The sequence below is a fragment of the Georgenia sp. AZ-5 genome (genome assembly GCF_043952095.1).
In the GTDB taxonomy this organism is placed as follows: Bacteria; Actinomycetota; Actinomycetes; order Actinomycetales; family Actinomycetaceae; genus Georgenia.
Window position 1 is genome coordinate 3676940 of the sequence record NZ_JBINOU010000001.1, and the last position, 56994, is coordinate 3733933.

Genomic DNA, 56994 nt, shown 5'->3' on the forward strand with positions numbered 1-56994 from the left:
CACGCCTCCGGGTGGCGGCCGACGGCGTCGCGGAACAGCTCGCCGTCGGGCAGCCGGGAGAGCCCGAGCTCGTCCTCGCCGAACAACGTCGTCGCCGAGGCGACCCAGTCCTCCGGAACGTTCCGATCGGTCGCCGGCACGCCGCGGAAGGCGGCTATTCGCCGGCCCCCTCGGTAGAAGCGGTCCGGCTGGTTGGCGTCCAGGACCTGCGGTCCCATGCGGTATTCCTCCGTGTGTGTCGGGGGCGCCGTCGACGACGGGCCCTCAGTCCCTATGTGCCGCCAAGGTGTCGCGCTCGTCGAGCGGAGACACGACCCCGGTCTCCACGCCGATGCGCACCCCGGTGCGCCACTCCTGCCCGGGTTCGAGCACCGGGGCCCCGGCGCCGGGCTGGTCCCGCTCCGGGCCGAACATCGGCGCGCTCGCCGGTTCTATCCCGAGCACCCATGCGCCACGTGCAGGCCAGTTCCAGGTGAACAGCCGCGGCAGGACGGCGGCGTCCCACTCCACGGCGAGCCGCCCGCTCCCTCCAGGCGCCGTGAGTACGGCACGGGCAGACGTCCCGCTGGTGCGCACCCGGTGCTCGGCCACCACAGCCGCTGCGCCGCGCTCGGGCGGCGGCACCACGAGCGGCTCACGCCCCGGGGGGCACGGTTCGCGCAGCAGCGGCTCATCGGCGTCGACCAGGAGCCGTGACCCAGGCCGGAGCATCGGCGCGCCGACGTTGATGTGGTAGAGCAGCGGCACGCCTCTCGGCTCGTCGCCCTCGTTGCGCACGATGTCGTTCACGACGACGGAGGGCCGGCCGGTCCCCGTGACGACCTCCCGCTCGACGACCAGACGCGTGCCGTAGAGCCGGGTGTGGCCGATCACGCCGCGCACGTGGACGTCGATGCCGTGCGCCGTCCGCTCGTGCCACCAGCGCACGTCGGCGGCAGGCGTCAGGTGATGGGTGCCGTGCTGGCCGGAGCCTTCTCGTGCCGGGCCGATGTTGTCCGGGCCGCACGTCGCCAGCAGGCCGCCGAGGAAGCGATCCTCCCAGCCACGGCCGGGCCCAGGATCGACGCGGTGCGGCGACCGCCAGGCGAGCGGCACGCCGGCCCACCATGCCGCGCCGAGGTCGAGCCCGCGGTCGAGGAGGACGTCGAGACTCAGCCCGCCGGCCAGCCGGAGCACGAGGACGCGGTCGCCGCTCGGTCGAACGGCCTCGTCGATGCTCGCCAGGGCCTCGGGGAGAGTGACCATGCCCTCGTCGAGCAAGCTCGTCCACTCCGCCTCGGCACTGAGACGCGGGTCCGCGGCACTCACGCCACTCCCCTTCCGGCACCTTGCCGCGTGCGGGCGAGAGCGGCGATGAACCCGCCGACGAAGGAGTCGCCCAGGCCGATGGTCGTCGGCGTGGGGGTCTCGAGGATCACGGCGGGCACGCAGCAGGCCTGACCCGGCAGCCGCCGTTCGAGCTGCCGCGCGAACGCGGCGCCGCCGCCATGACGCGGGAGGCGAGCGACCTGCTCGTAGTCCGCGATGGTGAAGGCGTCACCGTGGACGTAGCGGGTGCTGGCCATGACGATGCCTCTGTCGAGAGCGTCCCGGTAGGCCTCCGCGCCCTCGCCCAGGGCCAATGACCAGTACTTGGTGTGGACCACGACGGTCCTGGCGGGCACGACGTCGCGCAGCTGCGCCGAGGCGACCGCGACGGCATCGGCGTCGAGGAGGTCCACCCGGCGCCCGACGTACGCCTGTAGCTCGTCCTCGTTCATGCCGTACACGTCGACGAGGTCGAGCAGACGCTCCCGGACGAGGTCGCTCATCCCGGGCACGTGGAATCCCGCGTCCTCGTACACGACCTGCGCCCACGCGGGAAGGGAGCGCATGTGCTCACGAAGCTCGTCGAGCCGGGTCCGCAGCGTCCCGGCGTCCTGCATGGAGTTGAAGCCCGAGACGAGGAAGACCGCGGCCGACCTCAGCACGCTCCCCAGCTCCGGGCTGATGCCCAGCTCCCGGTTGGGCGGGTCGTTGACGTAGATGAGGCGGTTCGCGTGGGGCGCCTCGATGTCCACGTCTCCCGCCCGGACCCGCGAACCCGCCGGGAACTGCACGATGAGGTGCGGGTCGACCGTGTCGCGCGTGGCGCTGCACACATAGGAGACCTCGTCGGGCAGCATCTGCCGGACCTGGTCGTCGATGCTCACCAGGTGGAGCGTGCTGCGCACCCCGAGCCGGCTCATCGCCAGCGCCGCCCTGACGTTCGTCCCGCCCAGTGTGGTCCGCCGGGGGAACCGCGCGGCGAACGCCTCGACGATGTCGGAGGAGGCGACGGACCGCTCTCCTCCGACACCGTCGCGGACGAACCCCAGGACCGAGCGGACGAGGTCGCGTTCGCTGGACACCTCGAGCGACGTGCTGAGCTCAGCGGCGCTGATGCCGTACCGCTCGACGAGGTCTGCGAGCACGGCGGGGTCCCAGCTGATCTCGTAGTCGAGGCATCCGCCAAGACCCAGAACGATCTCCTCGTTCATCGTCGCGCCGCTCGTCTCGTCACATGGTGGCCAGCAGGCGCGGGCTCAGGTAGAGGTCCGCCTTCCCGGCCGCGTCGAAGAGGTCGATCTTCTGCGCGGCCGTGACCTTCATGGCCTCGACGCAGGCGGGCTGGATGGAGTTGGGCTCGCGGAGCCCCTCGTCCCGCAGCACCTCGCGCATCTTCTGGTGGTAGGCGACCTTGATGTCGCTGGAGATGTTGATCTTGTTGATCCCCAGCTTCACGGCCTGCCCGATCTCACGGTCCGGGTTGTTGGAGCCGCCGTGGAGCACGAGCGGCACCGCGACCTTGGCCTTGATCTGCTGCAGGAGGTCCAGTTTGAGCTCGGGCTTCATCCACGACGGGTAGATGCCGTGGGACGTGCCGATGGCGATGGCGAGGCTGTCCACACCGGTCTGCTCGACGAAGCGGACCGCGTCGTCGGGGTCGGTGTAGATGATCGAGGCGGTGCCCTCCTCGGCCTCGGAGTCCGTCTTGCCGATCGTGCCGAGCTCACCCTCCACGGACAGGCCGACGGCGTGCGCCGCGTCGACGGCCTGCTTGGTCAGGGCGACGTTCTGCTCGAACGGGAGCATCGAACCGTCGAGCATCACGGAGGTGAAGCCGGTCTGGATGGCGAGCAGCATCTGGTCGAAGCTCGCGCCGTGGTCGAAGTGGATCGCCACCGGCACGGTGGACCTGTGAGCCCGCTGGATGAGCCCGGGCATGAAGTCCACGCCCACGTGGCGCAGCTCGTCCGGGTGGATGGCGATGATGAGGGGCGCTCCCTTCTCCTCGCCGATCTCGAAGATCCCCTGGCTCATCGCCCAGTCGCTGATGTTGAAGGCGGGAATGGCGAAGTTGTGCTTGTCGGCGACCTGTAGCAGATCAGCGCCGTTCATCAACATGGGGTGGTTTCCCTTTCTTGGGTGACAAAAACAGCCGCGGTGGCGGTATGGGTGGTCAGAGCTTCACTGCGCCAGCGGTCATCCCGCCCATGAAGTAGCGCTGGAAGAAGAGGAAGAGGAGGAGGACGGGGATGCACCCCAGGACGCTCATTGCCATCATCTCGTTCCACTCGTAGGAGTGCTGGCCCATGAGGAGCTGGATGCCGATGGGGACGGTGCGCATGTCCTCGGTGCGCGTGAGGGTGAGCGCGAAGAGGTACTCGTTCCACGCGATCATGAACGTGTAGATCCCGACGGAGACGAGGCCCGGGACGGAGATGGGCACGAGGATCCGGAACAGCGCCGTCAGCGGACCGGCCCCGTCCACCTTCACGGCTTCGTCGAGCTCCCGCGGGAGGGTGTTGAAGTAGCCCGTCATCATGATGATGGCGTAAGGCAGGGTGAACACCATGTAGGTGAGGATCAGGCCCGCGTAGGTGTTGTAGAGGCCCAAGCCGACGACGAGCCCGAAGTAGGGGATCAGCAGCGTGATCGGCGGAACGGCCTGCACGCTCACGATGACCACGTTGAGCGGGCGCTTCAACGGGAACTCGTACCGGCTGAAGGCGTAGGCGGCGAGAACCGCCACGAACAGGGTCAACAGCGTCACCGAGAGCGACACGAAATAGCTGTTGCCGAAGAAGCGCAGCTTCACCGGGTCGGTGAGGATCGACGTGTACGCGTCGAAGGAGAAGTTCTCGGTGATCAGCCGCGGCGGGTACTCGAAGATCTCCGCGTTCGACTTGAACGAGCTGAGCGCCATCCACAGCACCGGTAGGCCGGAGAACATCGCTCCGAGGACCAGGGCGACGATGAGGCCGCCCCTCTGGAGGGCGCGACGCCTCTTCAGGGCGGCGCTCACGTTGCGCGGAGGCCCTGCGACCTGCAGGCCGGGCCGAGGCTGCACGATCGTGCTCATGATCAGTCCCTCGCCTTCTGGTGCTTGACGTAGAAGAACGCGAGCACCATGGACAGCGCCAGCACGACGACGGCGCTGGCGGACGCGACTGAGAAGTCGTACCCCGCGAAGGCGAGCTTGTAGGTGAACGTGCTGAGCATCTCCGTCGCGACGATCGGGCCGCCGCCCGTGGTCATCCAGATGAGCGCGAACTGCTGGGTGGTCCAGATGAGGTCCAGCAGCGCCATGCTGATGATGATGGGCCGCAGCTGCGGGATGGTGACGTGGAGGAACTGCTTGACCGCGCCCGCGCCGTCGACCTTCGCGGCCTCGTACAGCTCCTTCGGGATGCCCTGGAGGCCGGCCAGCAGGCTCACCATGAAGAACGGGTACCCGCACCAGACGTTGATGAAGGTGACGGCGTGCAGGGCGAGGTTGGGGTCGCTCAGCCACTCCACGCCGGATTCCCGGAGCCCCACCGTGGTGACGAGGTAGTTCACGATGCCGTTGGGGCTGAGCAGCATCCGCCAGAGCACCGCGACGATGGCGATGGTGAACAGCCACGGGACGATGTAGATCACGCGGAAGAGCGCCTTGGTCCGGGCGCCCAGCATGTCGGTGTTGAGCAGCATCGCGAAGCCGAGACCGAGCACGAAGTGCGCGACCACGCTCACCCCGGCGAAGTACGCCGTGTTCTTCACCGCGGTGTAGAAGACGGGGTCGGTGAGGACCTGCGCGTAGTTCTCGAAGCCGACGAACTGGGACTCCCGCGCCGTGATCACGCGGTCCAGCAACGAGTAACCGATGACCATGACGATCGGCGTCACCATGAGGATGACCAGGAGGATCACGGTCGGCGACAGGAAGCCATAGGGCGTCAAGCGCCGCCGGAAAAGCGCACGGTTCGAGCGCCGGCGGTCCTGCAGCACGTTCGCCGTCGAGACCGAACGTGGGAGGGCGGAGGTGGACACGGAGACTGTCTCCTCGGATCATGGCCGCGCCAGGCCTGGGCCTGGCGCGGCCGATCGGGTGGGTAGAGGCGGACTCGCTAGAACTCGCTCATCCATTTCTCCTGAGCGTTGCTCAGGGTCACGTCGACGGACTGGCCCTCCTCCAGCGTCCGCTGCAGCTCCTCGCTGAAGTCGCGCATGAGCTGCTCCGCCACCGGGAGACCGACGAACTCGTTGGCGGGGTAGCCCTCGTTCCAGACGTCGAACGCCGTCTGGAACAGCTCGTCCCCCTGGACGTAGTCAGGGACGGCGCTCGTGTTGCCGGGGAAGGCGTTGGCCGCGGTCGAGAGCTCGGCGTTGACGGACTCGCTGAGCAGGAACTCGACGAGCTTCCAGGCCTCCTCCTTGTTCTCACTGTTCTCGGCGACGCCGATGCCCCAGGACGCGTAGGGGATGCCCCGCTCGCCCTCGTAGCCGTCTTCGGCAGGAACAGCGGAGATGTTGAAGTTCAGGTCCGGGTTGCTCTCGCGGATCGTGTTGATGTGCGCGAGGGAGGAGATCATCATGCCGACGCGGCCGTTGGCGAACTCCTCCACCTTGTCCTGCTCCTTGAGCGTGGCGGCGCCGGGCGCGATGACTCCGGCGTCCGACAGCTCCTTGATGTACTCGACGCCGCTGGTGACCTCGGGGTTGGTCAGGTCTGGCTGGCCGTCCTCGAGCATGCTCCCACCGGAGGCCCACACCCAGGACATGACGTCGTTCTGGACGCCATTCGGGGTCTCCAGGGACAGCGGCAGCACCCAGCCGCTGGTGTTGCCGCCGAGCGCGGTGATGGCCTCGGCAGCTGCCTTGAACTCGCTGCGGTTGGTGGGCGGCGCCTCGACGCCGGCCTGCTGGAGCAGGTCGTCGTTGGTGAAGAGCATGTAGGCGAAGTTGACCACCGGGATCATGTAGGTGGAGCCCTCCACCTGGACCTGGCTGGCCAGCTGGCTCTCGTCGTACCCGGCGTCGCTCATGAGAGCCGAGAGGTCGCTGATGGCTCCCTGGTCGACGAAGTCGTGGACCCAGGCGCCGTCGAGTCCGACGACGTCCGACATCGTGCCCGACGCGGCGCCGGCGACGACCTGCTCCTTCGTGGAGGCGTACGGACCGGAGAGGAGCTCGACGGTGATGCCCGGGTTCTCCTCCTCGAACTGGTCCATGAGGCCGCGCAGCACCCCGTCCGGCAGCTCGGGCTCCCACCACTGGGCGAACTCCAGGGCCACGTCGCCGCCCTCGTCCCCACCGGTACCGGGCGCGTCCCCGCCTCCTCCGCATGCAGCAGCGGTGAGGGCGATCGCGGTGATGCCGGCGCCCGCTGTGAGGCTCCTTCTTCGAGCACCCTTGCTCATGACACTCCTCTCTGAGTCTCTGCCGCCTCTTGCGCTCCGATGCACGCTTCTGCGGTTTTGTGAACCGTAGTGCTGGGAGCGGTACTGCGTCAAGCATCCGAATCTGCACGACCTGGCGGCATGCCGCCGTGTTGCGGCGCGCGCTGCGCACGAAGGCGCACACTTCGGCATCTCGGCCCGCGTCGCCCCGCGGTCCGAGCCCGTCCTGAGGCCATACGTCGGGCTGCGGCGAGGCAAGGGCCAACGGGACCTTCGCACCTTCCGGCGATGTTCGTTCTCGTGCTAGAAATTGCGTGTGGTTGCTTCAGCGGGCGTAGAGACGTCAGGAAACCAGCGCAAGCTGCCGGCGGGCCGGAAGGCTGAGCTGGCCGCCGTCGTGTTCGACGTCGGCCAGGTGACGGTCGCCGAGCTGGCCGAGCGCTTCGACGTCTCGCTCGACACCATTCGTCGGGACCTCGACCAGCTCGATGCGGACGGCGTCCTCATCCGCACGCGCGGAGGTGCCATGAGCCCGTCCGCGCTCCCGCGTCCGGACACCGGCCTCGACGTGCGGCGCCGGGTCCAGACGTCAGCGAAGGAGGCGATCGGGACGCTCGCCGCCACGCTCGTGCAGGACGGGTCCTCGCTCATGATCAACGGCGGTACGACCGCCCTCGCCGTGGTCCGCAACCTGCGCGACCATCGCGACCTCACCATCGCGACGAACAACCTTCTCGTCCCGTCGGAGATCAACCCGTCCGCGGTGCGGGACCTGTACATCTTCGGAGGAACGGTACGGATCAGCGCGCAGGCCACGGTCGGCCCCGTGGTGTTCCGGAACGGCGTCAGCGGAGCCGAGGTGGACGTCCAGTGCGATCTGGCACTGATCGCGGTCGGCGCCGCATCGGTGTCGGGCGGCTACTCCACGAGCAACCTCGCCGAGGCGGCGATGATGTTCGAGATGATGGAGCGCGCGTCGCGCGTCGCCGTTCTGGTCGACTCGTCGAAGTTCAGCAAGCGGCTGTTCGCCCAGGTCGCTGATCTCAGCCGGGCCGACTACCTCGTCACCGACCAGGAACCCCCGACGGACCTGCTGGAGGCGCTGCGGCACCACGACGTCGAGCTTCTGGTTCCCGGCAGGGACTCGACCGCGGCACCCGTGCGGTCCCTCAAGGCGTAGGAGCCGGGCCCACGGTCAGCGTTGCCGGCGCTCGCACGTCAATGAGCTGGAGGATGTCCGCCGAGTTGTAGTCGCCGGCGGTGCTGGGACGCGGCCGGCGTGCGGTTCGACGGCCACGTTGCTCCACCGTCATTGCGGACGGGCGGTTACCGTGTGCGCTGTGCGGAACGCCGACCGCCCGGTGCCGCAGTACCCCATCGAGGGGGTCGATCGGGTCCTCCGGGCACTGACCCTCTTCAAGCACGAGCCCGAACTGCGGCTGGCGGACGTGCGCGAGCGCCTCGGCGTGGGCCAGTCAACGGCACACCGGCTGATGGCCATGCTGGTCTACCGCGGCTTCGCCTGCAGGACCCCGCCACGAAGGTCTACCGACCCGGACCGGAGCTGCTCGAGGTGGGCCTGACGGTGGCAAACCACTTCGACCTGCGCGCCGTCGCCCGCCCGGTGCTGGAGGAGCTCGCCACCAGCTGCGGCGAGACCGTGCATCTCGGCATGCTCGAGGACACCCACGTCCGCTACCTCGACTGCATCGAGAGCCCGGCGCTGCTCCGCGTGGGCGGCCGGGTCGGCCTGCGCACGCCCGCCTACGCCTCCAGCCTCGGCAAGGCCATGCTGGCCACGCTCAGCGACGACGCCGTCCGAGCGCTCTTCCCGGAGGAGGACCTGCCGGCCGTCACCGCCCGCACCGTGACGACCCGCTCCGCCCTTCTCGCGGAGCTGCGCCGGGTCCGCGAGCGCGGGTACGCCCAGAACCGCGAGGAGGTCGAGCCCGGCGTCGCGTCGGTGGCCATGGCGGTGCCGGCGTCCGCCCGGGGCGTCGTCGCCGCCATGAGCGTGGCCGCGCCCGTCAGCCGCTCCTCCGCGGATCGCGTGCGCGACCACGCCGACTTCCTCACCCGGGCGACGAGCCGCCTGGCCGACCTCCTCTGACACGGGCGTTCTGCTGAGCAGACGTCCAAGTCTGTACAGCGCAGCGGCTTCCCTCTACCGTTCCCGACAGGGCCGCTCACCGGCGAGCGGCCCCCACAAGGAAAATCCCGCCGGGCGCATCGCGGCGCCGGGAGAGGAGCGCCATGTCCCAGGTTTCCGGCAGCACCGTGGGCGCCCAGCAAGCCGAGCTCGCCGACGCCAATCGCATCCTCTTCGAGCAGGGGGTGCTCGACGCCTTCGGTCACGTCAGCGTCAGGTCCGAAGACGACCCCGAGACCTTCCTGCTCTCCCGCAACCTCGCCCCCGCGCTCGTCGGCCCGAAGGACGTCCAGCGCTTCACCCTCGATGCCGTCACCGACGACCCGCGCCCGCCCTACCTCGAGCGCTTCATCCACGCGGAGATCTACCGCGCCCGGCCGGACGTGATGGCCGTCGTGCACAGCCACTCCCCCGCCGTCGTCCCGTTCAGCGTCTCCGCCATCCCGCTGCGCCCGGTGCTGCACATGGCTGGCTTCCTCCCCCAGGCCACCCCCGTGTTCGAGATCCGCGAGGTGGCCGGAACCGGCACCGACCTGCTCGTCCGCACCGCCGAGCTGGGCGTGGCCCTGGCCGACGCGCTCGGCCGCGCGCCGGTGGCCCTCATGCGCGGCCACGGCTCGGTCGCCGTCGGCGGCACCCTGCCCGAGGCCGTCTACCGGGCCATCTACACCGAGGTCAACGCCCGCGCCCAGGCCCAGGCCCTCCAGCTCGGTGGGGCCACCTTCCTCACCGCCGAGGAGGGCGCCGCTGCCGCGGCCACCAACGCCTCGCAGATCGACCGCGCCTGGACCTTCTGGCGCGACCACGCCCGCCCCGCCCGCTGATCCCGGCGCTCGCCGGCCGTCCCGAAGGAGTGACATGTCGACTCGCAGAACGGCCCTCGCGGCCGCCGCCGCCACAGCCCTGACCCTCGCCGCCTGCGGAGGCGGCGGGGAGACCGGCGGGGGCGGCGGCGACCAGGCCGCCGAGGGCGAGCTCACCCAGGTCACCATCGGCACCCAGCCCATCGTCGACTCCGCCCCGCTCTACCTCGGCCAGGCGGAGGGCTTCTTCGAGGAGGAGGGCATCGAACTGACCATCGAGAGCGCTGCCGGCGGCGCCGCCGTCATCCCCAGCGTCGTCTCGGGTGACTTCCAGTTCGGCCGCGGCAACATCCTCTCCACCATGATCGCCGTCGACGAGGGCCTGCCGCTGCGCTGCGTCGCCAACGCCAACTCCACCACCGGCGACCCGGACTTCGGCGCCGTCGTCGTGCTGCCCGACTCCCCCATCCAGACCGTCGCGGACCTCCCGGGTAACACCGTCTCGGTCAACACCCTGGCCAACATCGGCGACACGACCATCCGCTCCGTCGTGGAGGAGGCGGGCGGCGACCCGAACGCCGTCGAGTTCACCGAGGTGCCCTTCCCCGACGCCCCCGCCGCGCTCTTCAGCGGGCAGGTCGACGCCGCCTGGATCCTCGACCCGTTCCTCACCCAGGCAGTCAACGACGGCGCCCGCGTCATCTCCTACAACTTCTACGAGTTCCACCCCGAGCTGGACATCTCCTGCGTGTTCACCAGCGAGCAGACCATCCAGCGCGACCCCGACCTGGTGGAGCGCTTCACCCGGGCGATGAACCGCTCGCTGGAGTTCTCCCAGGAGAACCCCGACGCCGTGCGGGACATCGTGGGCACCTACACCGAGATCGACCCGGCCATCCTCGACCAGATGGTGCTGCCGACCTTCCGGGTGGACTTCAGCCGCGAGGCCGCCGAGAAGCTGGGCCAGAAGGCCGTGGAGTACGGGTCGCTGTCGGAGGAGCCGGACCTCGACGCCCTGCTGCCCGCGCAATGACGGCGCTGCCGCTCTCCTTCGCCGCCGCCGGGTACGACCGGCTCCGCGCGCTGCAGGACGGCCGGGTCCGGCCGGAGGGCATCGACCTGAACATGCTGACGCTGCCGGTGGAGGAGACCTTCTACCGGCAGCTCAAGCACCGGGAGTTCGACGTCTCGGAGATGAGCCTGTCCTCCTACGTCCTCACCCTGGAGCAGGAGGACCCGCCGTTCGTCGCCATCCCGGCGTTCCCGTCGCGGTACTTCCGCCACCAGACCATGTTCGTCAACGCCCGGGCGGGCATCGCCTCGCCGGCGGACCTGCGCGGGCGCCGGGTCGGCGTGCCGGAGTACCAGATCACCGCCGGGGTCTGGCAGCGCGGGATGCTGCAGGACCGCTACGGCGTGCGCACCGAGGAGATGCGCTTCGTCAGCGGCGGCGTCGACGCGCCCGGCCGCAGCGAGAAGATCGGGCTGGACCTGCCGCCCGGGATCGTCGTCGAGCCCGCCCCGGCGGGCGCCACCTTGTCGCACATGCTGGCCGACGGCGAGCTGGACGCCCTGTTCACCGCGCACGTGCCGGCGAGCTTCCACACGAGCGAGCACGTAGTGCGCCTGTTCCCGGACTACAAGGCCGTGGAGCAGCAGTACTTCCGCGACACCGGCATCTTCCCGATCATGCACCTGGTGGTGGTCCGCCGGGCGGTGCACGAGCGGCACCCCTGGGTGGCCCGGTCGCTCATGAAGGCGCTCGACGCCGCCCGCGCCCTGGCGCGCGAGGACCTGCTGTACCGCAGCGCCCTGACCGTCATGCTGCCGTGGCTCGCCGACCACGTGGAGGAGACCGTCGCCGTCATGGGCGAGGACTACTGGACCTACGGGATCGAGGCCAACCGCACGGTGCTGGAGACGTTCCTGCGCTACTCCCACGAGCAGGGGCTGGCCAAGCGCCGCTGGGCGCCGGAGGAGATCTTCGCGCCCGGGGCCGAGGAGTCGTACGTCATCTGAGGCACTGGGACGACGCGTCACCTGAGGCACCGGGACGACGGCGGACGGCGTCGCCGGCGAGGACCGTCGCGCGCGGCGAGCGGCGTCCCGTGCGGTGACCGTCGCGCCCGGCGGGCCCCCCTGCCGCCCGCCGGACGCCGTCACCCGCTCCTCACCAGAAGAACGGCACCCGCCGCTCCCCGGCCCGGCCCAGGTGGCCGAGCGCCAGCAGCACGCCTGCCACGCCGTCCTCGAGACCCATGGACATCTCGGCGGCCGCGTCGGCCCGGGCGTCGGCGTGGACGGTGAGCGGCTCGAGGTACGGGCACACCCGCACGAAACGCTCCTCGGGCGTCTCCCACGGGTGCGAGCGCAGGTACTGCAGCGCCAGCACCGTGCCGGCCCGCCCGTGCGACAGGCCCGGGTGGGCCAGCAGCCAGCGCTCGGCGGCGGCGGTGAGCTCCTCGGCCGCCTCGGCCACCCACGGCGCGTCCAGGTGCTGCTGCGCCTGGCGCAGCACGATGGCGACGCCGATGCTGCCGTTCTCCAGCGAGCCCGGCCGCGTCCACAGCGGGAGCGCGGCGTGCCGGCCGAAGGACTTCCAGCCCAGCAGCGCGAGGTCGTGGCGCAGGCAGTCCTCGATGGGCCGCAGCAGCGCGGGGTCCTCGGTGAGGTCGTACATGTGCAGCAGGAACAGCGCGACGCCGGCGCCGCCGCGCGAGAGACCGAGGCGGTCCAGGCGCGGGCGCTCCGCCAGCCGCTCCACGAGTGCGCCGGCGATCTCATCGACCTTGGCGAGCAGGGCCTCCGCGTCGGGGATGGGCGCGCGCTCGAGCAGCGCGAGCCCGAGGCCGGCGAGCCCGTCGGCGAGGGTGACGCCGAGCTCGTCCAGCGGGGTCTCCTCCACGGCCCGCCACAGCCAGGCGGCGTCGGCGGAGCGGCCGAGGGCGTCCAGGGTCAGCGCCAGGCCCGCGTACCCGTCGGCAAGCCCGGCACCCGCGTGCGGCATGCGGTGCGTCGCATCGACGAGCCAGTCAGCGAGGGCGTCGGGCACGTGCGCGCCGGTCTCGCACAGCGCCCACAGCACGCCGGCCGTGCCGTGGGCGAAGCCGAGGGCCTCGGCCCCTCCCACGCCGGGCGCGCCGGGAAAGAGCGTCTCGGCGGACGCGGGCGTGGCGCTGGCGATGATGCCCCCGGCCAGCCGCTCCACGAGGCGCTTATAGCCCGCGGCGTCCGCCAGGTTGACCGGCGTCCCCGCTCGCTCGCGGGCGGCGAGGGCCCAGGGCAGCGTGGCGCCCTCGTCGGACGCGGTGGCGCCGCAGCTGACGCGGGCGCTCGAGCGGCGCGTCAGGCTGGCGACGGGTCCCCGGCGGGCCGCGTGGGCCGCGCCGGCGGCCACGGCCAGCAGGTGAGCGGACGGAATGGACATGCGTGATCCTTCGCTGTGCCCGCGGCTCCGCCCCAGCCCCGGGTGACTGTCACCGCAGGTGCTGCGGTGTCCGACGAATCAATCCTGTCCTGGGAATCGGCCCTCTTTCCACCAGAACTGGTGGCACGGACCTGCCATGTCCGGAAGTTGCCACGGTGTCGGGCTGGCTGCCGCGCGCCGCGGGTCAGCGCCTGGGCGCGGGCAGGCCGGCGCTGATCTGGTTGAACGCGTCCTGGATCAGCTCGGCGAGGCGGTTGCCGTCGCCGCCGGACCGGGCCCACAGGCGCATGGCCGACTTGATGCCGGCCACGGCACTGGCTGCCACGAGCCAGGGGTAGACCTCGGTGTCGACGTCGCTCCCCGTGCGGGTGGCGACGGCACCGCGCAGCTCCTCCTCGAGCTGGTCGTACTGGGCCGCCTGGAACGGCAGCAGCGACGGGTACTGCTGGACGAGCTCCATCTTCTGCACCATGAGCTTGAGCTGGTCCTTGGTGCGGGAGTTCGCGAACTCGCAGAGCACCTGGCACAGCGCCTTCAGCGGCGGGGAATGCTCGGCCGCTGCGGAAAACCGCTCGACCAGGACTCGTGGCTCCTGGGCGCCGGCGGTGACGACGGCCTCCTCCTTGCAGGAGAAGTAGTTGGAGAAGGTTCGCGGGGAGACGAACGCCTGGCGGGTGATCTCCTCGATGGTGACGTTGTCGAGCCCCTTGTCGGCCGTCAGCCGCAGCGCTGCGTCGGCCAGTGACTCCCGCGTCATCTGCTTCTTCAGCGCTCTCAGGCCCATCTCCGGGGCTTCATCCACCGCGATCTCCGCTGCACTCATGGGCACACCCTAACGAGACAAACTTGCATGTCCAGAAAACTTGCCGACACAGCAGTTATCGGCCACGGCGTCGTGGATGTGACTCCTTGGGGCGTGAAGACGCTCACACTGTACAGGCGTCGCGGTGTACCGCGGTGCAGTTCTGAGTCGCTCGGCGCGTGTGCGAAACGTTTTCATGAACGTCCGCACAGAGCTCACTTTTGCCGGTGAAACCGCATTCTTCCACCGAGGCCCGGCCGGACCCGAACGATGCAGCAGCGCCGCATGGACGCTTCATGAGCAATTTTGCTCTCCAACTAAAGATTCTCGCACCGAACCCTTGCGGAATCCGCAAGGTTTCTGCAGCATTGTGTCCGAAGGCCGGATCCGACCGGCACACGTCGCGGTCCGGGCCTCCCGGAGCGCCGAGCCCAAGGAAGATCACATGAACCGCGCAGCCGCTTACCTGCTCTCCACCCTCCACATCGTCCAGGGCCGCTTCGAGGACCGGAAGGACCGCGGCGCCACCGCCGTCGAGTACGGCCTCATGGTGGGCCTCATCGCCGTCGTCATCATCGCGATCGTCGCGACGCTCGGAGAGCAGCTCGCTGCTCTGTTCCAGGGTGTCAGCGACGAACTCCCCGATGCACCCGCCGAGGGCTGAGTTGCGATCGCAACCGCTCCCGGCGCAGCGAACCCCCTGACCGCTGCGCCGGGACCGGCCCGGCCGCCGAGAGGAAAAGCAACGGAGGAGGCTTAGTGAGCCGAAACCAGCGCGACCGCGGCGCGGCCGCCGTCGAGTTCGCCCTCGTCCTCCCCCTGCTGCTCCTTCTCGTCGCCGGCATCGCCGAGTTCGGCCGCGCCTATCACCTGCAGACGACCCTGTCCGGGGCCGCCCGGGAGGGGGTCCGCGTGATGGCGCTCCACAACGACGACGACGCGGCGCGCGCGACCGTGAAGGCCTCCGCCCCAAGCCTGGGGCTCACGAACTCGCAGATCCGCGTCACCCCGACGACCTGCATGACCAGCACAGCCACCCCGACGGCGACGGCCACGGTCACCGTCACCTACCCCATGGACTTCATCACCGATCTGTTCGGCGCCGACCTCACGCTCACCGGGAAGGGGACCATGCGATGCCACGGCTGAGGGACGAGCGCGGCGCCGTGAACGTCGTCGTGGCGCTGTTGATGATCCCCCTCGTCGGGTTCGCCGCCGTCTCCGTCGACGTCGCGGCCATGTGGGCCGAGCGCCAGCAGCTCCAGACGGCTGCCGACGCCGGCGCCCTCGCCGTCGCCCAGGACTGCGCCCACGGGAGCTGCGGCGCGCCGGCGACCACCGCCCAGACGCTCGCCACCCAGAACGTCAACGACGGCGAGGTACAGGCGGCGGTCACGACGCCGAACCTCACCCCCGCCACGGGCCGGGTGACGGTCCAGACCGAGGGCGTGCGCGAGCACTGGTTCGCCCCGCTCCTCGGTGTGGACCGGACCGGCATCACCGCCGCCGCCACCGCCGCCTGGGGCAACCCGACCGGCGGGACCGCCATGCTTCCCCTCGCGCTGCACCGGTGCGAGCTGCAGGCGCAGATCGAGCGGCAGGGCGGCTCCCTTACCTCCGCCAGCCCGGTGCTGCTGACGATCCTGCGCTCGAAGGACCTCAAGCACACCGACCTGCCCGCCGACTGGCCCTGCGACCGGACCAACTCCGGCAACCCGGTGCCCGGGGGCTTCGGCTGGCTCAAGACCGACCCCGGCACCTGCCGCAGCACCAGCGCCATCGCCGACCACGTCCAGGGCTCCGACCCCGGCAACTCCCTGCCGTCCGCGTGCGAGACGACCGACATCCAGAGCCTGCGCACCGCCACCGTGCTCCTCCCCGTCTACGACAACTGGGGCGGCCAGGGAAACAACGCGTGGTTCGACATCGTCGGCTACGCCGCCTTCACCCTGCGCGGGTACGAGTTCGTCGGGCACGGCGGGGACCGCTGGGGCACGCCGTGCCCCAAGAGCGTCAACACCTGCATCAGCGGCCAGTTCGTCGAGTTCGTCGACCTGTCCGACGCCTTCGACTACGGCACGGGCGCCCCCGACCTGGGCGCCTCCGTCGTGGCCCTCACCGATTGAGCGAGTAAGAGTGAAACGTCGTGTTCTCGCCGCCGTCGCGGCGATCGTGCTGGCCGTGCTCGGCGGCGCGCTGGTGCTGACCTACGTCGCGGCCGCCGACGAGCGCGCCATGGCGGGGATGGAGCCGGCCACCGTGCTCGTCGTCGCCCAGCCCGTCGCCCAGGGCACCCCGGCCGAGGACCTCGCGGACCTGGTGGCGCCCGAGGAGCTGCCCGCGGCCGCCGTCGTCCCCGGGGCAGTCGCCGACCTCGACGACCTCGCCGGCAAGGTCGCGACCACCGACCTGCAGGTGGGCGAGCAGCTCCTCGCCGCCCGGTTCGCCGAGCCCGGCGTCGTCGATACCGGCGCCGTGGAGATCCCCCCCGGGATGCACCAGGTCTCCGTGCTGCTCGAGCCGCGGCGCGTCGTCGGTGGGCACCTCGCCCCCGGCGACACGGTCGGCGCCTTCGTCTCCTTCGCCGAGCCCGCCCGCACCCGCCTCGCGTTCAACAAGGTGCTCGTCACCGATGTGCAGGGCGGCATCACCCCGCCGGCGCCGACCGACCAGGAGCAGGCCCCGGCCCCGGACGTGGCGCCCACTGAGAGCGTCATGGTCACCCTCGCCGTCAGCGCCCCCGACGCCGAGCGCCTCGTCTTCGCCGCCGAGCACGGCAGCCTCTGGCTCTCCCTCGAGCCAGACGACGCCACCACCGACGGCACCCGCATCGTCACCGAGGAGAACGTGTACCCGTGAACCACGTCATCCTGGCCACCACCTCCACCGAGCTGACCGCCAAGGTCGACGCCGCGACCGGCGGCCGGTTCGTCGCCATGCCGGCGATGCCGTCGGCGGCGGGGCAGGTGCTCGCCCTCGCCGGCGGCGTGCCCGAGGTCGTCGTCCTCGACTCCCGGCCCGCCGCCGAGCCGATGCTGCAGCTCACCGCCGACCTCACCGGGCTCTTCCCGGGCATCGGCGTCGTCCTGGTCAGCGACCAGCCCGCGGAGCTCGGCCTGGCCGCCATGCGCGCCGGGGTGCGCGACATCCTCGACCCCAGCGCCGCCGTGGACGACGTCCGCACCGTCCTCCAGCGCGCGGCCCAGCTCACGCGGCCGCAGACGCCCCCGCCGGGCATCCCGCTGCCCGAGGACCTCGGCGCCTCCGGCCGGATCATTTCCGTGGTCTCGCCCAAGGGCGGCGTCGGCAAGACCACCGTCGCGACCAACCTCGCCGTCGGCCTGGCCAGGGCGGTCCCGCACTCCACCGTGCTGGTCGACCTCGATCTGCAGTTCGGTGACGTCGCGAGTGCGCTCAACCTCGACCCCGAGTACTCCCTCGCCGACGCGGTCCACAACCCCGCGCGCCGGGACACCATGGTGCTCAAGACCTTCCTCACCCTCCACGAGACCGGCCTGTACGTGCTGTGCGCGCCCGAGTCGCCCGCCGCGGCCGACGGCATCGGCGGCGACGACGTCGGCCGGCTGCTGCAGAGCCTCGCCACTCAGTTCCGGTACGTCGTCGTGGACACCGCGCCGGGCCTGAACGAGCACACCCTCGCGGCGCTCGACCAGACCACCGACCCGGTGCTGCTGACGAGCATGGACGTGCCCGGGGTGCGGGGGCTGCGCAAGGAGCTCGACACCCTCACCGACCTCGGCATGTTCGCCGAGGGCCGGTTCATCCTGCTCAACTTCGAGGACGCGCGCAGCGGGCTCTCGATCGCAGACGTCGAGGCGACGATCGGCCGCGACGTCGACATGACCCTCCCCCGGTGCCCCGTCGTCCCCGCGTCCGTCAACCAGGGCGTCCCGCTCATGCAGCTCGGCGGCAAGGACCCCATGACCCGCCAGCTCGGCCGGCTCGTGGACCGCTTCGCCGACGTGCCGCTGCTCGCCGCCAAGCCGGGGCGGCGGCGCGGGCGCCACCGCGGCGTGCGGGTGGGTGCACGATGAACCTCGCGCAGCGCCTCCGGGCCGCCGGGTCGCACGCCGACGACAACAGGGCGGGCACGCCGTCGGACGCGGCCTTGCCGGGCACAGCCGTCGGCGGTGCAGAGCACCAGCACCCGTCGCGGCTGCCGTCCGAGCGGCGCGCCGCCGGCCACGGCGAGGCGCAGCCCGTGCCCTTCCCGGCGCAGGACGCCACGCCGCCGGTTCAGCCGCCCCCGCCGCGCGCCTCCGGGCCCAGCATCCCGACGTCGGCCCCGGCGCACTCCGCTCCCGGCTGGGCTCCGCCGTCTGCGGCCGCGGCCGGTGCGGCGTTCGCGGCACCGGCCGCCCCGCCGCCCACAGAACCCGCCGTCGCCGGAGCACCGACCCCGCCGGGCGGCGTGCTCTCCCCGCACGGGACCCCGGGCCCGGAGCGCGTCCCCGCGGAGCGGGCCACGCTGTCCGCCCGCCGGGTCGCCTCCGACCACGCGCCGGCCGCCGCTGCGCCGGGTGACGCCCTGGCCCGGCTCAAGGACCGCGCGGCCGCCGCGCTGTTCGAGCGCATGGGCGCCCGCCTCACCGACCCCTCCCTCACCGAGGACCAGCTCCACGCCCTCGTGCGCGCCGAGCTCAACCAGGTCGTCGAGGAGCAGAAGGTCCCGCTCTCCGGCGAGGAGCGCAAGCGGCTCATCCGCGAGGTGCAGGACGACGCGCTGGGCCTCGGTCCGCTGCAGCGCCTCCTCGGCGACCCGGAGATCACCGAGATCATGGTCAACGGGCACGACATGGTCTACGTCGAGCGGGCCGGCAAGCTCACCCGCAGCCCCGCGGCGTTCGCCTCCGAGGAGCACCTGCGCCGGATCATCGAGCGGATCGTCTCCCGGGTGGGCCGGCGCATCGACGAGTCTTCCCCGCTCGTCGACGCGCGCCTGGAGGACGGCTCCCGCGTCAACGCCGTCATCCCGCCGCTGGCCTTCAACGGCTCGTCGCTGACCATCCGGAAGTTCTCCAAGGACCCCTACAAGGTCGGCGACCTCATCCGGTTCGGCACCATGAGCCCGGAGATGGCCGAGCTGCTCCACGCCTGCGTGGCGGCGCGGCTGAACATCATCGTCTCCGGCGGCACCGGCACCGGTAAGACGACCCTGCTGAACGTGCTGTCCTCGTTCATCCCCGACGGCGAGCGGATCGTCACGATCGAGGACGCCGTCGAGCTGCAGCTGCAGCAGGAGCACGTCGTCCGGCTCGAGGCCCGCCCGCCCAACACCGAGGGCAAGGGCGAGATCACCATCCGGGACCTGGTCCGCAACTCGTTGCGCATGCGGCCCGACCGCATCGTCGTGGGCGAGGTCCGCGGCGGGGAGTCCCTGGACATGCTGCAGGCGATGAACACCGGCCACGACGGGTCGCTGTCCACCGTGCACGCCAACTCCCCCCGCGACGCCATCGCCCGCCTGGAGACCCTCGTGCTCATGGCCGGCATGGACCTGCCGCTGCGGGCCATCCGCGAGCAGATCGCCTCCGCCGTCGACGTCATCGTCCAGCTCACCCGGCTGCGCGACGGCACCCGCCGCGTCACCGCCGTCACCGAGGTGCAGGGCATGGAGGGGCAGACCGTCACGCTGCAGGACGCGTTCCTCTTCGACTACTCCGCCGGGGTGGACCCGGGCGGCCGGTTCCTCGGCACCACGGTGCCCACCGGCGTGCGGCCGAAGTTCACCGACAGGTTCGCCGAGATGGGCATCGCCGTCTCCCCGCGCGTCTTCGGCGTGCCGGACCACTGGGGGCCGCGGTGATCCAGCTCCAGATCGGCCTGGGCGCGCTCGTGGCGGGCCTGGCCGTCGCCGTCTACCTGCTGCTGGGCCCGCGGCGGGCGAAGCTTCCCCTCGCCCGGCGCCGCCTGGGCGCCGCGCCGGAGCCCGGCCTCCTCGCCGGGGCGGCGGCGTTCACCACCGACGCCGCCGCCCGCGCGCTGCGCCGGCGCGCGCCCGGCGCCGGCGTGGCGCTGCTGGAGCGGGCCGGGGTGAAGAGCCGCCCGCAGGACCTGCTCGTCCTGCTCGTGATCGGCGCGCTCGTCGCCGCCGCGGTCGGCACGGTGCTCGGCGGGCCGCTGCTGGGCCTGCTCCTGGCCGCCGCCGTCCCCGTGGGCGGCCGGGTCCGGCTGGGCATGCTGGTCCGCAAGCGGCAGGCCGCCTTCGCCGACCAGCTCGACGACTCCCTGCAGCTCATGGCCTCGAGCCTGCGCGCCGGGCACAGCCTCATGCAGGCGCTGGCCTCCGTCGCGCGCGAGTCCGAGCAGCCGACCTCGGAGGAGTTCGCGCGGGTCATCAACGAGACCCGCCTGGGCCGGCCGCTGGGCGACGCGCTGGCGGAGACCTCCGCGCGCATGGGCAGCGAGGACTTCGAGTGGGTGATCCAGGCGATCGCGATCAACCGGGAGGTCGGCGGGAACCTCGCCGAGGTGCTCGACGGCGTGGGCCGCACCATCCGCGAGCGCAACCAGATCCGCCGGCAGGTGAAGGCGCTCAGCGCCGAGGGCAAGCTCTCGGCCTACGTCCTCATGGCCCTGCCCTTCGGCATCGTCGCCTTCCTGCTCGTCGCCAACCCCGGTTACCTCGCCAAGTTCACCCAGAGCCTGCTCGGGTACGGGCTCATCGGCCTGGCGGTCGTGCTGCTCGTGGTCGGCGGGGTGTGGCTGGCCAAGACCGTCAAGATCAGGTTCTGAGAGGAGAGAGGACGTGGTTCCCGCAGTGGTGCTCGCCGCCGTCGCCGCCCTGAGCGCGTCGCTGGCCGTGCTGACGTGGTTGCTGCTCGCCGGGCCGGACACGGCGCGGCGGCGCACCGTGGCGAACCTGCAGCGCGGGCTGCAGCGCGCCGACCCGGCCGCCGCGGAGCTGGCCGCCGCCGGTCTCGGCGTGCAGCCGGGCGGGGGGCTCACCGCTCTCGCGCGGCGCCTGACCCCGGCCGGCTCCGTCCGGGTGCTCGAGAGGCTGCTCACCCGCGCCGGGCGCCCGGCGGCGTGGCCGCTGGAGCGGCTGCTGGCGGCCAAGCTGCTCCTGGGCCTGGTGGCCGCCGCGCTCGTCGTCCTGTACGCCTCGGCCTCGCCGGGACCCCTCACCGTGGTCATCGGGCTCGTGGTGGTGGCGGTCTGCTACTTCCTCCCCGAGCTGCTGCTGCACAGCCGCGCCCAGGAGCGCAGCGAGCGGATCCAGCTCGAGCTCGCGGACACGCTGGACCAGATGACCATCGCCGTCGAGGCCGGTCTCGGCTTCGACTCGGCGATGGCCCGGGCCGGCCGGAACGGCAAGGGCCCGCTCGCCGGGGAGCTCGTCCGCACCCTGCAGGACATCCAGGTGGGGCAGTCGCGCCGGCAGGCGTACGAGGCGCTGGGCCTGCGGACCGACGTGCCCGACCTGCGGCGCTTCATCCGCGCCGTGGTCCAGGCCGACTCCTACGGCATCGCCATCGGCGACGTGCTGCGCACGCAGGCCGCGGAGATGCGGCTGAAGCGGCGGCAGCGGGCGGAGGAGAAGGCGATGCAGATCCCGGTGAAGGTGATCTTCCCGCTCATCCTGTGCATCCTGCCGGTGCTGTTCATCGTGCTGATGGGGCCGGCCGCGATGGACATCATGGAGGCGTTCAGCTGAGGGTCCGGCCGCGAGTGCGTCGTGGTGCACTGCGTGGACGGTGGCGCCTGAGCAGCCGCCGACCGCCGTACATCAGCAGGCTTCCCCCGGCCAGCAGACGGGCGACGGCGTAGAGGAGCTGCATCGTGACGCCGTCCGTGGCGCGCCAGACACCGATCCCTAGGCCCGCGATCACGAAGCCGGCGCCGCCGACCAGCATGAGCCAGCCCAGCGCCGCCCAGCCGCGGTGTCCCACGCCGGGCTCAGGCCCCGAAGCCGACCTTGTGGCCGCGCTTGGCGCGCAACCGGGCGCCCTTCTCCTGCGCGACCTGCCGCAGGCCCTCCTGGTAGGTGACCATCTGCTCGCGGATGCGGGCGGCGTCGTCGTCGGTGCCCGAGGCGAGGATGCGGGCGGCGAGTAGGCCGGCGTTCTTCGCGCCGGCGATGGAGACCGTGGCCACCGGGACCCCGGCGGGCATCTGCACGATGGAGAGCAGCGAGTCCATGCCGTCCAGCCGCGCCAACGGCACCGGGACGCCGATCACCGGCAGCGGCGTCACCGCCGCGAGCATGCCGGGCAGGTGGGCCGCGCCGCCGGCGCCGGCGATGATCACGCGCAGGCCGCGCTCGGCGGCGGTGCGTCCGTACTCGAGCATCTCGGTGGGCATGCGGTGGGCGGAGACGACGTCGACCTCCGCCTCGATGCCGAAGTCCTCAAGGACGTCGGCGGCCTCCTCCATCACCGGCCAGTCCGAGTCCGACCCCATGACGATCCCTACAGCTGCGCCCATCACACGTCTCCTCGCTCCCCCGGCGCCGCGGCCGGGCCTGGCAACCATGTCCCGGCGCCGCCGGGCTTGGCGCCCAGTCTGGCACCGGCCGTGTCGCCGACGCGGTGGCGTTCACGCTGGGCACAGGCGTCACACCCGTCCCACGTTCGCGCACGCCGTCGGCGCGTCGGGCGCGAAGGGGCCGCGAACGCCTTCACGCCCGGGGCCGGCGGGTGACACGATCGCTCCCTCATCAACGATGATCGAGGAGCCCCCGTGTCCATCGCCGCCCAGTGCACCGCCGTCGTGCTCATGGAGTTCCAGAACGAGTTCGCCTCGCCGGGCGGTGCGATGCATGACGCCGTCGCTCCGGTCATGGAGTCCAACGACATGCTGGAGAAGACGGTGGCGCTCGTGGACCACGCTCGGGAGGCCGGCGCGACGATCCTGCACGTGCCGATCGCGTTCGCGCCCGGCTACGGCGAGGTGGGCGACCAGCCCTACGGCATTCTCGCGCGCGTCATCGGCACGGGCTCGTTCATCAAGGGCACCTGGGGCGCGGAGATCGTCGAGGACCTCGCTCCCGAGAACGGCGACATCCTGGTGGAGGGCAAGCGCGGGCTGGACGCCTTCATGTCGACCAACCTGGACTTCATCCTGCGCTCGAAGGGGCTGAGCACCGTGGTGCTCACCGGATTCCTCACCAACTGTTGCGTGGAGTCCACCATGCGCACCGCGTACGAGAAGGGCTACGACGTCTACACCGTCGTCGACTGCGTGGCCGCGACCAGCCGTGCCGGGCACGACAACGCCATCGCGCACGACTTCCCGCTGTTCTCCAAGACCGTCACCGCCGCCGAGCTGACCGCCTCCCTCGCGGGGTTCGGGGACCTTGGCGCGCGGCGCGCCTGCTGAACCCGCCGAGCCAGCGGTGGCCCCGCCGAGGAGGACACGACCATGGACCGATCACTGCTCGCCCCCGCGGTGGCCTTCGCCGCCGTCACCGCCTACGGCTCCGCCGTCGCGCTTCGGCACGACCTCCCGAGCGAGCCGCTGGGTCACCGGTTCCCGCCGCTTCCAGTGCCACTGAGCCTCTCCGCCGGACTGAGCGCCGGGACGGCCGCTCCGTGGCCGATGCCGCTGGCCACGCTCCTCGCCGCGGTCTCCGCACGCCCGGGCGGGAGCGCCCCGGGACGGGTGTGCGCCTGGGTGGGCGCTGCGCTGATCTCCGGGACGCTCGTGGAGCCCCTCACCTGGGGCCGGCGCTCCCACGAGGCCGCGGCGCTGGCCACGGTGCCGCTGAACCTGTTGGTGGGCGCGTGGCTGGTCGCCGCGGGCGCCGGGCCGCGACCCGATCGGCTCACTCGTCGGTCGCGCCGGCTCGCGCCGCCGCGGTCGGTACGTAGTCGCCCCTGACCGGGGTTTGCGCCGTCGGGGCGCGGCATCGTTTCCGAGTGGTGTCAACTAATCCGAACTGACGACGGCGAATCGAGCGCTGGGCCAGGTTTGTGGACGCGAGCGGGAGACGAAGCCAGTCTTGCTACTTTCTGGGCCGCGGCCGGCCAGGTTTGTGGACGCGAGCGGGAGACGAAGCCAGTCTTGCTACTTTCTGGGCCGCGGCCACCCGCACATCGGTGCGGGCGCCTTGCCATCGACCTGGTCAACGCGAGAGGACGAGCATGATGCCGGATCGCGTTCCCCCGCACCCGCGGGAAGGGTAGATCTGCACGCTGAGCCATCCAGGTCACGTGGGCAGATCTATCAGGAGTTCAGATATCCCGTCGCTACGTCAGATCTTCTAACACCACGCGAAAGCAATAGGTCGGCCCCGCGCGTCCGGCCGCGCACCAAGAGGCGCCTCGTCCCGCTTCTCGCCTCTCACCACGTACCGGGCGTCCCGGCCCCGCACCCGGCGTCTCCCTCCGCACCCCCGGCGCCTCCGCGCCCCCGGCGTCTCGGCGGGAGACAAGGAGTACCTCGCTAGCGGTCGACGCGGTCGGTGTCCTCGTCGCTGACCCGGTCCTCGGCGCCGCCGTCGCCGTGCAGCAGCGCGACGGCGGCGCGGGCGGTCGCGCGGGCCTGCTCGAGGTCGTCGCCGGTGACGTTGACGTGGCCGAGCTTGCGACCCGGGCGCACGTCCTTGCCGTACAGGTGCACCTTCGCCTGCGGGTACCGCGCCATGAGCGCCGGGTAGGCGTCGCGGGGCTCGTCCAGCTCGGAGCCGAGCAGGTTGACCATCACCGTGTGCGGGGCCGTGGCGGCGGTGTCGCCCAGCGGCAGGTCGAGCACGGCGCGCAGGTGCTGCTCGAACTGGCTCGTCACGGCGCCGTCGATGGTCCAGTGCCCGGAGTTGTGCGGGCGCATGGCGAGCTCGTTGACCACCAGGCGGGAGGTGCCGTCGTCGTGGTGGACCTCGAACATCTCCACCGCGAGCACGCCGGTCACGCCCAGCCCCGTGACGATGCGCTCGCCGATCTCCTGGGCGCGCGCCGCCGTCTCCGACGACAGGCCCGGCGCCGGGGCGAGCACCTCGGCGCACACGCCGCCGCGCTGGATGGTCTCCACCACCGGCCAGGCGCGGACCTCGCCGCTGCCGTCCGGGCCGCCGGAGGGCCGGCGGGCCACCAGCACCGCCAGCTCGCGGGTGAAGGGCACCTTCTCCTCGGCCAGCAACGCGTCGCCGGGCGCCAGGGCGGCCAACCAGTCGGCGGCCTCGGCGGCGGAGCTCACGACCCGCACGCCCTTGCCGTCGTAGCCGCCGCGGGCGGTCTTGACGACGACGGGCCAGCCGGTGGCGTCGCCGAAGGCCTGCAGCTCGGCCTCGTCGCGCACCGCGGCCCACGCCGGGCAGGGGGCGCCGACCTCGGTGAGCCGGGTGCGCATGACGATCTTGTCCTGGGCGTGCACGAGGGCGTCGGGGCCGGGCCGCACCGGCACGCCGTCGGCCTCCAGCTCACGGAGGAGGCCGCCCGGGACGTGCTCGTGCTCGAAGGTGAGCACCGCGGCGCCGGCGACGAGCGCGCGGATGGCGGCTGCGTCGTCGGCCGCGCCGACCGGGGCGTCCGGGACCACCTGGGCGGTGGCGACGGTGGGCGACTCCACCAGGACGCGCAGGTGCACCCCGAGGGCGATCGCCTGCTGCTGCATCATCCGGGCCAGCTGGCCCCCGCCTACGACTGCGACTACCGGTGCTCCCACGGTGTTCGAGGATAACCGCGGATACCCTGCAGGGGTGACCACGTCCCGCACCGAGGACGCCGAGCAGGCGTCCGCCGCCGGCGGCCCCGCCCCGGCGGCCGGCTCCGCGGGGAGCGTTGGTGCGGGTGGTGCCCTGCTGCGCCGGCTGGGACGCGGGCAGAGCCCGCGGGCCTGGCTGGCCGAGCTGGTCCGGTTCGGTGCGGTGGGCGGCGTGGCGTTCGTCGTCGACGTCGGCTTGTTCAACCTGCTGCGGTTCGGCCCCGGTGAGGTGCTGGGCCACAAGCCGCTGACCGCCAAGGTCATCTCGGTCGCCGTCTCGGTGCTGGTGGCCTGGCTGGGCAACCGGTACTGGACCTTCACCGGCACCCGGCGACCCTCCCGCGCCCGCGAGCTGACGATGTTCGTGCTGGTGAACCTCGGCGGCATGGTCATCGCCGTCGGCTGCCTGGCGGTGAGCCACTACGTCTTGGGCCTGACGTCGCCGCTGGCGGACAACATCGCCGCCAACGGCGTGGGCCTGGTCCTGGGCACCGCGTTCCGGTACCTCTGTTACCGCTACGTCGTCTTCACCGGCGATTCTCCACCGGCGCTCTCGCAGCGCCGTCGCAGGTGGTAGGCGAGGGTCGCGGCCCCCAGCGCCAACCCAGATGGGCACGCGAGACCGCACGGCGGACCGCCCGCAGAAGTCTCCGCTCGGAACCCTCCCGCACGCGCGAGCCGCGTGAGATCCTGCCGACGAGCCGCGGGCGCCGTCCGTCGGCGGCATGAGCCACGCAGCGAGGGGCAGCCGTGACCGTTGAGCACCGCACCGTGCCGGCGCTCGCCGGCGCGGGCACCGTCGGAGGGCGCCGTGCTTGACCAGCTCAGCGCCCGGGTGATGGCGGCCGGCGCCTCCATCGAGAACCCGATCGACGGGATCCTCCCCGACTTCACCGTCTTCGGGGCCGAGTTCACCCAGTGGTGGCAGAAGGTATTCGCGGCCGTGTGGGCGCTGGCCCTGCTGGCGACGATCTTCTTCCTGCTCCAGGGCATCGTCGTGATGGCCAATGCCGGGGACAACCCGCACCTGCACAGCCGGGGCCGCTCCCGCGCCGTCGTCGCCGGCGTCTCGCTGGTGTGCGTCGCGGCCTTCGGCGTCATCGTCGGCGCGATCCTGCAGGTCGCCAGCTAGGACCCAGCGAACCCGGGGGGAGGTCGACGTGGCAGCGAACGCCACCTTGAGCGCCGTGCCGGGCGCCGTCGCGCCCCCGCCGCCGGTCGCCACCTTCGACACCGACCCGCTGGCCTTCCTCTTCGCCAGCGTCAAGGACGCGGCGCACGGGCTGGCCGGCGACCTGCTGCCCTGGCTGCTCAGCGCCACCCAGCCGGACCTCAGCGCGGCGTGGTTCCTCGAGGCCTACCGCATCTCCTTCGCCGTCGCCGTCTTCCTCTGGGCCGTGCTGCTGCTGTGGAACCTCGTCCGGGCGGCGCGGCGGCTGATCAGCGGGCCGGAGCTCGCCGAGTCCTTCACCACCTACAGCCTGCTGTTCCTGGGCGGCGCCATGTACGGGCCGGCCGCGGGCTGGGTGGTCGTGCGGTTCTTCGGGGCGCTGAGCCAGTCCCTCATCGGGTGGGCCTCGGGCGGGTCGACGACGGCCGCGGTGGAGGGGCTGAGCGCGACCATCGACGCCACGGAGCCGGGCGGGATCGTGGGTGGCGTCGTCGTCGCGCTGATCCTCATGTCGCTGATGGTGCTCGGGCTGCTGCTGGTGGCGCTGGTCCTCACGGCCGCGACGATCACCCTGTACTTCACCGGCGCGCTGCTGCCGCTGGCGCTGGTCTGGCTGGTGGACCCGGCGCACCGGCGCACGGGCACCCGGCTGCTCATGGCCTGGGTCGCGGTCCTGGCCACCGCGCCGCTGCTGTTCTTCCTGCTCGGCGTGGCCCTGCGGCTGACGGCGGCGCAGACCGGGGCGCCCACCACCGACCCGCGCATCGCCCAGCTCGCCGCCCTCTCGGCGGCCGCGCTGGCGATGATTCTGGCGGCGCTCGCGCCGTTCCTCCTGCTGCACCTGGCGCCGCTGCGGGCGCCCGCCTGGCCGGCCGCCGAGGTCCCGGCCCGCGCGGAGCCGGCGCCCACCGGCGAGTCGGTGGTGGCGCGGGTCGCGCGGCTGCAGGCCGACCGGCCGGCCGACGCCGCCGCCGGCACGGTGCTGCCCCTGCTGGCCAACACCTACCGGCCGCTGCCGGCCGAGCCGGGGCCGGTGCAGCGGGCGGCGATGGCCCAGCACTCTCGGACCCGCCTGGCGCCCGGGGCCGCGCGTGCGGCGCCGGAGGCCGAGGCAGGCCCGGACACCGGCCGTCCGCCGGCGGCCGACCTGGCCCCACGGACCGGCCGTCCGCCGGCGGGCGGCGACGTGGCCCCGGCGACCGGCCGCCCGCAGGCGGGCGGCGCCGAGCCGGCACCCGCGGACGGGAAGGGCCCGGCGGACGCGAGCGCCGACGGCGGGGGTGAGCGATGACCCGCACGTCCGTCCTCGGCGGGGAGAGCGGCCACCGCAGCTTCTTCGGCGGCTCCGTCCCGCACAGCCGGCTCGTCGCGCTGCTCGCGGCCGCCCTCGCCGGCATGGTCCTGACCATCACCGTGGGCACCCCCGGCTTCGTCGTCGGCGCGGTGCTCGTGGTGGCGGCCTGGCTGGTTACCTCCCCCACCGTGCACGGCTCGCTCGCCGAGCGGTGGGTCGCCCGCCGGCGCTGGCGCGAGCGCACCCGCACCGGCACGGTGGCGTACCTGCCCTTCGACCAGGCGCGCTGGCACGAGCTCGGCACCCGCCGCCGGCACCGCCGGGCCGCGGCACGCGAGGCCGCCGCCCTGCGGGAGCGGCCGGACGGCGCCGAGGGCATGGGCTGGCTGGACCTGCGCCCGGGCCGGCCGGGCATCGCCTGGCACGCCCCGACCGGGGAGGAGCCGTACCTCTCGGTCGCCTTCGAGGTCGCCGGGCAGATCCGCGGCATCGAGTCCGAGCACGCCGTCGAGGCCGACCAGATCGCCTGGGGCGCCTTCCTCGCCTCGCTCGGCAGCGAGGAGTCCCTCGCCCGCGCGGTCCAGACGCTCACCCGCGTCATGCCGCCGGACCCCGCCGGGCACGAGGCCTGGGTCGTCCGCCAGGTGGACGCCGACGCCCCGGAGGAGCTGCTGCGCTCCTACGACGACCTGCTCGCCGAGATGGGCCGGCGCGAGATGGTCCAGCGCCACTTCGTCGTCGTGCGCTGGCCGCTGACCGCGGCGTTCTTCCGCGCCGCCGAGCGCTTCGGCACCGGGCGGGACGGCTGGCGCCGGCTCATGGTCGAGGAGGTGGACGGCATCACCCGCGGGCTGCGGCGGGCCCGGATGGGCCGGGTGCGGGCACTGACGGCGCAGCAGACCGCCGCCGTCATCCGGCACATGCAGAACCCGCTGCGGCCCATCGACGCCCCCGGAGCCGACCCGGAGGTGCTCGGCCTGCCCAGCGTCGACGACTACTCCGCGCACGTGGTCCGCGACGTCGACCCGTTGACCGGCGAGGCGGTGGAGTGGTGGCACCGCACGGCGCTGATCACCGCGCGGGCGATGGCCACCGGGGAGCGCAACAGCCTGTGGGTCACGCCGCTGCTGTCCGGGATGCCCGAGCGGATCGTGCGCACCCTGTCCCTGCAGACGTGGATGGTGCCCGCCCGCGAGGCGAAGGCCACGGCGCGCCTCGACGCCACCAGCGACCACTCGGAGCTGCTGCGCCGCCGGGAGGCCGGGCGGCTGCTCGACGACGAGAGCGAGGCCTCCCTCACCGCCGCGCAGCGACGCCTGGAGGACCTGCGCCCGGGCACCCAGCACCACGGCGCGGAGTGGCTGGGCCACCTGACCGTCTCGGCGCGCTCCCGGGGCGAGCTCGGCCAAGCCGTCCGGCTGGTCGCGGCGACCGCCGAGCGTGGGCTCGGCATCGAACGGCTGGAGTGGCTGGACACCTACCAGGCCGCCGCCTCGGGCTGCACCTGGCCCATCGCCCGCGGCATGCGGCCGCCCGAGCCCACCACCGCCCAGCGGCTCATGCGGTCGCTGACCGGGCACGGCGCACGGGAGGCGCTATGAGGCTCTCGCGCAAGGACCGGCGCGGCCGCGCCCGCGCCGGCGAGGTCGGCGCGGCGGTGGCGGTGGCCGCCCAGACGGAGGCGACCGGGCTCGCCCGGTCCGGGCAGGACACCGCGCGGGGACGGCTCCGGGCGGTCGACGACGTCACCGATGCCACCGCGGCCGGGCGCGCGGAACCCGAGACAGCCGCGGCCGACGGCGACACCGAGGCGTCCACGGAGGCGACCACGCCGGCCGCGCCCGCACCGCCGTCGGGCCGGAGGCGCCGCAACATCTTCCGCGCCCCGGCGACCGCCCCCGGCGACGGCGAGGGCCGGCCGCCGTGGGAGGCCCGCGGCTGGCCCGCGCGGCCAAAGCTCCGGCGCGCCAGGCGCGGCTACTACGCCCCCCTGCACCGCGGCGCGCCGACCACCACCCGGCAGGCCGAGGTGCTCAGCACCGCCGTGGTCGCCGACCCCACCGACGCCGAGGGCGTGGCCATCGGCCGGGACTGCCTGTCCAACGCCGTCGTCGCGCACGACCCGTTCACCGCCTACGCCAAGGGCGTGATCTCCTCCCCCAACGTGCTGGTGCTCGGCGACGTCGGCGCCGGCAAGTCCAGCCTGCTCAAGACCGTCTACGTGCTGCGGACGCTGACCCTGGTGGGGCGCCGCTCGGTGGTCTTCGACAAGAAGGACCGCGGCGGGGAGGGCGAGTACTGCGCGCTCGTGGAGCGCTACGGCACCGCGCCGCTGCGCTTCTCCCTCGAGCCCGGCGGCACCGTGCTCAACCTGCTGGACCCGGTCATCACGGGCGGCACGGGCACGAAGAACCAGGCGCACCTGCTGCAGGTGGCCGCCGAGCTGGCGCAGGGCGGCCGGCCGCTGGACCAGTGGGAGCGCGAGGCGCTGCGCAGCGCCTACCGCCTCGCCATGCGCGCCGCGGAGAGCGACGGGCGCATCCCGGTGCTGCCGGACGTGCTCGCCCAGGCGGGGCACGCCGCCCACGACGCCGCCTATGCGGACCTGAGCCCGGCCGCCGTCGAGCGGCTGCACGAGGCCGGGCTGGGCGTGCGGTTCCTCCTGGCGGGGCTCCTGGAGGAGTACGGCGGCATCTTCGACGGGCCGACGTCGAGGTGGGTGTCCCTGAACGAGAAGCTCACGAGCTTCGACGTCTCCCAGCTGCCCGACGACGGCCCCGCCGTCCCGACCGTCATGGCCATCGCGAACATGTGGCTGCTGGGCACGCTCCGCCGCGAGCGCGGCCGGTTCACCAACCTCATCGCCGAGGAGGGCTGGCACCTGGTGGGCGGGCCGAACGCCCAGCTGATGCGCGCCAACACCAAGCTCGCCCGCGGCCTGGGGCTGGCGCTGGTGGTGGCCATCCACAAGATCGCCGACATCCCGCCCGACTCCCCGGCCATGACCGTCCTGCAGGAGGCGCAGACCATCCACTGCTACCGCCAGTCCCGCGCCGACGACATCGCGCGGGCGGTGCACGACTTCGGCCTCGAGCCGGGTCTGGCCGCGACGCTGCCCGCGCTGGGCGACGGCTTCCACCTGTTCAAGCGCGGGCGCGACCCCGAGGTGCTGGTCGAGCACGTGCGCTCGCGGTTCGAGACCGGGCTGACCAACACCGACGAGGCCATGACCCGTGGTGGGCGGGCGTAGCCGGCGGGCCGGGCCGCGCGCACGGCCGCCCGGCGCGGGGGGCGTCGGCGGGCCCGTGGCAGCGTGGGCAGCGGGGGCAGCGGGGTCAGCGAACGATCCCGCGGCGGCGGCCGCCCGACCGGGGCTCGGGCCTTCCGCGGCGGCGGCCGCCCGACCGGGGCTCGGGCCTTCCGCGGCGGCGTTGGTTGTCGGGCTCACGGCCCTCCTGGCGGGCTGCTCGCCCACCGGGCCGCCCGCCTCACCGACCGCCACACCCGCGCCCTCGCCGTCGGCCACCGCGACGGGCGAGGCCGAGCCCCTCGAGGAGCTGGCCGGGCAAGAGCAGGCCGACGCGCACGTCCCGCCCGCCTGGGACGCGCCCGCCCGGGCGGACGCCGAGGCCCGCGCCGCGGAGTTCATGCGCGCCTTCGCCCGGCCGGACCTGCCCGCCGAGGAGTGGCTCGACGGCCTGCGGCCGCTCATGGCGCCCGAGGCCCGCGACTACTACGCCGCCGTCGACCCGCGGCAGGTGCCCGCCTCCGCCGTCACCGGCCCGGCCACCGCGCAGGAGACCGGGTCGGCCTACCTGGCCACCGTCGTCGTGGGCACCGACGCCGGCGACTACGCCGTCACGCTGACCCGCACCGCCGACGGCGAGCCGTGGCTGGTCCAGCGCGCCGAGCCCGCGGGCGGGTGAGATGCGCAAGCTGCTCGCCGTGGTCCTCGTCCTCGCCGTGCTGGGCGGGGGCGGGCTCGCGCTGGTGCTGTTCGTGGGGGCGGGCCTGCGCGCCCGGCCGCAGGCGTGGTGCCAGCCGGGCGGCGCCGGGGTCGTCGTCGCCGGGGTGCCGGGCGGGGAGGTGGCCGGGTACGCCGGGGAGCAGCTGCAGAACGCGGCGACGATCGTGCGCGTCGGCGAGGAGCTCGGCTTCGACCCGTGGGGCCAGACGATCGGCGTGATGACGGCCATGGGCGAGTCCTCGCTGCGCAACCTGCCCGTGGGCGACGACCTGCACGGGGTGACCAACCCCGACGGCACCCCGACGTCCTCCCTCGGCCTGTTCCAGCAGCAGGACTGGTGGGGCAGCCGGGCCGACCGGCTCGCGCCCGCCCGCGCGGCCGCGCTGTTCTTCGAGGCGCTGGACGAGGTGCCGGGCTGGCGGGACCTGGAGCCGACCATCGCCGCGCACCGCGTGCAGCGCAACGCCGACCCGCACCACTACGCCCGGTACTGGGACGACGCCGTCGCGGTGGTCGCCGCGCTGGCCGCCGGTGACGCCACCACGCCTCCAGCTGCCGCGGCGCCCGCTGCTACGGCCGCTCCCGCCGCGCACGCGGCGGCCGGCGGGATCCCCGCGCCGGCGCCGGGCGGGTCGGCTGCGGCGCCCGACGGGGCGGCACCCGGCGAGCCCACGGACGCCGCGACGCCGACCCAGCCCGGCTCCTACGACCTCGGGCCGGTCGCCCCGCACACCGCGGCGCTGGCCGAGGAGATCGGCCGGCGGTTCGGCGTCGCGGAGGTCGGCGGGTACCGCGAGACCGCCATCGACAGCGGCGGTCACCCGGCCGGGCTCGCCGTCGACTTCATGACCCACGACGACGTCGCCAAGGGCGACGCGATCGTCGCCTACGCCGTCGAGCACGCGGCGCGCCTGGGGGTCGACTACATCATCTGGCGCCAGCGGATCTGGTTCGCCGCCGACCCGCAGGCCGGCTGGCAGCCCATGGCGGACCGGGGCAGCCCGACGGCGAACCATCTCGACCACCCGCACATCAACCTCAGCCCGGTGCCCGGCCCTGGCGCCGGCGCGCTCACCTGCCTGCTCGCCTCCAGTGTCCAGCCCGCCGCCCTGGGGACCGGGCAGTGGGTGGCCCCGGTCGACGCGCCCGTCACCTCCCCGTACGGGCCGCGCGAGGCGCACGGCGGCGCCTTCCACATCGGCACCGACGTGGCCGCCGCCTGCGGCACGCCGATCTACGCGGCGGCGGAGGGCGTTGTCACCTACGCCGCCGGCCCGCACCGGGGGCTGACGGGGTCAGTGGTGTTCGTCGACCACGGTGGCGGGATCGAGACGTCGTACAACCACATGGAGCGGGGCGGGGTCCTGGTGCGCCCCGGCGACCGGGTCGCGGCCGGGCAGGTCATCGCGCTGGTGGGTAACGACGGCAACTCCACCGGCTGCCACCTGCACTTCGGGGTCTACGCCGACGGGCGGCACACCGACCCCGAGCCGTTCATGGCCGCCGCCGGCGCACCGCTGGGCTGAGGACCGTGCGCGGCGGCCTGGCCCGCGGCCGCACCAGCCCCGGCGCACCGGCCACCTCCGGCAGCAGAGGCGGCGCTGTGGAGGCCAGGTCGGCGCCGCAGCGGTGCCGCGAGCGTCCACGCGACGTCGTGGCTGCGGCCCATGCGTTCGGCGTGGTGTCAGCAAACCGAGTCTGGCGACAGCCAGGCGCGCCCAGCGTCAGCAAAGCAGGTATGTCACCAGAGAAGATCAGCCGCCAGGTCACCAGAGGAAGGGCAGCCGCCCGTCGCCGTCGGAAGAGCAGCAGCCGCCCGTCACCGTCGGAAGAGCAGCAGCCGCCCGTCACCGTCAGAAGAGCAGCAGCCGCCCGTCACCGTCAGAAGAGCAGCAGCCGCCCGTCACCAGAGGAAGGGCACCCGCCGGTCTCCTGCGGTCGTGAGGTGCGCCAGCGCGAGCATGACGCCCGCGGCGCCGCTGCGCACGGAGAGCGCGGCCATGCCGGTCGGCGCAGCCACCCCAGGCGCCGCCGCGAGGGTGAGCGGCTGGAGGAAGGGCCGCACCCTCGCGAGCCGCTCGTCCGCCGTCTCCCACGGGCGTGCCAGCAGGTGCTGCACCGCCAGCACGGCGCTCCCTCGGCCACGGGACAGCCCCGGCCGCTCGATGAGCTGGGACTGGGCGGCGGCGACGATGGCGTCCCGGGCCTCGGCCACCCAGGGGTCGTCCAGGTGCGCCACTGCCCGGTGCAGCGCGACGGCGACGCCGATGCTGCCCTCGGACAGGGTGCCCGGCGTGGTCCACCGCGGGCGGGGCCGGAAGGGCCGTCCCTGCGGCGGGCCCCACCCCAGCAGGTTCAGGTCGTGCCGCAGCGCCCCCGCCACGGGCTCCAGCAGCGTCTCGTCGTCGGTGAGCTCGTAGGCCTGGAGCAGGAACAGCGCCGCGCCGGACGCGCCGTGCATCAGCCCGGGCCGCCCCGGGAGGCGCCCGTCGCGAAGCTTGGGCGTCAGCATCGCCGCGATGGTGTGGACGTCGGTGATCGCCTCCAGGGCGTGGGCGCGGTGCGAGCGCTCGAGCAGCGCCAGCCCGACGCCCGGCAGGCCGTCGGCGACCGTGACCCCCAGGCCGCCCAGGGGCGCGAGGTCGAGGGCCCGCCAGAGCGCGGCGGCGTCGGACCTGCTCCCCAGCTTGTCGAGAGCCAGCGCCCGGCCGCTCAGCCCGGTCGCCAGGCCCAGTCCCGGCCGCGGCGCGGTGCGGACTGCGCTGACCAGCGCCTCGCGAAGCTCCTCCGACACGGTCACCCCGGTCTCTGCCAGGGCCCACAGCACGCCACCCAGCCCCTCCCACAGGCTCGGGTCCATCGGCTCGCCGGCGCGGGCGGCGTCCCGCACGTGCGCGACCGTCGCGGCTGCGATCGCCTCGGTCAGCGTGGTGACGAAGCCCCGGAGCCGGTCCGGGCTCGCGAGGCCCGCCGTGGCGGCGGCCGCGTCGGGCACGTCCAGCCACGGCAGCGCCATCCGGTCGGCGTCCTGGGGCCACACGGAACCGACGACCATCGCGGCCCGCGGCGGGGAGGCGAGGTGGTGGTCCGCGGCGCCGCCGGCCGAGCTGCCGGAAGCGCGGGTGGCGGGGGCGGCGGGGGTGGCCGCGGTGGCCTCGGGAACGTCGGCCCACGGGGTTCGTCCGGGGGTACGAGCCCCGGCCCTCACGCCCTCGAATCGCTCCGCCTGTACGTCGGACCCGTCACCACTGGAAATCTGCACACCGGACGGTATAGACGAAGAAGACTCCCGGGCGCATTACGGACCCTTTCTGTGCTGTTTCTGCCCGGAGAGGACTGCCGCCGGCCGCACCGCCCTCACCTGCACGTTGGGTCGGACAAGCACCGACGTGCCGGTGTGCCGTGTGAAGTTTCCCTCCCACCAGACGAGCCGTTCGGCGATAATTCGGACGACAGAACGAATAAAGGGCGGCATTTCGACGCCCTCGCGGCCGACGCTGCCCTCGGGACCGGGCGTGACCTCCACGCCGACCTCGCAGCCGCCCTGGGGACCGGGCGTGACCTCCACGCCGCTCGCAGCGGGGAGCATCCGTCAGGCTATGCCTGACGAAGTTTTCCCGACCGCCGAGACGCCCGCGCCGGGAGGTGCCGCGACAACGCAAGACTCCTCGGCAGGCCTCGGAAGCCGCGCGAACGGTCGCGGCCGTCCGGAATCCCTCGGGACCGGGCGTGACGTCCGCCCCCGCAGCGGGGAGCATCCGTCAGGCTATGCCTGACGAAGTTTCCCCGACCGCCGGGAGGGGCCGGCTTCGGTCAGCAACGGCCGGCCGGCGGCGGGCCGCCGCGTGGCGGGGCGTCAGCGACGCGGCGGGGCCTCAGCCACGCGGCGGGGCCTCAGCCACGCGGCCGGGCGTCAGCGGCGCCGCCGCCGGCGCCCGACCGACACCAGCGCGCCCTGGGGCAGCACGACGTCGGGGTCCAGCGACTTGGGCACGGCGTTGTAGAAGATGGTGAACACCGGCGGGCGGCGCTGGCTGAGCTCCAGGCGGCCGCCGTCGGCCGCGACCAGGTCCTTGGCGAGCGCGAGCCCGAGGCCCGTGCCGGAGCGGCCGGAGACGTGCTTGGTGAAGATGTCCGGCGCAAGCTCGTCGTCGACGCCCTCGCCCTCGTCGGAGACGGCGATGAAGACCCCGTGGCCGGCGGAGGCGGGCCGGGTGACGACCTTGGTGGTGCCGGCGCCGTACTTGAGCGCGTTCTCCAGCAGGGTGGCGAGCACCTGCGCCAGCGCCCCCGGGGTGGCCAGCACGGCCAGCCCCGCGGCGTCGTCGAGCACGAGCTCCCGCTTGGCCTTCTTGAAGGCCGGGCCCCACTCCTCGTGCTGCTGGGCGAAGACCTCGTCCAGGTGCACCGCCTCGGTGGTGCCGCCGCCGGCTGAGCGGGAGGTCTTCAGCAGGTCGTCGACCACGCCGGTGAGCCGCTCCACCTGCTCGAGGGAGACCCGGGCCTCCTCGCGCACCTCCTCGGAGTCGCTCAGGGCGAGGATCTCCTCCAGCCGCATGGAGAGCGCCGTCAGGGGCGTGCGCAGCTGGTGGGAGGCGTCGGCGGCGAACTGCCGCTCGGCGGCGAGCCGGCCGGCCATCCGGTCGGCGGTGCGCACCAGCTCGGCGGCGACCAGGTCGATCTCCTCGATGCCGGAGGGCTTCAGCCGCGGGCGCACCTGGCCGGAGCCGATCTGCTCGGCGGAGGCGGCGAGGTAGATCAGCGGCGCCGAGAGGCGCCGCGCCTGGCGGTTGGCCACCAGGATGCCCACGCCGAGGGCGATGGCGGAGGAGCCGATCACCAGCAGCACCACCTTGGCCGCCGCCCACTGGATCTCCGTGGCGGCCACGTCCATGCGGACGGTCGCGCCGGAGGGGGTGATCTGCAGCGAGCGGACCACGCTGTCGGTGAACTCGGGGCCGGCTCGGAGCTCCTCGCCGGCGGGGCTCTGCACGAGGATGGCGGCCTCGAGGTTCCTCTCCCCGCCCACCCACGGCTCGAGCATCTGGACGTCGAGCTCCTCGTCGTTGACGAGGCGCCGCTCGACGGAGCGGCCGAGGGAGGAGACGCGCTGCTCGAGCGCGGCCTGCTCGCGGTCCCACACGAAGATCGCGCCGAAGACGGCCATGGGCACGCCGAGCAGCACGACCGCGACGGCGACGGCCGCGATGATCATCTGGACCGCGCGGCGGCGCACGGTGAGCTAGTCCCCTGTCGTCTCGAACCGGAAGCCCATCCCCCGCACGGTGGTGATGTACTTCGGGTCGTTCGCGTCGTCCCCGAGCTTGCGGCGCAGCCAGGACACGTGCATGTCCAGGGTCTTGGTGGACCCGGTGGGGTCGGTGCCCCACACCTCGCGCATGAGCGTCTCGCGGCCGACGACGGAGCCCGCCTCACGCACCAGCACGCGCAGCAGCTCGAACTCCTTGGCGGTCAGGTGCAGCTCGCGGGTGCCGCGAAAGGCGCGGTGCGCGGCGACGTCGACGCGCACGTCCTGCGCGGTGAGGTCGCCGTCCTCGCTCACCTCGCCGCCGGCGCGGCGCAGCAGCGCCCGGACGCGGGCGAGCAGCTCAGCCAGGCGAAAGGGCTTGGTGACGTAGTCGTCCGCGCCGGCGTCGAGCCCGACGACGAGGTCGACCTCGTCCGCGCGGGCCGTCAGCACGAGGATGGGAAGCGTCAGGCCCTGGTTGCGGATGTGCCGGGCGACGTCCAGGCCGTCCATGTCCGGAAGGCCCAGGTCGAGGACGACGAGGTCCGCGCCGTTGCCCAGGTCGTCCAGCGCGGCCTGCCCGGTGCCGTGCGGCCGCACCTCGTACCCCTCCCGTCCGAGGGCCCGGGCCAGGGGCTCAGCGATGGCGGGGTCGTCCTCAACGAGCAGCACATTGGTCACGGCGTCATCCTAGGGCAGATCGTCAAGGTTCGGTCAAGCGCATGTCACAACCGTGCGTCGTCGCAGGTCAGAGCGGCACACATGCGGATTGTCGGTGCCACGCCCCGGCATCCGGAAGGCCGCACGAATTGCGAGGCGCGCACATCGCCCCGCCGGCGGCCCCGAATCTCAGGCGACGAGGCCGTGGTCGGGGCCCGGCTGCTGCGGGAGATCAGCGGTCTCCTCCGTGCCGGGACCCGCCGGTTCCGGAGCGACGAAGACGTGCCGCAGCGGGCCGCGATGGCGCACCAGCACGCTGCCGGTGAAGGGGTACATGCCCGGGGTGTGGAAGTGGGCGCGCGTCGAGCGCCACTCGCCCTCGGGCTCCTTCTGCCAGATGACGCCGGCGGCGTCCGCGACCGCGGCGCCGGCTCCCATCTGGTCGAGGACGTCCGCCGTGAGGCACGGCAGTCCCGGGCGGGCGTCGGGGACCGCACCCGGCGCGACGCGCCGGCCGTGCGGCCTGGCGGGCGCGTCGGCGGGAGCTGAGCCGGATCCCCGGGCGTGTCCGGGCGCACTGGGTTCGGCGATCCTGCGACCTTCTCGACCGAACTGCACCTGCATCTTCCGACAACCTTCCTTGCCCAGCCCGTACATCGTCTACATCGGTTGCCGCCACGCCACCATGAGCGGTCCCCGGCCCGCCCCCGCGCCCACGATGTGGCGGCCGGCAGTCCATAACTGCCCCGGCACGCCAGCGGGTCGAGCAAGGCCGCGATCCCCTGTGAGCCGGCCGCTGCCGCGGTGCTGCGACCGGCTCCAGCCGGGTGTCTGCGCCGGCACCCGCGCCTGAGGCGCGATGGAGACGTGCCCTGTCTCACCACGGCGGGACCGGCGGGTACCCGCCTCGCACCACGCGGCCGGTCATGACTAGCGGGGGTGTGCCGGTGGCGTCCCATGAGGATGGCCCGTGGGGGCTGGCTCAGCCCGGGGGCGGACGACGGCGTGCTCCGTGCGAGCGACGTCAGTCGGGCAGGCGGCGCAGCTCGATCGGCCGGACCTCGCCCAGTCCCTGCAGCTCGACGCCCTCCCGGGGCACCATCGTGTACTGCCGCGCGGCGGGGCTCGCGGCCAGGGCGTCGGCGGTGGACTGGTCCGTCAGGACGCTGCCCGGCGGGGCGACGTCCACCAGCCGCGAGGCGAGGTTCACGGTGGGCCCGAAGACGTCGCCGTTGCGCGAGAGCACCCCGCCCCACACCACGGAGGCCCGCACCGGCAGCATGTTCTCCTTCGCCTGCAGCGCGCGGATGAGCTTCACGGTGACCTCGGCCGCGGTGGGCAGGTCGTCGGCGACGTAGAGGATGGCGTCGCCGATGGTCTTCACGACCCGGGCGCCGTGCGTGGTGATGACGTCGCGGGAGGTGTACTCGAACGTCTGCACCAGGTCCGCGAGCGCGCTCGACCCCAGCTCGGTCGACCGGCGGGTGTAGGCCACCATGTCCACGAAGCCCAGGCCCCGCTGCAGGGGCATGTGGTACGGGTCGGCGGGGGCATGGTGGCTCTGCGCCACCTCGGCGTCGGTGCGGGCGATCAGCGCGGCGAGCTGCCGGCGCCAGGAGTAGTCCAGCTGCGCCTGCAGCACGTCCACGATCGTGGTGATCTTGTCGAGCACCACGAGCCGCGCCGAGACGTCGTCGAGCTGGCGGCGCCGCGCCGTCCCGTCCACGAGGGCCTCGGTCTGCCACAGCGCGAGCCGGTCGGTCATGTGCGACTGGGCGCGAAGGAGCGAGATGGCGGTGGTCTCGTCGATCACGTCGGCCTCGATGAGGGCGGCCATGACCTTCAGCGCCTGCACGTCGCTGTCGCCGAAGAGCACGGTGGTGTCCCGCACGTTCGGGAACCCCATGGCCTTCCAGAAGGTCCGGGCGAACTCCACGCTCACCCCGGCCTTCTCGGCGAGCTGGACGATGGTGAGGTCCGGGGTGCCGCCGAGCAGGCGGTCGATGCGCGCGGCCACGGTGGACGACAGCGGGTCCTGGGTGTCGGGGACGTCGATGCCGTCGTCGAGCCCGTTGCTGCCGGGGGCCGGGAGAGTGCCCGCGGGCGCCGGCCCGCCCGGGTCCGCATGAGCGCCCGAGCCTTGCGAACCCGGGTCCGCCCCAGCGCTCGTGCCGTGCGAGCCGGCGTCCGCCTGGAGGCCCGAGCCTTGCGAACCCGGGTCCGCCCCAGCGCTCGTGCCATGCGAGCCGGCGTCCGCCTGGGCGCCCGAGCCTTGCGAACCCGGGTCCGCATGAGCGCCCGAGCCTTGCGAGCCCGGGTCCGCCTCAGCGCTCGTGCCGTGCGAGCCGGCGTCCGCCTGGCCGCCCGGCAGCTGCTGACCGGCGTCGGCCTGGCCGCCGGCCGGCTGCGGCGCGGGCGCCGGCTCGGGCTCCGCGGGGCGCGCCTGGCCGGCGGGACCCGTGCCCGCCGTCGCCGGCGGGACCGGGTTCGCAGAGGTCGACCCCGACGCGGTCCAGCCAGTCTCCGTGCTCACCTCCCGAGGGTAACCCGGGTCACAAGCGACTCGTCCGGGAGCCGCGGGATCCCGCCGATTCCGGACACCACGAAATGGTGGCCGCGCGGGGCAGATGGCTCCTCGCCACCGGGCACGGCGGCCGCCTGTCGGCGTCCCGTGCCCGCCCCGCCGTCAGGCGCCGGACGTCCGCACGTGGAGCACGTCCCCCGCCTGGACACTGCGTTCGCCGGCGGCGGTGCGCACCACCAGGTGCCCGTCCGCGTCCAGGCCGGCCGCCGTCCCGGTCAGGACCTCCCCACCCGGCAGCTCGGCGCGCACCTCGCCGCCGAGGGTCACGCACACCTCGCGCACCTCGGCGGCGAGGCCGGCCGCCTCCGCGTCGCCGTCCGCGGCCTCCCACCGCTCGAGCAGCGCCGCAAGGTGGCGGCCGACGCCCTCCAGCACCTCTTCCACGCCGGGGCGTACATCGCTGTCCGCACGCGCCGCCGCCAGGTGCAGCGACGTCGCCCAGGCGACCGGCAGCTCGGTCTGGGCGACGTTCACGCCCACACCCAGCACGACGGCGGGGCGGGCGAGGTGGTCCCCCGCCGCCGGCGGCGGCAGCGCCTCGGCCAGCAGGCCGGCGACCTTCCGGTCCGTGCCCCAGCCGGGCACCCCCACGTCGCCGGCGCCGAGCGCCAGCACGTCGTTGGGCCACTTGATGCCGGTACGCACCCCGGCCAGCTCCGCCGTAGCCCGCTGGACCGCCAGGCCCCCGAGCAGCGTCACCCATGCCAGCCGGTCGGTGGGGACGCGCGGGCGCAGCAGCACCGACGCCGTGAGCGCGGTGCCGGGCGGAGTGACCCAGGTGCGCCCGGCCCGCCCCCTTCCGGCCTCCTGGGACCGCGCCACCAGCACCGACAGGTGCGGCCAGGCCTCGGGGTCGGCCCGCGCCGCCTCTCGCAGGTCGCTGTTGGTCGAGCCGGTGCGCTCCACCCGCTGCACGCGGGCGAAAGTGGTGTCGTCGTGCATGTGGTCAGCAAACCACTGACGCGGCACGGGGTCGGCCGCACGACCGCGGGACGGACCCGCCGACCAGCGGGTTGTCGGAACCCCACAAGTGCCCCCGCCCAGACACAAAGGAGTGTGCAACGAGGTGGTGGGGAAGCGACAAGTAGTCTGTCGCGGGTGACCGAATCGACCACCGCCCCCACCGTCCGCCCCGACACGGCGGGCAGCACCACCGCGGGCAAGCTGGCCGACCTCGCCGACCGGGAGCACAGCCTCGCCGCCGCGGCGGCCAACGCCGCCGACAAGCAGCACAAGCGCGGCAAGCGGTCCGCCCGCGAGCGCATCGAGGCCCTGCTGGACCCGGGCTCGTTCACCGAGCTCGACGCGTTCGCCACCCACCACTCCACCAACTTCGGGCTGGAGAAGAAGCGGGTCGCCGGCGACGGCGTGGTCACCGGCTACGGCACCGTGGACGGCCGGCAGGTGTGCGTCTACTCGCAGGACTTCTCCGTCTTCGGCGGCTCCCTCGGGGAGATGCACGGGCAGAAGATCACCAAGGTCATGGACATGGCGCTGCGCACCGGGGTGCCGCTGATCGGCATCTCCGACGGCGGCGGCGCCCGGATCCAGGAGGGCGTCGCGGCACTGACGCAGTTCGCGGAGATCTTCCGCCGCAACGTCGCCGCCTCCGGGGTCATCCCGCAGGTCTCGCTCATCCTCGGCCCGAGCGCGGGCGGCGCGGTCTACTCCCCCGCCCTGACCGACTTCATCGTCATGGCCGAGGGCACCTCGAACATGTTCATCACCGGGCCCGACGTCATCAAGGCGGTCACCGGCGAGGAGGTCGGCTTCGAGGAGCTCGGCGGCGCGGCCACGCACAACCAGCGCTCCGGCGTCGCGCACTACCAGGCCGCGGACGAGGACGACGCCATCGACTACGTCCGGGCGCTGCTGTCCTACCTGCCCTCGAACAACCTCTCCGAGCCGCCGAGCTGGCCGGTCAGCGCCGCCGAGGCCGAGGCGGCGCTGGAGGTCGGCGACGCCGACCGCGAGCTGGACACGCTGGTGCCGGACTCGGACAACCAGCCCTACGACATGCGCACCGTCATCGACCACGTGCTCGACGACGGCGAGATGCTCGAGGTGCAGCCGGGCTTCGCGCCCAACATGATCACCGCGTTCGGCCACGTCGAGGGTCACGCCGTCGGCGTCGTCGCGAATCAGCCGCTGCAGATGGCCGGCACGCTGGACATCAACGCCTCGGAGAAGGCCGCCCGATTCGTGCGCACGTGCGACGCGTTCAACATCCCGGTGCTGACCCTCGTGGACGTCCCGGGCTTCCTGCCCGGCACCGACCAGGAGTGGAACGGCATCATCCGCCGCGGCGCCAAGCTGATCTACGCCTACGCCGAGGCCACCGTCCCGCTCGTCACGCTCATCACCCGCAAGGCCTACGGCGGCGCGTACATCGTCATGGGCTCGAAGAAGCTCGGCGCGGACGTGAACCTGGCGTGGCCCACCGCGCAGATCGCCGTCATGGGCTCGGGCGGGGCGGTGAACATCCTGCAGCGCGGCGCGCTGAAGAAGGTGGCCGACGACGGCGGGGACGTCGAGGCCGAGCGGGCCCGGCTGGTGGCCGAGTACGAGGAGGCACTGGTGAACCCCTGGGAAGCGGCCGAGCGCGGCTTCGTCGACGCGGTGATCGCGCCGGCGGACACGCGGGTGCAGGTGGTCAAGGCGCTGCGGGCGCTGCGCACGAAGCGCGCGAGCCTGCCCGCCAAGAAGCACGGGAACATCCCGCTGTGAGCGCGCCCAGCGTGGCCCGGCGCCAGCACGGCCGCACGACGGCGAACCGCGTCACGCCGCCGTCGGACGGTACGGACGCGCGCGTGCCCGACGACGTCGCCGCCGGGGCGGTGAGCCTCGGTCCGGCGGACGCGGTCCCCGGCACTACAGGCCCCGCGTCTGCGAGCCCGACGGCGCCTGCGCCCGCAGACGCACCGGTCACGGACCAGGCTGACCCGGAAGCGCTCGACGGCGGTCCCGCCCTCATGACCTCCCCCGCCGTGCGGGTCGTCAAGGGGCGGCCGGACGAGGTGGAGCTGGCCGCGCTGGTGGCGGGAATCGTGGCCGCGCGCGCCCGCAGCGACGAGCTCGCCGGCATCCCGGACGAGGGCGCCGAGCCCGTGCGCAGCCGGTGGACCGACCGTGCCCGCCGCCTGGGCATGACGCCGGCCCCCGACGCCGGGGCCTGGCGCTGGTCGCTGCAACCCTGAGGCCACGCGCGCGCTGGGGATCGCGCAGGGCGCGCCCCGGTGCTCACGTGAGCCGGGTGCGCCTCGCCCATCGACTGCGGCTCGACACGGCGAGCGCCACAGACGTAGCTGACGCGCTCACTGTGTCGAGCAGCAGTGGGCAGTGAGAAGGAGCGCAGAGGGGCTCAGCCCAGCAGCGCGTACATGTCCCCCACGGGCCCCAGGTGCCCGAGCTTGTCCGGGTTGATCTGGTTGTAGACGGCCGTGATCTGCCCGTCGGCGACGTCGACGCCCAGCACGCCCAGCACGGCCCCGTCCGGGCCGCGGAGCACCGCCGCCGGCTGCCCACCCCCTCCCGTCACCTCCAGGCGGACGCCGAGCGGAGCGGCCCGCCGGGCCAGGCCGCGCACGAACCGGGCGACCGGCACGCGCCCGCGCAGCGGCGCGCGGATCGCGGGGGCCCTGCCGCCGCCGTCGGCGTGGAAGGTGACGTCCTCGGCCAGCACCCGCTCCAGGGCCGGGAGGTCGCCGTCACGCGCGGCGGCGAAGAAGGCCTCGGCGAGCTCGGCGCGGCGCCGGCGGGAGGACTCGTAGCGGGGCCGGGCCTCCGCGACGTGGCGCCGCGCGCGGGCCATCAGCTGGCGGCAGGCGGTCTCGTTCCTGCCCACCACCTGAGCGATCTCGCCGTACCCGTACCCGAAGACCTCCCGGAGGAGGAACACCGCGCGCTCGGCCGGCGACAGCCGCTCGAGCACGGCCAGGAAGGCGACCGAGACGGTGTCGTCCAGCTCCTGGCGGTGCGCCGGGTCCGGGTCGGCCGCGACGAGCGGCTCGGGCAGCCAGGTGCCGACGTAGTGCTCCCGCCGGCGGCGGGCCGAGCGCAGCGCGTCCAGGGCCAGCCGGGTGGTGACGGTCGTGGCGAAGGCCTCCGGCGAGTCGATCACCTCGCCGGCGAAGGCACGGTGCAGCCGCACGAAGGCCTCCTGCACCACGTCCTCGGCGTCGGCGACGCTGCCCAGCATGCGGTAGGCCACGGAGAACATCAACGGCCGCAGCCGGTCGTGCAGGGCCGCGAGGTCCGCCATGCCTCCGACCCAAGCACAGCCACCTGTCACAGGCGAGGGGGCTGCGCCGTCGAAGGGGCAAGACCGGAAGGAGACCACCATGAGGATCTTTCTCGCCGGGGCCACGGGCGCCCTCGGACGCCGCCTCGTCCCCCAGCTGCGCGAGGCCGGCCACGACGTCGTGGGCACGACCACGTCCCCCGCCAAGGTCGAGTCACTCTCCAGGGCGGGCGTCGTGCCCGTGCTGATGGACGGTCTCGACGGCGCGGCGGTGCGCCGGGCGGTGCTGGAGGCCCGGCCGGACGTCGTCGTCCACCAGTTCACCGCGCTGGCCCGGATGGGCACCCCCAGGCACCTGGACAAGGCGTTCGCCCTGACCAACCGGCTGCGGACCGAGGGGCTCGACCACCTGCTCGCGGCCGCCCGCGAGGCGGGCGCCGGGCGGATCGTCGCCCAGTCCTTCACCGGGTGGACGAACGAGCGCGCGGGCGGCCCGGTCAAGGACGAGACCGATCCGCTGGACCCGCACCCCGCCGCCACCAGCCGCGCGACCCTCGCGGCGATCCGTCACCTCGAGGAGACGGTCACCGCCGCCGAGGGCATCGACGGGCTGGCGCTGCGCTACGGCGCCCTCTACGGGCCCGGCACCGGCATCGCCCCCGGCGGGGAGCTGCTGGAGGCCCTCCGGGCGCGCCGGTTCCCCCTCATCGGCGGCGGCACCGGGATCTTCTCCTTCGTCCACGTCGACGACGCGGCGGCGGCGACGGTCCTGGCCCTCGACCGCGGCGGCCCGGGCGTCTACAACATCGTCGACGACGAGCCGGCCCCGGTCCGCGAGTGGCTGCCGTACGCGGCCGACGTCATCGGCGCCAGGCGCCCGGTGCCCGTGCCGGCCTGGCTCGCGCGACCGCTCGCCGGGGAGCACGTCGTCTCGATGATGACCGTCGCCCGCGGCTCGTCGAACGCCAAGGCCAGGCGGGAGCTCGGGTGGGCGCCCGGCCACCGCACCTGGCGGGAGGGCTTCCGGGTCGCCCTCGCCGACGCGGCCGTCCCGCCGTCGCGCGGCCGCAGCCCCGGACTACCCTCGGTCGGGTGACCGATACCGAGCGCCAGCCCACGCCCACGGACGCCATCGCGGACCGGTACGTCGCGCGGAGCGTGGCCCTCGACCCGCTCCAGGCCACCAGCCTGGGCCTGCCCGGCTACGACGCCCTCATGCCGGATCTCTCCCCCGCCGGGATCGCCGAGCGCACGGCGCTGGAGAAGGCCACGCTCGCCGAGCTGGCCACGGCCGAGCCGGCCGACGACATCGACCGGGTCACCCACGCGGCCATGCGCGAGCGCCTGGGCCTGGCCGTGGAGCTGGCGGAGGCCGGCGAGCTCACCGGCGAGCTCAACGTCATCGCCTCCCCCGTGCAGGCCGTGCGCGAGGTCTTCGACCTCATGCCCGCCGCCACGGCCGCCGACTGGGAGACCATCGCCGCGCGCCTCCGCGCGATCCCGGCGGCGCTGGAGGGCTACCAGGAGTCCCTGCGGGCCGCCCGCGCCGCCGGGCACGTGGCCGCGCTGCGCCAGGTGGTGGCCTGCATCAAGCAGGCCGACGAGCTCGCCGACGCCGACAGCTCGTTCTTCACCAGCCTCACCCGCTCCGCCCAGCCCGACGGCGAGGTCCCCTCCCGGGCGCTGGGCGCCGCCCTCGAGGCCGGCGCGCGCGACGCCCGGCAGGCCTACGCCGACCTCGCCCGCATGCTCGGCGAGGAGATCGCCCCCGACGCGCCGGAGGCCGACGCCGTCGGCCGCGAGCGGTACGAGCTGTGGTCGCGGTACTTCCTCGGCGCCAGGGTCGACCTGGACGAGACCTACGAGTGGGGCCTGCAGGAGCTGGCCCGGATCGTCGCCGAGCAGCAGGCCGTCGCGGACGAGCTCTACGGCCCGGGCACCGACATCCAGGAGGCCATGGCACGTCTGGACAAGGACCCCGCCCGGACGCTGCACGGCACGACGGCGCTGCGGGAGTGGATGCAGGCGACGTCCGACGAGGCCGTCGCCGCGCTGGCCGGCGCCCAGTTCGACATCCCCGGGCCGGTGCGCCGGCTGGAGTGCCGCATCGCGCCCACGCAGTCCGGCGGCATCTACTACACGGGCCCCAGCGCCGACTTCTCCCGGCCGGGCCGGATGTGGTGGGCGGTGCCCAAGGGCGTGACCGAGTTCGCCACCTGGCGGGAGAAGACGACCGTCTACCACGAGGGCGTCCCGGGTCACCACCTGCAGATCGGCCAGACCACCTTCCGCTCCGGCCTGCTGAACATGTGGCGCCGGATGGCGTCCTGGGTCAGCGGGCACGGCGAGGGCTGGGCGCTGTACGCCGAGCGGCTCATGGACGACCTCGGCTTCCTCGCGGACCCGGGCGACCGCATGGGCATGCTCGACGGGCAGCGGCTGCGGGCGGCGCGGGTCGTCCTCGACATCGGCGTCCACCTGGGCAAGCCCGCCCCTCAGGAGTGGGGCGGGGGCACCTGGGACGCGGCCAGGGCGTGGCCGTTCCTCAAGGCCAACGCCAACATGGCCGAGGGCTTCCTGGCGTTCGAGCTCGACCGGTACCTCGGCTGGCCGGGACAGGCACCGAGCTACAAGATCGGCCAGCGGCTGTGGGAGGAGATCCGCGACGCCTCGCGCGCCGCCGCCCGGGCGCGCGGGGAGGACTTCGACCTCAAGGCGTTCCACCGCCGCGCCCTCGACGTCGGCTCCGTCGGCCTCGACGTGCTGCGCGGGGCGCTCGTCTGATCGCCCGAGGCGTTCGACGGGTCGGGCTCCGGGCGTCCGGCGGTGCCGGCGAACCGGACGGCGTCCCTCCTCTTGCCGCCCGGCGCCGCGGCGAACCGGACGCGCCCGCGCCGCGAGGCGGATAGATTGCCCGCATGGCCGAGCAGCAGGGGGCGGCGAAGCCGCCGTCAGGACGTCACCGGGCGCCGGGCCCCGCGGACATCGACGGCGTGCCGGGCCGGCCTGCCGACGCGCCGGACGGCCCGGGGCAGGGCCGGGAGGCCGCTCCGCCGGAGGGAGACCGGCACGACACCGCGCCGCTGAGGACCCGGCCCGGGACGGGCGCGCCGGCGCAGCCCGACGGCGGCGCGCCCGCCGGCCAGCAGGAGCCGGCAAAGCTGCGCATCGGCCAGCAGCCGGTGCGGCCCGTCATGTCGGACACCACACCGCCGCCCATCGAGCCGCTGTCGCCCGAGCAGCCGGGCCCGCTCAAGGCGGCCCGCACGCTGTGGATCCTCAGCTTCGTGGCCGGCCTGGTGGCCGCGGCCGTGGCCTACCTCGGGCGCGAGGCGCAGCTCGAGTCACTCCAGACGCGCATCGCCGACCTCGACCCCGGGCGGGGAACCGACGTCGTCGAGGCGGCGGCGAGCATGGTGCTCTACGGCAGCCTCGGCGCCATCGGGCTGCTCATCCTCCTCGAGCTGCTGTTCCTGCGGGCGCTGGTGCGCCGGCGCGGGTGGGCCCGGGTGGCGCTGTTCGTCGTCACGGTGGTGCACGCCGTGGTCACGGTGGTGGTCCAGGAGTTCCTGGCCGCGCCCGGCGCCGACGGCGCGGCGGTGCGCTGGCTGCTGATCGGCCAGCTGCTCCTAGCCTGCGCGGCGTTCGTCGCCGCGTGCCTGCCCAAGGTCGGCGCCTGGCTCCGGTCCTAGCACCAGCCGCGCGCGGGGCGTCGCGCCCGCGAGCAGCGCCTCGCAGCTGCGCACCAGCACCTGGCACGCCTCCGCCGTCGCCCGCGTGGTCAGCGGGCTCTCCCCGACCGTGCGCCACCTGGCCAGGGCCGCGCGCGCGGCGTCGCGCACCTGCTCGGGGCCCGCGCCGTCGGGCAGCCCGAGCCGGTGCGCGGGGTCGGTGCCACGGGCGCCGAGCAGCCGCTCCGCCTCGCGCGCCAGCTCCGGCGGCACGGCCAGCCCCTCGGTGCGCACGGCGGCGAGCAGCCGCAGCTCCCGGAACTCGTGCGCGCCGGCGGCGATGCGCTCCAGCCCGCCGAGGAGCGGCTCGGCCCCCGGGCGGGGGCGCTCGCGCACCAGCCGCTCGACGCCGAGCAGCACCGTCCGGGCCTTCAGGGCCGCCGCGCGGGCCTCGAACTGCACGGCCAGCAGGCGCACCAGCTCCTCCAGGCCGCTGCGCCGGGCGAGCTCGTGGGCCAGGGCGGTGGAGTCCGCGATGCCGCCGCGCAGCAGCGCCACGGCGAGCCGGATCCCGAACAGGCCGAAGCGCTCCACCAGCGCGGCCCGGGCCTCCTCCGGCAGGTCCAGCGGGGAGTCGGGGCGGGTGAACCGGTCGGCGGAGACGAGCATCCGCTCCCGCGCCGCCCGGTCCAGCGCGGCCAGCCGGCGCAGCGCCGCGTACTCGGACTCGCGCAGCGTGCGCGCGGACTGGGCGAGCAGCCCGGCGATGGGCACCACGTCCAGCGCCAGGGTGCGCAGCGTGCCGTCCTCGCGGTACCGGCGGGCGATGTCCCGGGCGGAGAGCAGGGCGTCGATGCGCCCGGCCCCGATCTCGTCCGCCCGCGAGAGCACCCCGAGCACGTTGACCGTGCCGGACCGGGCGGCGACGGTGTCCCGGAAGGACTCCAGGAAGCGCACGTCCGAGGCGTGGAGGTGGCGCAGCAGGTACACGACGGCGTCTGCCTGGGAGGGCGTGTCCTCGGGGGTGAGGAACGCGGTGGTGCGCGCGGAGACGTCCTGGGAGAGGGACGCGATGCCGGGCGTGTCGATCAGGGTCAGGTCGCGCAGGCGGGCCGAGGGCCAGTCCACCACCAGGCGGGCGACGTCCTCCGCCGGGGTCCCGCCGAGGTCCAGCCGCAGCCGCCCGTCCACGCGCCGCACCGGCAGCGGCCGTGGGTCGCCGTCGTGCGGGTGCAGCGTCACCCGCGGGGTGCGGGCGTAGCGGTACCAGGTGACCACCCGGGTGCACTCGCCCGTGTCGGTGGGCGCGATCTCCTCGCCGATGACGGCGTTGAGCAGGGTCGACTTCCCGGCCTTGACCTTCCCGGCGACGGCGACGCGCAGCGGCTCCTCCAGCCGCCGGGCGTACTGCTCCAGGAGCGGTCGCGCGGCGGCGTCGTCGGCGTAGACGCCGAGCGCCTCGCGCACCAGCGCGGCGGCCGCCTCCGCGGTGGAGGTCATGGGCGCCCCGCCGGCGCCGTGGTGCCCGTCGCGGGACCCGTGGGCGCGGCGGGCCGGGTCGGGGCAGCCGGCCGGGTCGGGGCAGCGGGCCGGGTCGGGGCAGCCGGCTCGGTCGGCGCAGCCGGCCGGGTCGGGGCAGCCGGCTCGGTCGGCGACGCCGGCCGGGTCGGGGCCGCCAGCCTGCTGGGCGCCGCCGTGCCGCCGCCCGGGGCCCGGCGGGCCGGCTGGGGACGGTTCGCCGCGCCGTCGTCCTGCCCGGGATCGTCCAGGGCCGCCGCGCGCTTGCGCAGGTCGGCCACGGCGGCGAGCTCGGAGGTGATCTGGCGGATGCGGGCGTCACGCTCGGACGCCAGCACGGTGGCCGCCTTCTGCGCCATGAGCACCGACTCCTGCAGGGAGCGGTGGTACTCCTCCGCGATGTCGGTGAAGTGGTCGCGGATGGCCCGCTGCACCAGCCGCAGCCGGTCCTTCAGCTGCTTGCCGACCTGGAAGACCACCTCGTCGATCTGGCGGCGCACGATGCTCTTCGCGTCGGCCTGGCGCCGCTTGAGCCGGGCCTCCTTGTCGTCCTTGTAGGCCTTGGCGCCCAGCAGCGCGCCGGCGCCCACCGAGATGGGGTTCACCAGCGACATCCCGATGATGCCGGTGAGCAGGCCGAACATGAGCACGCCGCCGTAGGAGCCGCGCATGCCGATGAGGACCTTCTGCCCCACGCCGAGGTTGCCCGGGTCGAGGTCCTCCACGGGCACGACCGCGTCGAGCACGTTCTGGGTGTCGGCCACCTGGAGCTCGGGCACGCTCACGTCCCCCGCCTGGGCGAAGTGGTCGGCCACCTGCCCGGCCAGCCACTGGGCCCGCTCGTTCGTCCAGATGAAGGTGTCCGAGACGGCCGCGGCGACGCGCTGCTCCAACCAGACGGCGAACTGGTCCCACACCGGCCCCGGATCTCCGGCGTCGATGGCCTGCTCGGCGTCGCGCTGGATCGCGCGCATGCGGTCGCGCAGGTCGTACTCCATGTCCGAGATGAGGTCGGTGACGCCGTCGTTCAGGGTCGTCTGCCACTTGGCGGAGCGCTTGCGCCGCTCGTCGGCCTGCTGGCGGGCGGTCTCCAGGCCGGCGAGCATCTGCGGGGTGCTCTCCGGGTCCTGCAGGGCCGAGAGCTCGGACTGCAGCGACAGGCGCAGGTGCTCGGTGGTGGAGAGCAGGTCGTTGGCCACGGAGCGCCGCGAGAGCCGGGCGGCCTGGCCGACGATGTCGCGGCGCAGGTACGCCACGAGCTCGGGGAAGCCGGACTCGGCGTTGAGCTCGGCGTCCCCGAGCTGCGCCGCGGTGAGCCGCAGGGTGGAGGAGACGGGGAACAGCGGGATCTCCTTGCCCACCTGGTCCAGGTGCGCGCGGTCGAGGTCGGCCACGCGCCGCCAGTGCGGGTACAGGTCGGTCTTGGTCAGCACGCACGCCACGTTGGGGCACACCCGCATCGCCTGGCGCAGGAAGTGGATCTCCGGCTCGGTGTACTCCTGGGAGGCGTCGGAGACGAGCAGCATGGCGTCCGCCGTGGGCAGGGCGGTCAGCGTGGTGAGCCCGTGCGCGGAGCTGAGGCCACCGACGCCGGGGGTGTCGACGATGGCGAGCCCGCCGTCGAGGAGCTTGCGCGGCAGCCCGACCTCGGCGGCGAGCAGCCGGCGGGAGTTGCCGGGGTTGCCCGCCTCGGAGACCTGCGCGGCGAGCTGGTCGATGGGCACCGGCCGCCGCTCGAAGGACGGTTCCCCCTCGCCCGTGCCGTCGGAGGTGGGGACCAGCACGACGGCGGAGGGCGGGTCGCCGTGCTTGACCACGGTGGGCACCGAGGTGGCGACGTCATCGTCCACCGGGCACACCGGTGCGTTGACGAGGGCGTTGATGAGCTGGCTCTTGCCCTGCTTGAACTCGCCGACCACGAGCACCCGGATGTTCGGGTCGAGCAGGCGCTGGCGTGTGCCGCGCAACCGCTGGAGCAGGTCGGGCCGCCGGGCCGCGTCCGTCAGCTCCATCCCACGTCCGACCAGCTTGACCAGATCCACCATGGGTCCTCCTCGGCCCGGGTCCGACCATGACACCACACAGGGGCCCGGCGCGGGGGTGCTTCCCCGCGCCGGGCCCTCCTGCGTCGCGCGACCTGCGTCAGGCGAGGTCGACCTCGTTGTCGTTGAAGGAGTCCTCCACGTCGACGTCGGTCTCGGTGTTGGTGGAGTTGTCGTTGAAAGAGTCCTCCACGTCCACGTCCACGTCCTTCTCGACGTTGGTGGAGTTGTCCTCGTTGAAGGACTCGTCCACCTCCAGGTCGAGGTTCGTCGACTGGTCCGTGTTGAACGAGTCCTCGATCTCCACGTCGGTCTCGGTCACGGAGTTGTCCGAGTTGTCCGTGTAGTCGATGTCGGTGTGCTTCTCGTTGAAGGAGTCGTCGATGTCGACGTCCTTGTTGAAGGAGTCCTCGACCTCGACCTCCTTGTTGAAGGAGTCCTCGACGTCCACCGAGTTGTCCACGGAGTTGTCGGAGTTGTCGTTGAAGGAGTCCTCCAGGTCCACGTCGAGGTTCGTCGAGTGGTCGGAGTTGTCCGAGTGGTCGTCGTTGAAGGAGTCCTCGATGTCGACGTCGGTCTCCTCGTTGAACGAGTCGTCGACGTGCACGTCGGTGTTGCCGATGTTGAACTCCGAGTCCTCGATGTCCACGTTGGTGGAGTGGTCGGAGTTGTCCGTCGTCGAGGCGTCGACGTCGCCGCCGGCAGCGATCGCCTCGTCGCCCGAGGCGATGACGGCCTCGTTGTCGAAGACCTGGGTCACGTCGCCGTTGGCCCAGATGTTCTGGTTCGTCGACTGGTCCACGATCGTGTCGCGGTCGTCCACGGTGGACGTGTACGAGTAGTGGTTCAGCACGTAGTGCAGCTGCTGCACCGCGTGGCTGTGGTCGTCCCCGTCGTCGTCGCGGCCCCCACCGTGGCCGTGGCCCTTGTCGTCGTCGTCGTCCCGGCCGCGCCCACCGCCGTGGCCGTGGTCGTCGTCCTTGTCGCGCCCACCGCCGTGGCCGTGGTCGTCGTCGTCCCGGCCGCCGCCGTAGCCCCAGCCGCCCCAGCCGCCGTCGTGGTCGCGGCCGCCCGAGTAGTTGCCCCCGGTGTCGTACTCGCGGTCGAAGGAGATCGGCGCGCGGTCCAGGATCACCGGCATGACGGCGTCGACGTCGTCCTTGCCGACCTTGTCCAGGCCGTGCTCCTTCAGCGACCCCTCGGGGTCCTTCTTGAACTTCTCCGCCGCCTCGTCGTCCTTCAGCAGCTTCAGGATGAAGTCGAGCAGCTCGTTCGCGATGGTGGTCATCTCGTCTTCCTCGTCCTTGGGGTTGTGGGTGCCGGGTGGAGGGCCGCCCCGGCTGGTTCCGAAACTATGGGTGCCGTGACCGGGGTCACATCGGGGTTGTGTCCCCTGCGCTCAGGCGTCAGATAGGGGTTTCGACCCGCGGGGACGCCGGGGATGGGGGCGGGCCGGGACAGCAGCCGGGATTGCCGTCCCGGCGCCCATCAGGCCTCGAGCTCGTTGTCGTTGAAGGAGTCCTCCACGTCGACGTCGGTCTCGGTGTTGGTGGAGTTGTCGTTGAACGAGTCCTCCACGTCCACGTCCACGTCCTTCTCGACGTTGGTGGAGTTGTCCTGGTTGAAGGACTCCTCCAGCTCGACGTCGACGTTGGTCGACTGGTCCTTGTTGAAGGAGTCCTCGATCTCCACGTCGGTCTCGGTCACGGAGTTGTCCGAGTTGTCCGTGTAGTCGATGTCGGTGTGCTTCTCGTTGAAGGAGTCGTCGATGTCGACGTCCTTGTTGAAGGAGTCCTCGACCTCGACCTCCTTGTTGAAGGAGTCCTCGACGTCCACCGAGTTGTCCACGGAGTTGTCGGAGTTGTCGTTGAAGGAGTCGTCCACCTCTAGGTCGAGGTTGGTGGAGTGGTCGGAGTTGTCCGAGTGGTCGTCGTTGAAGGAGTCCTCGATGTCGACGTCGGTCTCCTTGTTGAACGAGTCGTCGACGTGCACGTCGGTGTTGCCGATGTTGAACTCCGAGTCCTCGATGTCCACGTTGGTGGAGTGGTCGGAGTTGTCCGTCGTCGAGGCGTCGACGTCGCCGCCGGCAGCGATCGCGCCGTCGCCCGAGGCCAGGGTCAGCTCGTTGTCGAAGTACTGGGTGACGTCGCCGTTGGCCCAGATGTTCTGGTTCACCGACTGGTCCACGATCGTGTCGCGGTCGTCCACGGTGGACGTGTAGGAGTACTTGTTCAGCACGTAGTGCAGCTGCTGCACCGCGTGGTCGTGGTCGTCGTCGTGGTCGTGGCCGGGCTTGTCGTGGCCGTGGCCCGGCTTGTCGTGGTCGTGGCCGGGCTTGTCGCGGTCGGGCTTGTCGTAGTCGGGCTTGTCGCGGTCAGGCCGGTCGTAGTCCGGGCGGTGGTCGCGCCCGCCGGAGACGTTGCCGCCGGTCTCGTAGTCCCGGTCGAAGGAGATCGGGGACCGGTCGAGCACCACCGGCATCACGGCGTCCACGTCCGCGCCGCAGATCCCGCCGAGGCCGGCGGCCTCGAGCGTGCCGTGCGGGTCGTCCCGGAAGTCCTCGGCGGCCTTCGGGTCCTGGAGGAGGTTCATGATGAACTCGAGCAACATGCTGGGAATGGAAGTCATGGTCGGTCCTCGTCGTCGAAGATCACGCCGGGCGGGTTAACCCGACTCGTCAACGAACGTATGGCGAGGGGGGAGGGCCCCACATCGGGGCCCCCTCCCCGCCCGAGCGGCCCCTAAGGGGGTCCGGACCACTGCCCTTCTCACCCTCCGGGGTGAGGGGGTGAGGGGGACCGGACGGGCCCGGTATAGGGGGGAAGAGGGGTTTGGGGACGCCGATCCCCCGCCTGATCGGGGCGACTTCACAGGTCCCCGGCCTGCGGCGCGCTCTTGCCGCTCCCCGCGGCCCCCTGGTTCGGCGCCGCACACCCCTTCGCGCCGAGAACGCCGGTGGGACCCGGATGGCCGCTGGCCGGTGCCGCAGGCCGTTCCACATCAGTTGAAGGTCAGGTCCTCTTCCTGACCGAGTGCGACACGCAGCCGGTCGAGGAGCTCGGAGCGAGTGGTGGCGCCCAGCCGCCGCCGGATCCGGGCGATGTGGTGCTCGGCGGTACGCGGCGAGATGTAGATCGTCTCCCCGATCTCGCGGTAGGTCTTCCCCGCCAGCACCAGCCGGGCGACCTCGCGCTCGCGGGCGCTGAGGCCCGAGACGTCGGCGCCTGCCTCGTCGGGCGTGCGGGCCGCGGACTCCGCCGGCTCCAGCGGCTCGGCGGAGCGGCCGGGGTGCAGGTCGCGGGCGCACGCCAGCAGCCGCGCCATGTCCTTGCGGTCGGCGGCGCGCGCCGCGGCGTGCCCCGCCAGGCGCGAGCCGTCCCAGGTGTGCCCCACCGCGGCGAGCCCGCGCGCGGCGGACTCCACCGTGGCAGGGTCGAAGCGCTCGGCGAGCACCGTGACCCATGCGCGTCCGGCCTTGGCGAGCACGGCGGCAAGCCGGTTCTTGCCCGCCGCGCGCACGAGCGCGGCGGCGTGCGGGGCCAGGTCGCCGGGCCTGTCGGCCTGGATCGCGGCCCGTATCTCGGCCCAGTGCAGCGGCACCGACCACAGCGGCGCGTCGTCGAGTCCCGCGAGCAGCGCCCAGGCCTCGTCGATGTGCGGCTGGAGCCGGTCCCGGTCGCGCAGGCGAGCCGCCGCGACCAGCAGCTCCCCCAGCGGCAGCAGGCCGAAGAGGTCCACGGGGTGGTGCAGGAGGGACTCCCGTGCCCGCGCCCAGGCCACGGTCAGCCCGGCCGCGTCGTCCGCCCGGCGTGCCAGGCCCACGTGCAGGGCGCGCAGCAGCAGGTCGTCGCGTGCGTGCAGGGGCCGGCCGGCGGTCGCCTCGGCGATGGCGGCACGGGCCTGGTCGGGCCGGTCGTTCACCATCGCCACCCAGGCGCGCAGCAGCAGCAGCCGCGGGCGCGCCGCGGCGCCGCCCTGGCCACCCTCGATCGCGGCGTCGATGACGGTCCCGGCGGTCGCGGGGTCGCCGCTGTCCAGCGCCACCAGGGCCGCGAGCGCCGCCGGGGTGTCGGGCAGGGGCAGGGCGCTGCCCGTCGCGGTCATCATGTCCGAGGCGCGCACGAGCATCGCCAGGGCCCGGGTGGGCGAGCCGGCGAGCGACTCCCGCACGCCCTGGCCCATCAGGGCCAGCGCGCCGGCGAGCAGCGTGGGGGTGCCCCGCGTGGCGGCGGCCTCGAGCATGGCGTCCCCGCCCTCGCGGTCCCCGACGGCGTACATGTAGACGGCCGCCAGCGGGGCCGACGCCCCGATGCGGGCGGGGCCGAACCAGCGGTAGACCTCGGCGCTGCGGGCGAGCATCCCGCGCTGCGCCCACACCGCGGCCGCCACGTCCACGGCGCGCGCCAGGTCCGGCGCGTCCTCGCGGGTGAGGAGGTCGTCCAGGATCCGGCCGGCGGCGTCGAGGTCGCCGGCGAGCGCGGCGGCCTGGGCCCGGCGGGCGGCGGTCGCCAGGTCGTCGGCGCCGGCAGCGGCGGCCTCGTCGTAGAGCTCGCCCGCCAGGGCGGGGTCCTTCGGCAGCACGCCGTCGGCGGCGCGCTCGAGGGTCTGCGCGACCCGCCGGTCCTTCAGCCCCGTCCGCGCGAGGACGCGTGCCACGTCGTCCAGCGGCTGCCCCTCCGCCAGCAACGCGTCCACGAGGGACCGCTGGAGCTCGCGCAGCTGATGAGCCGGCGTCGTCCGGAGCATCGCCTCGCGCACGAGGGGGATGAGATCTCCGCTGGCAGTGAGCAGGCCGCTGGCGCGTGCGGCGTCGACGAGGTCGTCCGCCGCGTCCTGCCCATCCGTGGTGGCCACCTCGCGGAGCACCGGCGGCAGCACCTGGCCGGAGAGGTCGTAGCCCACGGCGAGCGCCGCCAGCAGCCTGCGGACGTCGCGCTCGAGGTGCTCGAGCTCGTGCCCGAGCTGGTCGGCCACCTGCGCCTCGGCCGCGGCGGGGAGCGAGCGGGCGCCGTCGACGTCGCCGAGCGCCGCCACCGTGCGGTGCACCAGCCAGGGCATGCCGCCCGTCCGC

Annotated in this window: 52 protein-coding genes (2 of these 52 only partly in view); 28 read left to right on the forward strand and 24 right to left on the reverse strand. The window is 73.4% G+C overall.

From position 1 onward, the window contains the following. The 7 genes from ACF0H8_RS17080 to ACF0H8_RS17110 all read right to left on the reverse strand — a co-directional run. Positions 1-218, reverse strand: the 5' portion of a protein-coding gene (locus ACF0H8_RS17080) for a class I mannose-6-phosphate isomerase (protein ID WP_395290076.1). The gene continues 772 nt to the left of window position 1, outside the view; 218 of the gene's 990 nt are visible here — the first part of the coding sequence; its start codon is at positions 216-218; its stop codon lies beyond the left edge, outside the window. Between the two features lie 46 nt (positions 219-264). Beyond that, on the reverse strand, positions 265-1308 hold the full coding sequence (locus ACF0H8_RS17085) for a DUF4432 family protein (RefSeq protein WP_395290077.1): 1044 nt from the start codon (positions 1306-1308) through the stop codon (positions 265-267). Further along, positions 1305-2519, reverse strand: a complete 1215-nt coding sequence (locus ACF0H8_RS17090) for an ADP-dependent glucokinase/phosphofructokinase (RefSeq protein WP_395290078.1) — start codon at positions 2517-2519, stop codon at positions 1305-1307. The genes ACF0H8_RS17085 and ACF0H8_RS17090 overlap by 4 nt, the downstream gene beginning before the upstream one ends. A 19-nt stretch (positions 2520-2538) precedes the next feature. Beyond that, a complete protein-coding gene (locus ACF0H8_RS17095; RefSeq protein WP_395290079.1) occupies positions 2539-3420 on the reverse strand; it encodes a ketose-bisphosphate aldolase in 882 nt (293 codons plus the stop codon). Between the two features lie 61 nt (positions 3421-3481). Continuing rightward, positions 3482-4384, reverse strand: a complete 903-nt coding sequence (locus ACF0H8_RS17100) for a carbohydrate ABC transporter permease (RefSeq protein ID WP_395290080.1) — start codon at positions 4382-4384, stop codon at positions 3482-3484. A gap of 2 nt (positions 4385-4386) precedes the next feature. Beyond that, the gene (locus ACF0H8_RS17105) at positions 4387-5334 is read right to left on the reverse strand and encodes a carbohydrate ABC transporter permease (protein WP_395290081.1); all 948 of its coding nucleotides are present in this window, start codon (positions 5332-5334) and stop codon (positions 4387-4389) included. A 77-nt stretch (positions 5335-5411) separates the two neighbouring features. Next, positions 5412-6704: an ABC transporter substrate-binding protein gene (locus tag ACF0H8_RS17110; protein ID WP_395290082.1), complete on the reverse strand. Its 1293-nt coding sequence runs from the start codon at positions 6702-6704 to the stop codon at positions 5412-5414. 295 nt (positions 6705-6999) lie between these two features. Between ACF0H8_RS17110 and ACF0H8_RS17115 the strand changes: the two genes are divergently transcribed. The 6 genes from ACF0H8_RS17115 to ACF0H8_RS17140 all read left to right on the forward strand — a co-directional run bounded on the left by ACF0H8_RS17115 (position 7000) and on the right by ACF0H8_RS17140 (position 11654). Further along, a complete protein-coding gene (locus ACF0H8_RS17115; protein ID WP_395290083.1) occupies positions 7000-7863 on the forward strand; it encodes a DeoR/GlpR family DNA-binding transcription regulator in 864 nt (287 codons plus the stop codon). A 160-nt stretch (positions 7864-8023) separates the two neighbouring features. Beyond that, positions 8024-8266 carry a helix-turn-helix domain-containing protein gene (locus ACF0H8_RS17120; RefSeq protein ID WP_395290084.1) on the forward strand — a complete coding sequence of 81 codons (243 nt, stop codon included), beginning with the start codon at positions 8024-8026 and terminating at the stop codon, positions 8264-8266. A 2-nt stretch (positions 8267-8268) separates the two neighbouring features. Further along, positions 8269-8793, forward strand: a complete 525-nt coding sequence (locus tag ACF0H8_RS17125) for an IclR family transcriptional regulator (RefSeq protein ID WP_395290085.1) — start codon at positions 8269-8271, stop codon at positions 8791-8793. Between the two features lie 143 nt (positions 8794-8936). Beyond that, positions 8937-9656 (forward strand): class II aldolase/adducin family protein, encoded by a 720-nt coding sequence (locus ACF0H8_RS17130; RefSeq protein ID WP_395290086.1) that lies wholly within the window; start codon positions 8937-8939, stop codon positions 9654-9656. A 34-nt stretch (positions 9657-9690) separates the two neighbouring features. Continuing rightward, positions 9691-10668: an ABC transporter substrate-binding protein gene (locus tag ACF0H8_RS17135; RefSeq protein ID WP_395290087.1), complete on the forward strand. Its 978-nt coding sequence runs from the start codon at positions 9691-9693 to the stop codon at positions 10666-10668. Continuing rightward, positions 10665-11654, forward strand: coding sequence for an ABC transporter substrate-binding protein (locus ACF0H8_RS17140; protein ID WP_395290088.1), 990 nt, complete (start codon positions 10665-10667; stop codon positions 11652-11654). Before ACF0H8_RS17135 ends, ACF0H8_RS17140 begins: the two co-directional genes overlap by 4 nt. Before the next feature lie 151 nt (positions 11655-11805). Here ACF0H8_RS17140 and ACF0H8_RS17145 read toward each other — a convergent pair whose 3' ends face one another. After that, complete coding sequence (locus ACF0H8_RS17145; protein ID WP_395290089.1) at positions 11806-13062, reverse strand: lanthionine synthetase LanC family protein; 1257 nt, start codon at positions 13060-13062, stop codon at positions 11806-11808. Between the two features lie 184 nt (positions 13063-13246). Beyond that, positions 13247-13885, reverse strand: coding sequence for a TetR/AcrR family transcriptional regulator (locus ACF0H8_RS17150; RefSeq protein WP_395290090.1), 639 nt, complete (start codon positions 13883-13885; stop codon positions 13247-13249). Between the two features lie 424 nt (positions 13886-14309). Between ACF0H8_RS17150 and ACF0H8_RS17155 the strand changes: the two genes are divergently transcribed. From ACF0H8_RS17155 to ACF0H8_RS17190, 8 genes are all read left to right on the forward strand, one after another. Beyond that, positions 14310-14528, forward strand: coding sequence for a Flp family type IVb pilin (locus tag ACF0H8_RS17155; RefSeq protein WP_395290091.1), 219 nt, complete (start codon positions 14310-14312; stop codon positions 14526-14528). 95 nt (positions 14529-14623) lie between these two features. Continuing rightward, entirely contained in the window at positions 14624-15013 is a 390-nt protein-coding gene (locus ACF0H8_RS17160) for a TadE/TadG family type IV pilus assembly protein (protein WP_395290092.1), read from the forward strand. Next, entirely contained in the window at positions 15001-15990 is a 990-nt protein-coding gene (locus tag ACF0H8_RS17165) for a pilus assembly protein TadG-related protein (RefSeq protein ID WP_395290093.1), read from the forward strand. Before ACF0H8_RS17160 ends, ACF0H8_RS17165 begins: the two co-directional genes overlap by 13 nt. Positions 15991-16000: 10 nt before the next feature. Next, positions 16001-16723 carry a Flp pilus assembly protein CpaB gene (gene cpaB / locus ACF0H8_RS17170; protein WP_395290094.1) on the forward strand — a complete coding sequence of 241 codons (723 nt, stop codon included), beginning with the start codon at positions 16001-16003 and terminating at the stop codon, positions 16721-16723. Then, positions 16720-17919: a CpaE family protein gene (locus ACF0H8_RS17175; protein WP_395290095.1), complete on the forward strand. Its 1200-nt coding sequence runs from the start codon at positions 16720-16722 to the stop codon at positions 17917-17919. Before cpaB ends, ACF0H8_RS17175 begins: the two co-directional genes overlap by 4 nt. Continuing rightward, a complete protein-coding gene (locus ACF0H8_RS17180) occupies positions 17916-19691 on the forward strand; it encodes a CpaF family protein (RefSeq protein WP_395290096.1) in 1776 nt (591 codons plus the stop codon). Before ACF0H8_RS17175 ends, ACF0H8_RS17180 begins: the two co-directional genes overlap by 4 nt. Beyond that, entirely contained in the window at positions 19688-20620 is a 933-nt protein-coding gene (locus ACF0H8_RS17185) for a type II secretion system F family protein (RefSeq protein ID WP_395290097.1), read from the forward strand. The genes ACF0H8_RS17180 and ACF0H8_RS17185 overlap by 4 nt, the downstream gene beginning before the upstream one ends. Positions 20621-20633: 13 nt before the next feature. After that, positions 20634-21542, forward strand: a complete 909-nt coding sequence (locus ACF0H8_RS17190; protein WP_395290098.1) for a type II secretion system F family protein — start codon at positions 20634-20636, stop codon at positions 21540-21542. Here ACF0H8_RS17190 and ACF0H8_RS17195 read toward each other — a convergent pair. Beyond that, the gene (locus ACF0H8_RS17195) at positions 21535-21777 is read right to left on the reverse strand and encodes a hypothetical protein (RefSeq protein WP_395290099.1); all 243 of its coding nucleotides are present in this window, start codon (positions 21775-21777) and stop codon (positions 21535-21537) included. The genes ACF0H8_RS17190 and ACF0H8_RS17195 overlap by 8 nt on opposite strands. Positions 21778-21784: 7 nt before the next feature. After that, positions 21785-22312 (reverse strand): 5-(carboxyamino)imidazole ribonucleotide mutase, encoded by a 528-nt coding sequence (purE, locus tag ACF0H8_RS17200; RefSeq protein WP_395290100.1) that lies wholly within the window; start codon positions 22310-22312, stop codon positions 21785-21787. A gap of 255 nt (positions 22313-22567) precedes the next feature. Between purE and ACF0H8_RS17205 the strand changes: the two genes are divergently transcribed. Together ACF0H8_RS17205 and ACF0H8_RS17210 are read left to right on the forward strand one after the other, a co-directional pair. Then, positions 22568-23206 (forward strand): isochorismatase family cysteine hydrolase, encoded by a 639-nt coding sequence (locus ACF0H8_RS17205; protein ID WP_395290101.1) that lies wholly within the window; start codon positions 22568-22570, stop codon positions 23204-23206. Positions 23207-23248: 42 nt separating this feature from the next. Further along, on the forward strand, positions 23249-23707 hold the full coding sequence (locus tag ACF0H8_RS17210) for a hypothetical protein (protein WP_395290102.1): 459 nt from the start codon (positions 23249-23251) through the stop codon (positions 23705-23707). Positions 23708-24271: 564 nt separating this feature from the next. Here ACF0H8_RS17210 and ACF0H8_RS17215 read toward each other — a convergent pair. Then, positions 24272-25489 carry a 5-(carboxyamino)imidazole ribonucleotide synthase gene (locus ACF0H8_RS17215; protein WP_395290103.1) on the reverse strand — a complete coding sequence of 406 codons (1218 nt, stop codon included), beginning with the start codon at positions 25487-25489 and terminating at the stop codon, positions 24272-24274. A 34-nt stretch (positions 25490-25523) separates the two neighbouring features. Between ACF0H8_RS17215 and ACF0H8_RS17220 the strand changes: the two genes are divergently transcribed. The 7 genes from ACF0H8_RS17220 (at position 25524) to ACF0H8_RS17250 (ending at position 33486) form a co-directional block, all read left to right on the forward strand. Next, entirely contained in the window at positions 25524-26105 is a 582-nt protein-coding gene (locus ACF0H8_RS17220; RefSeq protein ID WP_395290104.1) for a GtrA family protein, read from the forward strand. Between the two features lie 234 nt (positions 26106-26339). Continuing rightward, entirely contained in the window at positions 26340-26660 is a 321-nt protein-coding gene (locus ACF0H8_RS17225) for a hypothetical protein (protein ID WP_395290105.1), read from the forward strand. Positions 26661-26688: 28 nt separating this feature from the next. Beyond that, positions 26689-27990 (forward strand): hypothetical protein, encoded by a 1302-nt coding sequence (locus tag ACF0H8_RS17230; protein WP_395290106.1) that lies wholly within the window; start codon positions 26689-26691, stop codon positions 27988-27990. After that, positions 27987-29594, forward strand: coding sequence for a hypothetical protein (locus ACF0H8_RS17235; protein WP_395290107.1), 1608 nt, complete (start codon positions 27987-27989; stop codon positions 29592-29594). Before ACF0H8_RS17230 ends, ACF0H8_RS17235 begins: the two co-directional genes overlap by 4 nt. Further along, positions 29591-31243, forward strand: a complete 1653-nt coding sequence (locus tag ACF0H8_RS17240; RefSeq protein ID WP_395290108.1) for an ATP/GTP-binding protein — start codon at positions 29591-29593, stop codon at positions 31241-31243. Before ACF0H8_RS17235 ends, ACF0H8_RS17240 begins: the two co-directional genes overlap by 4 nt. A 181-nt stretch (positions 31244-31424) precedes the next feature. After that, positions 31425-31919, forward strand: a complete 495-nt coding sequence (locus ACF0H8_RS17245; protein WP_395290109.1) for a hypothetical protein — start codon at positions 31425-31427, stop codon at positions 31917-31919. Position 31920: 1 nt separating this feature from the next. Next, a complete protein-coding gene (locus ACF0H8_RS17250; protein WP_395290110.1) occupies positions 31921-33486 on the forward strand; it encodes a M23 family metallopeptidase in 1566 nt (521 codons plus the stop codon). Positions 33487-33863: 377 nt separating this feature from the next. Here ACF0H8_RS17250 and ACF0H8_RS17255 read toward each other — a convergent pair whose 3' ends face one another. The 6 genes from ACF0H8_RS17255 to ACF0H8_RS17280 form a co-directional block, all read right to left on the reverse strand. Then, positions 33864-35222 (reverse strand): hypothetical protein, encoded by a 1359-nt coding sequence (locus tag ACF0H8_RS17255; protein ID WP_395290111.1) that lies wholly within the window; start codon positions 35220-35222, stop codon positions 33864-33866. A gap of 651 nt (positions 35223-35873) precedes the next feature. Beyond that, positions 35874-37196, reverse strand: a complete 1323-nt coding sequence (locus ACF0H8_RS17260; protein ID WP_395290112.1) for an ATP-binding protein — start codon at positions 37194-37196, stop codon at positions 35874-35876. A gap of 6 nt (positions 37197-37202) precedes the next feature. Further along, positions 37203-37889 carry a response regulator transcription factor gene (locus ACF0H8_RS17265; protein WP_395290113.1) on the reverse strand — a complete coding sequence of 229 codons (687 nt, stop codon included), beginning with the start codon at positions 37887-37889 and terminating at the stop codon, positions 37203-37205. A gap of 168 nt (positions 37890-38057) precedes the next feature. Further along, positions 38058-38306, reverse strand: coding sequence for a hypothetical protein (locus ACF0H8_RS17270; protein ID WP_395290114.1), 249 nt, complete (start codon positions 38304-38306; stop codon positions 38058-38060). Between the two features lie 586 nt (positions 38307-38892). After that, a complete protein-coding gene (locus ACF0H8_RS17275) occupies positions 38893-40401 on the reverse strand; it encodes an adenylate/guanylate cyclase domain-containing protein (protein WP_395290115.1) in 1509 nt (502 codons plus the stop codon). A 153-nt stretch (positions 40402-40554) separates the two neighbouring features. After that, a complete protein-coding gene (locus tag ACF0H8_RS17280) occupies positions 40555-41394 on the reverse strand; it encodes a biotin--[acetyl-CoA-carboxylase] ligase (protein WP_395290116.1) in 840 nt (279 codons plus the stop codon). A gap of 156 nt (positions 41395-41550) precedes the next feature. Between ACF0H8_RS17280 and ACF0H8_RS17285 the strand changes: the two genes are divergently transcribed. Both ACF0H8_RS17285 and ACF0H8_RS17290 read left to right on the forward strand, forming a co-directional pair. Next, positions 41551-43179: an acyl-CoA carboxylase subunit beta gene (locus ACF0H8_RS17285; RefSeq protein WP_395290117.1), complete on the forward strand. Its 1629-nt coding sequence runs from the start codon at positions 41551-41553 to the stop codon at positions 43177-43179. Continuing rightward, the gene (locus ACF0H8_RS17290; protein ID WP_395290118.1) at positions 43176-43649 is read left to right on the forward strand and encodes an acyl-CoA carboxylase subunit epsilon; all 474 of its coding nucleotides are present in this window, start codon (positions 43176-43178) and stop codon (positions 43647-43649) included. The genes ACF0H8_RS17285 and ACF0H8_RS17290 overlap by 4 nt, the downstream gene beginning before the upstream one ends. Before the next feature lie 164 nt (positions 43650-43813). Here the strand turns inward: ACF0H8_RS17290 and ACF0H8_RS17295 are convergent, their stop codons facing one another. Next, positions 43814-44713, reverse strand: coding sequence for an RNA polymerase sigma-70 factor (locus ACF0H8_RS17295; protein WP_395290119.1), 900 nt, complete (start codon positions 44711-44713; stop codon positions 43814-43816). Between the two features lie 79 nt (positions 44714-44792). Here ACF0H8_RS17295 and ACF0H8_RS17300 point away from each other — a divergent pair, with 79 nt between their 5' ends. From ACF0H8_RS17300 to ACF0H8_RS17310, 3 genes are all read left to right on the forward strand, one after another. Next, positions 44793-45788 (forward strand): NAD-dependent epimerase/dehydratase family protein, encoded by a 996-nt coding sequence (locus tag ACF0H8_RS17300; protein ID WP_395290120.1) that lies wholly within the window; start codon positions 44793-44795, stop codon positions 45786-45788. Next, on the forward strand, positions 45785-47476 hold the full coding sequence (locus ACF0H8_RS17305) for a DUF885 domain-containing protein (RefSeq protein ID WP_395290121.1): 1692 nt from the start codon (positions 45785-45787) through the stop codon (positions 47474-47476). The genes ACF0H8_RS17300 and ACF0H8_RS17305 overlap by 4 nt, the downstream gene beginning before the upstream one ends. Positions 47477-47610: 134 nt before the next feature. Further along, the gene (locus ACF0H8_RS17310; protein WP_395290122.1) at positions 47611-48384 is read left to right on the forward strand and encodes a hypothetical protein; all 774 of its coding nucleotides are present in this window, start codon (positions 47611-47613) and stop codon (positions 48382-48384) included. Here ACF0H8_RS17310 and ACF0H8_RS17315 read toward each other — a convergent pair. From ACF0H8_RS17315 to ACF0H8_RS17335, 5 genes are all read right to left on the reverse strand, one after another. After that, the gene (locus ACF0H8_RS17315) at positions 48322-49863 is read right to left on the reverse strand and encodes a dynamin family protein (RefSeq protein WP_395290123.1); all 1542 of its coding nucleotides are present in this window, start codon (positions 49861-49863) and stop codon (positions 48322-48324) included. The two genes, ACF0H8_RS17310 and ACF0H8_RS17315, sit on opposite strands and share 63 nt — an antisense overlap. Further along, the gene (locus ACF0H8_RS17320) at positions 49860-51926 is read right to left on the reverse strand and encodes a dynamin family protein (protein WP_395290124.1); all 2067 of its coding nucleotides are present in this window, start codon (positions 51924-51926) and stop codon (positions 49860-49862) included. Before ACF0H8_RS17320 ends, ACF0H8_RS17315 begins: the two co-directional genes overlap by 4 nt. Before the next feature lie 97 nt (positions 51927-52023). Continuing rightward, positions 52024-53211: an IniB N-terminal domain-containing protein gene (locus ACF0H8_RS17325; RefSeq protein WP_395290125.1), complete on the reverse strand. Its 1188-nt coding sequence runs from the start codon at positions 53209-53211 to the stop codon at positions 52024-52026. A gap of 200 nt (positions 53212-53411) precedes the next feature. Then, complete coding sequence (locus tag ACF0H8_RS17330; protein ID WP_395290126.1) at positions 53412-54551, reverse strand: IniB N-terminal domain-containing protein; 1140 nt, start codon at positions 54549-54551, stop codon at positions 53412-53414. 372 nt (positions 54552-54923) lie between these two features. Further along, on the reverse strand, positions 54924-56994 hold the 3' portion of the coding sequence (locus ACF0H8_RS17335; protein ID WP_395290127.1) for a LuxR C-terminal-related transcriptional regulator. The gene runs 503 nt beyond the window's last position; 2071 of the gene's 2574 nt are visible here — the last part of the coding sequence; the start codon falls outside the window, past its right edge; its stop codon occupies positions 54924-54926.

Coding starts and splice junctions, on each gene's coding strand:
- ACF0H8_RS17090 (WP_395290078.1), bottom strand. CDS start 2,519: ATGAACGAGGAGATCGTTCTGGGTCTTGGCGGATGCCTCGACTACGAG.
- ACF0H8_RS17155 (WP_395290091.1), top strand. CDS start 14,310: ATGAACCGCGCAGCCGCTTACCTGCTCTCCACCCTCCACATCGTCCAG.
- ACF0H8_RS17325 (WP_395290125.1), bottom strand. CDS start 53,211: ATGACCACCATCGCGAACGAGCTGCTCGACTTCATCCTGAAGCTGCTG.
- ACF0H8_RS17130 (WP_395290086.1), top strand. CDS start 8,937: ATGTCCCAGGTTTCCGGCAGCACCGTGGGCGCCCAGCAAGCCGAGCTC.
- ACF0H8_RS17315 (WP_395290123.1), bottom strand. CDS start 49,863: ATGACCTCCACCGCGGAGGCGGCCGCCGCGCTGGTGCGCGAGGCGCTC.
- ACF0H8_RS17310 (WP_395290122.1), top strand. CDS start 47,611: ATGGCCGAGCAGCAGGGGGCGGCGAAGCCGCCGTCAGGACGTCACCGG.
- ACF0H8_RS17110 (WP_395290082.1), bottom strand. CDS start 6,704: ATGAGCAAGGGTGCTCGAAGAAGGAGCCTCACAGCGGGCGCCGGCATC.
- ACF0H8_RS17300 (WP_395290120.1), top strand. CDS start 44,793: ATGAGGATCTTTCTCGCCGGGGCCACGGGCGCCCTCGGACGCCGCCTC.
- ACF0H8_RS17095 (WP_395290079.1), bottom strand. CDS start 3,420: ATGAACGGCGCTGATCTGCTACAGGTCGCCGACAAGCACAACTTCGCC.
- ACF0H8_RS17240 (WP_395290108.1), top strand. CDS start 29,591: ATGAGGCTCTCGCGCAAGGACCGGCGCGGCCGCGCCCGCGCCGGCGAG.
- ACF0H8_RS17145 (WP_395290089.1), bottom strand. CDS start 13,062: ATGTCCATTCCGTCCGCTCACCTGCTGGCCGTGGCCGCCGGCGCGGCC.
- ACF0H8_RS17235 (WP_395290107.1), top strand. CDS start 27,987: ATGACCCGCACGTCCGTCCTCGGCGGGGAGAGCGGCCACCGCAGCTTC.
- ACF0H8_RS17320 (WP_395290124.1), bottom strand. CDS start 51,926: ATGGTGGATCTGGTCAAGCTGGTCGGACGTGGGATGGAGCTGACGGAC.
- purE (WP_395290100.1), bottom strand. CDS start 22,312: ATGGGCGCAGCTGTAGGGATCGTCATGGGGTCGGACTCGGACTGGCCG.
- ACF0H8_RS17180 (WP_395290096.1), top strand. CDS start 17,916: ATGAACCTCGCGCAGCGCCTCCGGGCCGCCGGGTCGCACGCCGACGAC.
- ACF0H8_RS17295 (WP_395290119.1), bottom strand. CDS start 44,713: ATGGCGGACCTCGCGGCCCTGCACGACCGGCTGCGGCCGTTGATGTTC.
- ACF0H8_RS17270 (WP_395290114.1), bottom strand. CDS start 38,306: ATGGGAGCCGGCGCCGCGGTCGCGGACGCCGCCGGCGTCATCTGGCAG.
- ACF0H8_RS17140 (WP_395290088.1), top strand. CDS start 10,665: ATGACGGCGCTGCCGCTCTCCTTCGCCGCCGCCGGGTACGACCGGCTC.
- ACF0H8_RS17250 (WP_395290110.1), top strand. CDS start 31,921: ATGCGCAAGCTGCTCGCCGTGGTCCTCGTCCTCGCCGTGCTGGGCGGG.
- ACF0H8_RS17150 (WP_395290090.1), bottom strand. CDS start 13,885: ATGAGTGCAGCGGAGATCGCGGTGGATGAAGCCCCGGAGATGGGCCTG.
- ACF0H8_RS17330 (WP_395290126.1), bottom strand. CDS start 54,551: ATGACTTCCATTCCCAGCATGTTGCTCGAGTTCATCATGAACCTCCTC.
- ACF0H8_RS17135 (WP_395290087.1), top strand. CDS start 9,691: ATGTCGACTCGCAGAACGGCCCTCGCGGCCGCCGCCGCCACAGCCCTG.
- ACF0H8_RS17210 (WP_395290102.1), top strand. CDS start 23,249: ATGGACCGATCACTGCTCGCCCCCGCGGTGGCCTTCGCCGCCGTCACC.
- ACF0H8_RS17100 (WP_395290080.1), bottom strand. CDS start 4,384: ATGAGCACGATCGTGCAGCCTCGGCCCGGCCTGCAGGTCGCAGGGCCT.
- ACF0H8_RS17280 (WP_395290116.1), bottom strand. CDS start 41,394: ATGCACGACGACACCACTTTCGCCCGCGTGCAGCGGGTGGAGCGCACC.
- ACF0H8_RS17165 (WP_395290093.1), top strand. CDS start 15,001: ATGCCACGGCTGAGGGACGAGCGCGGCGCCGTGAACGTCGTCGTGGCG.